Source organism: Herbiconiux sp., from assembly GCF_023264855.1.
Classification (GTDB): Bacteria; Actinomycetota; Actinomycetes; order Actinomycetales; family Microbacteriaceae; genus Herbiconiux.
The window spans coordinates 57,672-101,612 of record NZ_JAHFUW010000009.1 but is presented as its reverse complement, the minus strand read 5'-3'; the positions used below and the strand labels follow the sequence as shown (position 1 = coordinate 101,612).

The following is a 43,941-nucleotide window of genomic DNA, read 5'->3' as shown; positions in this document are numbered from 1 at the left end:
AGGGGGAGCGTACTGCCGCGCCGCGCCCTGCTGCGCCCCGAGCACCGGACGCACCGGACGCGCCGGATGCCACGGCGCGCTACGTGCGGATGGCGGCGGGCATCCCCGGCAACGACCCGCACGCGCTGCTGCGCGTGGCCGAGGCGCAGCAGCGGCACGCGTTCCGGCCGCTCGCGCGCATCCCGTCGCAGCCGCTGCTCTTCGCGGCCGGCACCGACGACGAGCTCGCCGGCCCGATCGAGCAGCTCGCGTCCCGCATCGGGCACGCCTCCTTCGTGCCCCTGCCCGGCCGCGATCACATCACCGCGGTCACCTCGCGCGTCTTCAAAGACGAGACCGTGGCCTTCCTCCGCGCCGTGGAGTCCTCAGCCCGCTGACTCTGCGCTAGCTGACCCTCACACTCCCCACCCGCGCGCCGCAGCTCCCGGGGAGCCGTTCGGTCGCAAAAAAGTGTCTTCGGGGCCGGATGAAGGCACGAAATCGCGACCGAACGAGCCGCGACGAGGGGTGAGGGTGCTCAGTTCGCGCGGGTGGGGCGTGCGGGAGCGCCGTCGACGATCGAGAGGCCGTGACCGCGCAGGCGGCGGCGCTCGGCGGTGAGGAAGTGCACCAGGCGCTCATTGGTGTCGCGGATGTGCGCCGCCACGAGGGCGGCCGCCCGGTCGGCGTCGCGCGCGCGGAGGGCGTCGACGATCGCCTGGTGCTCGTCGCGCGCCTGCGCCCGCGACGCGGCCGTGCGCACCTCGAGCCAGCGGGTGCGCGCCAGCCGGGTCATCGCGCCGCGCACCGCGTCGGCCAGCAGCGGGTTGCCCGAGAGCGTCGCGAGTTCCACGTGGAAGTCGCTGCCGGCGCGCAGGCCCTCGTCTTCGTCGGCGGCCGGACCGCCCGCCGTCAGCAGCTCGGCCACCGCATCCAGGTCGGCATCCACGGCCCGCTCCACGGCGAGCCGCACGGCCATCGACTCCACCGCCTCGCGCAGCTCGGCCAGCGACCGGATCTCGGCCACATCGATCGGCGCCACCACCCAGCCACGCCCCGCGTGCCCCTCGCGCAGCACGAGTCCCTCGTTCTCGAGCCGCATCAGAGCGGCCCGCACCGGCGTGCGCGATCCCGCGAAGGCGGCCTCGAGCCCGCGCTCGGTGAGGCGCTCGCCGGGGGCGAGCTCGAGGGTCAGGATGGCGGACCGCATCCGTTCGAAGAGTCCGGATGCCTGCGACGGCACGGTATCGGGCATGACGCTCTCCCCGGTTCGATTTGGGATACCAAATTGGTGTACCGTCATCGTACCGGACCCGGGCCCGGACTCGTACCGGAAGGAGACCTCATGAGCACCTCGACGACGCAGCTGCGACGCGGCGCGAAGCCGCCGCGCGAGCCCATGCCCCACGCCGCCCGCGCCTGGACGGCACTCGGCCTCGGCCTCGGCGCCCAGATCTCGGGCACCGTGTTCGTGAGCGCCCCCGCCTTCCTCATCCCCCTACTGCACACCGAGCGCGGCCTGAGCCTGGCCGAAGCCGGCCTGCTGGCCTCCACGCCGACCATCGGCATGGTGCTCACCCTGATCGCCTGGGGCGCCCTGGCCGACCGCATCGGCGAGCGCTGGGTGATTGCCGGCGGGCTCGCGCTCACGGCCATAGCGGCCTTCGCCGCCGTCCAGGCGCAGGGATACGTGGCGCTGGGGCTGTTCTTCCTGCTCGGCGGCGCGGCCTCGGCCAGCACGAATGCGGCCAGCGGCCGGGTGGTGGTGGGCTGGTTCCCGAAAGACCGCCGGGGCCTCGCGATGGGCATCCGTCAGATGGCGCAGCCGCTCGGGGTGACGATCGCCGCGCTGTGCGTTCCGCAGCTCGCCTCCGGTGTGGGGGTCGGCGCAGCACTGGCCGTGCCGGCCGTGCTGACCGCGGTGTTCGCGGTGGCCTGCGCGATCGGCATCCGGAACCCGCCACGGGCTCCGCGGGCGGCCGCCCCCGACGTGGCGCGCGCCGCCAACCCCTATCGGTCGAGCGGATTCCTCTGGCGCATCCACGCCGTCTCGGTGCTGCTGGTCGTGCCGCAGTTCACCCTCTCGACCTTCGGCCTGGTCTGGCTGATCGCCGAGATCGGCATGGATCCGGTGATCGCCGGCGTGCTGGTGGGCGTCGCCCAGTTCGTCGGGGCGATCGGCCGCATCGGCGTGGGCGTGCTGAGCGACCGCGTCGGCAGCCGGGTGCGCCCGCTCGCCTGGGTGGCCGTGGCGGCCGCGGCGATGATGCTGCTGCTCGCCGGGCTCGACGCCGTTCTGCGGGCGACCGGTGCGGTTCCGGATGCGACGACGGGGGCGGTTCCGGATGCCGCGGCGCCGGCATCCTCAGGCCCGACCGTCCTGGCCGCCCTGATCGCCGCGGGTGTGCTGTTCGTGATCGCCACGAGTGTAGTGGTGGCCGACAACGGCCTCGCCTTCACCTCGGTGGCCGAGGTGGCCGGATCGGCGTGGGCCGGCCGCGCCCTCGGCGCCCAGAACACGGCTCAGTTCGTGGCGGCCTCGGCGGTGGGCCCGGCGGTCGGCGCGCTGATCGGAGTACTCGGCTTTCCGCTGGCCTTCGCGGCGGTGGCGCTGTGCCCGGTGGTGGCCGTCCCCCTCATTCCGAGGGCGTCGGCCGAGCACGACCGGCTCTGAGCGCCCGCCGTTTCTCGACCCGGTTCAGCACCGCCAGCACCGGGCCGGTGAACAGGAGCAGCAGCAGGGGCAGCAGCCCCAGATCGGGCAGGGCGAGCGCCACGAGCAGCACGACGAGCATCATCACCGAGGTGGCCAGGCTCGGCAGCACGGTGAGCGTGCCGCGCACCTCCGGCGCCTGCAGATCGGGGCTGCGCACGATCACCCACTGCTGCGCGGCGCTCGAGACGCTCGTGGCCAGCATCGTGCCGACGTAGAGCAGGGTCGTGTCGGGGTTGGCCGATCCGGTGGTCGCGATCAGCTCCGTGGGGAAGGGCAGGAAGACGATCGTGAGCAACCAGAACATGTTCACCCAGATCAGGGTCGTGTTGTAGCTGACGATGCGCTCGTAGATGCGGTGGTGGGCCAGCCAGAACCGGCCGATCACCACGAAGCTGATCACGAACACCAGCAGCTTCTGGCCGTCCTTCTCGAACAGCTCCGAGAGGGTCATCCCGTCGAGCTCGGTGGCCGTGTCGACCAGCGGCAGGATCAGCAGCGTGATCGCGATCGCCACCACCGCGTCGCTGAAGTTGACCAGCCGATCGAATCCCCGCTCCGTGCGCATGACCTCGCTCATGACCTCATTATCGGGCCGAACGGAATATCCGCCCCGGTCGCCCGGTTGACACCCCGAGTAAAGTAGTTCACCAGGGGCAATTATTTTGCTGCCCCATCGGGCCGCAGCGTCGCCTCCCGCATCGCTCCCCGAAGGGAATCCTGTGACCAGATTCGACGACCGCACCGACACCGGCGCCATCCGCGCTGCCGGTGCCGGTGCCGCGGCTGCCGCTGACGGTGCGCCCGGGGCCACCGGCGGCGCCTGGCTGACGGATGCCGAGCGCGCACGCCTGCAGCAGCCCGTGAACTCGCGGGCGGTCGTGTTCGCGCTCGCCTTCACCGGCCTCGTGGCCGCGTTCATGATGACCCTGCTCACTCCGCTGGTGCCCTCGCTGCCCGGCATCCTGGGCGTCACGCCCGAAGACTCGCAGTGGGCCGTGACGGTCACCCTGCTCGCCGCCTCGGTGGCGACGCCGATCACCGGGCGACTCGGCGACCTCTACGGCAAGCGCCGCATCATGCTGATCGTTCTCGGTCTCGTGGTGCTCGGCTCGCTCGTCGCCCTGTTCGCGAACTCGCTGCTGCTCTTGATCGTGGGCCGGGCCCTGCAGGGCGTCGGCATCGGCGTGATCCCGCTGGGCATCAGCATCCTGCGCGACGTGCTGCACCGCGACCGTCTCGGCGGCGCGATCGCGCTGGTGAGCGCCACGCTCGGCGTCGGCGGTGCCGTGGGCCTGCCGCTGGCCGCCGTGATCTCGCAGTACCTCGACTGGCACTTCCTCTTCATCGTGTCGGGCCTGCTGGCCGTGATCGCCCTGGCGCTGGTGTGGCGGCTGATCCCGGTGAGCACGCTCCGCAGCGAAGGCCGGTTCGACTTCCTCGGCGCGGCCGGCCTCGCGGTGGGGCTCACCGGCATCCTGCTGGCCGTCTCGAAGGGCGGAACCTGGGGCTGGGGCAGCCCGGTCACCCTCGGCGTGCTCGCGGCCGGCGTGGTCGTTCTCGTGCTCTGGGGCGTGTTCGAACTGCGTACCGAGAGCCCGCTGGTCGACCTGCGCATCGCCGGGCGGCGCACCGTGCTGCTCACCAACCTCGCCTCGGTGATGGTCGGCTTCGCCTTCTTCGCCAGCACCGTGGCACTGCCGCAGCTGCTCGAGGCTCCCGTGGGAACCGGTGTCGGGCTCGGCCAGACCATGCTGGTCGCGAGCCTCTGCCTGATGCCCAGCGGCCTCGTGATGTGGGCCATGTCCCCGGTGGCCGCGCGCCTCATCCGGGCCAGAGGCGCCCGTGTGAGCCTGTTGCTCGGCCTCGCGATCATCGCCGTCGCCTACGTGGGCGGCCTGTTCTTCATGACCGAGATCTGGCACATGATCCTGGTGGCCACCGTGGTGGGCCTCGGCGTCGGATTCGCCTACTCGTCGATGCCGACGCTCATCATGGCGGCGGTGCCGGCCACCGAGACGGCCTCCTCCAACGGGCTCAACTCGGTGATGCGCTCGCTCGGGTCGACCGTGGCCAGCGCCGTGCTCGGCGTGGTGCTCTCGGCCAGCCTGATCAGCTCGAACGGGGTCACCACCCCGAGTGCGGGCGGGTTCCAGATCACGTTCATCATCTCGGCGGCGGCCGCGGTGGTCGGTGTGGTGCTGACCGTGTTCATCCCTCGGCACCACCGGGCGTACCAGCGCGCGAGCCTTCCCGACGCCGACGACCTCGCGGGGGAGCGTTCGGCCGCCTGACCTCGAGCATCGCGTGAGCGGACGCCGCGGGTGATCAGATCGTGATGACCTTCGGTGTCGCGACGGCCTTCAACCCCTGAACGCCGAACTCCTGGCCGTATCCCGAGGACTTCGTGCCCCCGAAAGGCACGGAGGGGTTCAAGGTGCCGTGCTGGTTGATCCACACCGTACCGGCCTGAAGACGTTGCGCGACCGCGAGCGCCTTATCGACGTCGTTCGACCAGACGGAGGCTCCCAAACCTTGTTCGGAGGCGTTCGCCCGCCAGATAGCGTCGTCGATCTCGGTGTAGCGGATGACGGGAATCGCGGGGCCGAACTGCTCTTCGTCCACCAACGCCGCACCGTCCTGGATATCGGCCACGACCGTCGGCCGGTAGAACAGCGGCCCGAGATCGGTGGCGGCTTCGCCTCCGGTGACGATTCGAGCACCGCGACTGCGTGCATCCTCGACGAGTCGCTCGACGACATCGAACTGAGCCTGATTCTGCAGCGGGCCGAGGACCATGCCCGGGTCGGTACCCCGCCCCATCGGCATCGACTCGGCGATCCGGGCGAGTGAATCGACGACCTCGTCGTAGACCGAGTCATGGACGTACAGGCGCTTGAGAGCAGCGCAGGTCTGCCCGGTGTTGATGAAGCATCCCCAGAACAGATTCTCCGCGAGGCCGCTGATATCGGTGTCGGGAAGGACGATCCCGGGGTCGTTGCCGCCGAGCTCGAGAGTGAGCCGGGCGAGATTGTGGGCGGAGGACTCCACGATCTTCCGCCCGGTAGCGGTTGAGCCGGTGAACATGATCTTGTCGAACTCCGGGTGGGCCGCCATCGCCGAGCCGATCTCCCGGTCGCCGGTGACGGCGGCGAGAACGCCGTCCGGCAGGTGGCGGTTGAAAACCTCGACGAGGGCCAGTACCGACAGCGGAGTGAAACCACTGGGCTTCACGACGACGCTGTTGCCCATCCGGAGCGATGGGGCGATCTGCCAGACGGAGATCATCATCGGCCAGTTCCAGGGGCCGATCGCGCCGACGACGCCGAGAGATTCGTAGTGGAGGATCGAGCGGGATGCGCCGCTCTCGAAAATCAGCTCTGGCTCCAAGACCGTGTCGGCGGCACTTCTCGTCCACACCGCGCAGGCGCCGACTTCGAAGCGCGCATTCGGCCCATCGAGCGGCTTTCCCTGCTCTCGGGAAAGCAGGTGCGCCAACTCTTCGGAGTTGGCCTCGATCTCATCCGCGATCGCGTTCAGGATCCGGCTTCGCTCGCTGTGGCCCAGGGCCTGCCAGGCCGGCTGTGCGGCACGCGCGCCGGCGATGCGTTCCTCCAGGTCGGCGAGAGTGTGCACGGGGGCGTAGCCGATCACTTCTCGGGTGGCGGCGTCGGGGATGGGGCGGCCTTCGTCTGCGCTGACGCAGACGAAGTCCAAGAGTGCGGTCGTGTCGGTCATGGGCGCTGTCCTTTCGGGGTGGTGCGGTTTCTCTCGCTGATGAAGCCGATCGAGAACACGATCGGGACGACGATCAGCAGGAGTGAGGCGGTGAGAAGCTCGCCGCCGATGAGCGAGGTGAAATTGACGATGATCACGGCCAGTACGCCGAGGAGGCAGAGAGTAGCCAGCACGGGTGCGACCACCATCTTCAGAACGCTGGAGTCAGCGCGGTGTCGGAGCGCGTAGACGACGATCGCGATGGAACACAGAGAGTAGAGGGTGACGAGAGCTGCGACGCTCAAACCACTGAACCACGAGAACAGGGTCAGGACGGGGTCCAGTCCCAAGAGCGCGAACGGAGCGATCAGGATCACGGCGATGACGCTCTGGGCCCAGGCAGCTGCAGAGGGTGACTGATGCGAGTTCGTGCGGGCGAGGCGAGACGGGAGTGAGCCCTGACTTCCCAGCGCATGGAGGTACCGGTTGATTCCGTTGTGGAAGGCGAGGATCCCGGCGAACAGGGAGGTGACGAGCAGGATGCTGCCCACCGGCCCGGACCAAGGGCCGAGCATCCCGTCGAGCGCGGCGAAGACGAATGACGTCGAGTCACCCGATTCCACGGCTGCTCCCGCCGCGTCCACGACCTCGCTCGCTCCGTAGAACGAGATGAACATCCAGGAGACGAAGCTGAAGAAGAGTGCGATCACTGCGACGGAGAGGAAGGTCGCCCGCGCCACCGTCCGCTTCGGATCCTTGGCCTCCCCGGAATAGATCGCCGTGGACTCGAAGCCGAACATCGAGGCGACGGCGAACATGAGGGCGACACCGGGTGCCCCGGAAAGAACGGCAGAAGGAGAGAAGCTGGCGGCGACATCGATGCTGCCGCCTTCCGGGCCGCCGCCGGTGAACAGGATCCCGAGCGAGAAGGCGAGCAGGATTGCTATTTCGAGCCCGACGAGGATGGCGAGCACCTTCGCCCCGAGTTCGATGTTCAGCGATCCGAGAAGCTGCACCAGGGCGATGGTGATCAGCACCGGAAGCCACCACGGGATGATCATCCCCAGCGAGGCGAAGAGCGCTGCGACGCTCGCGCCGAACAAACCGTACATCGCCGCCTGAACGGTCGCGTAGGCCAGCAAGGCCAGCCACGCGGATCCGGTGCCGGCCCTGCGGCCCATTCCGGCGCCGACGTAGGCATAGAAGGCTCCCTTCGCGACGACTCGGCGACTCATCGCGATGAAGCCCACTGCGAAGAGCGCGATGACGGCGCCGATGAGCAGGTAGGCGCCAGGCGCGCCGGCCCCGTTGCCGAGCAGGACGGTCAACGGCAGTGCGCCGGCGATGCCGGTGAGCGGGGCCTGCGCGGAGAGCACGAAGAAGAGGATGCCGAAGACGCCCACGGCGCCTTCACGAAGCGACGTCCTGTCTCTCGGATCTGCTGACGTGGTCGTCGGCACGGGGATTGGGGCAGCTGTTCGGTCGGTCACGTCGATCTCCCTTGATCTCGGTTCGGTGGGGGCTTCGGTCAGGCCCGCGTGTCTGAGGGCCTGCGGGCATCGATGAGAGTTCGCGACGCACTGAGTGCGCTTTCTATGGCGCCGTCGATGAACCCGCCCCACCCGTCAGCCAGATCGGAACCAGCGAAGTGAATCGCCCCGTGGGGTTCACGCAGAGCAGCGAGGGACCTCGTCAGAAAGCCGGTGCGGTGCATCGGCCAGGTCTCACCCGAGTACTCATCGTGCACCCAGTCATGACCGGCCGACTCCAGCACGCGAAGATCGGGACGCAGCTTCGACAGCTGTTCTTGAATCGCCAGGACATTGAATGGATCGATGGCGCCGGCATCCGGGCCGAACCCGATGACGTAGGTCTTTCCGTCGTGGACGTACTCCGACTGGAAGAACGTGAGCGGCCAGTCGGCGGCTCCCATCGCCACGAACGCACGATGTTCCCCCTCGACTGTGAACCAGGTCTTGGTTCCCAGGCCTAACTGGCCTCGATCGAGAGCGTCTCGCTTCGACGCGCTGAGTTCCGGGGTGAACGCAATACGATCCTGTGCGTGCAGGGGAACGGTCACCAGCGCCGCGTCCGCTGTGAAACGCCGGCCGTCCCGTGCGACGACGATCGCCTCGCCCGGTGACGTATCAATACTCGCCACATCGACGCCGAGGGCGTAGGTCGCCGAACTGTCGGAGGCGATCGCTGAGGCGAGGGCTTTGGTTCCTCCGGCGATCTTGTACGTGGCGCATGCCTCGAAGTTCAGCTTCCAGTCACCGTTGGTCAGCGCCACCCAGCGAAGCGCCTGGGTGAACGCCGCGTCATCGAGCCTGCCGTTGAAATTCAGCGTCCAGAAAGCCTCAAGCACGGATGCCTGCTCGCTGGTGAGGCCGAGCGACCGGATTCGCTCAAGGAGACGGTCACCGTCGATCTCGTCGACGATGGTGGAACTGAGGGGCGAATACGGGAGAGGGAAAACGGTCATGGCATCTGCCAGGAGTGGAGTGTTGCCTTCATCGAGCAGGTCGAGAAGCTGATCCGGTGTCCCGGCAACGGCTTGCTCGCCGTTCCACCAGGCCGCGGTCTCGGGTAGGGGACTGGGCGCCAGCCCGATGCCGTACCGGCGCAACTCGGCCCAGACGTGAGGCTGAACCCAATGGACCCACGTACCGCCGATTTCGAGCTCCATCCCCATTCGCTCGTCGAGCCACGTCCTACCGCCGATACGGTCGCGGGCTTCGACCACGAGCACGTCCAACCCGGCGTGAGAGAGTTCCCTCGCGGCCACGAGTCCGGCGAACCCGGCACCCACGACGATGACGTCGTGGTGCCCTGGCCGTGCAGGCGTGCGGTTCACGAGTACACGAAGAACTCGACGGTGGGCTCGAGCACGGTCCACGTCGCGACCGTCCCGCGGTTGAGCGAGGCGCTGGAGCCGGCACGGAGATCGAGGGTCGGCCCGTTCTCCACGGCCACCGTGACGTGACCTTCCAGGATGTGCACGGTTTCATCGGCGTGCCCGGTGATGGTCATCGGTCCGGGCGTCTGCTCCGGAGTGATGAACCAATAGCCCGCGGAGAGTTCGCTCCGGTTCCCGTCCCCGGGCCGGCGCACCCACTGAACCGTGCCGACCTCGAACGGTACGGCGTCGGTGCGATCGATCGTGGCGGAGCTCGCGTACGCGGCTTCAGACATCTTCGTCCCCTCTCGACATCGAGATGCACCCGAGTGGTGCGGGAGCAATCTAAGCACATGCTTAGTTTTGAGCGCAATGCGCAGTCATGCGTTGTTAGCATGAGGTCATGGTTCGACAGGTGCGATACGGCGGCGGTCGCGAGGCGCTGGTCGAGGCCGCAGTCGAGATCGTTGCGGCGAAGGGCTTGCGCGGGCTGACCTTCCGGGCGGTCGCCGCCCAAGCCGGAGTCAACAACTCACTCGTCGCGCATCACTTCGGAACGCGGGATGCTCTCCTTGCGGCCGCTCTCGAGTGGGCGGTCGAGAGGTCGATCGACACGACGCTGCTGCTAGACTTCGAGTCGGAGCAACGATTCACGAACGCGCTGCTGGAGTCACTGGTCGTGGCACCGGGTATCCAGGTCTTCCAGTACGAGATGATTTTGGAGGCCCGGAGGAATCCGCTCTTCGCGCTGCCGGTGAAGCGCCTTTACGAGCGCTACTTCGATGTCACTCGAGAAAGCCTGCGACGACATGTCCCTGACGGCGATCTCGACGCCGTCGCCCGCCATGTGTTCTCGGCGCTCGAGGGCTTCGTCCTTCAGTACCTCGCCGGAGTGGAGGAAGACTCCATCCGTGCCGGCCTGCACGCGTTGTGGGCCGTGATCGTCGACCGCTCGTCGACCACCAAAGCCTGACGCGACAAGACGGGCTCAGGAAGTCAGGGCGGAAATGCTCCAGGATGCCGTCGTCGACGTCCCCGGGTCGAGCACCAGCAGATCGGTGCCCGAGTTGAAAGCGTCCGGCGGGCAGGTCATCGGCTCGACCGCGAGCCCACGGCGGTGCGCCTCGGCGTCGAGGGGGTCGTCGGCGGTGCAGACCTGGATCCACGGGCACGACTCGTCGAAGCGCATGGCGACCCCGGATCCGTCGGCTGCGGTGAGCGAGACCGTGGCGACGCCCGATCCGTCGCGCGCGATACCGGTGAAGGCGTGGTCGATCACGGTCGCGGCGATCGCGCGGGCTTCGCGGAAGTCGAACGTCCCCGCCCGGCCGGCCGCAGCATCCGTGACGGCGTCGACCGACGCGAGGCCCTGCGGGATGAGCCGATCGGGAGTCACCGTCAGAACCTCGGATGCGGGCAGCTCGAACACCCAGTCGTCGACCCGGCCGGGCCCGGCCACGAGGTACGGATGCGGCCCGGTTCCGAAGGGGGCCGCGTCGTCGCCGGCGTTCGTGGCGGTGACGCTCTGGTGCAGGCCCTCGTCGTCGAGCCGGTAGGTGACCTCGAGGTCGAGGCGGTGCGGGTAGCCCGCCTGGGCCTGCACGGTGGCGGTGAGCGTGACGGCGTCGACCGAGCGCTCGGTCACCGTGAACGCGAGCCAGAGGGCGAGGCCGTGCAGGGCGTGCCCGCGCGCCGGTTCGCTGAGGGGCAGCTGCTGCTCGGTGCCGGCGAAGCGGTAGCGGCCGTCGGTCACCCGGTTGGGCCACGGCGCGAGGGTGGCGCCGCTGTAGCCGGGGCGCAGCTCGTTCACGCCGTAGGGCGCCACGAGATCGCGGCCCTCGAACTGCAGCACGCGCAGGCTGGCTCCGAGGCCCGCGATGGAGGCGCGGTACGAGCCGTGCTCGAGGTCGATGCGGGTGCCGGAGAGCGGGCGGACTGCAGACACGGGGGACTCCTCGCGGTGGGGTGCGGACGGCCGGCAGATGGATCGGACGGCGCGAAGGATCCAGGGTACCGCGGCCGGGCATCCGGAGCCCGTGCGACTGCTCACGGGAACGTTCTGCCCAACCGCCCCGCGAAATAGGGCCAACGGGAGCCCATCGCGGTAACCTTCGAAGCACCTTGGAGTATCCAGAGCGGATTGACAGCCCCATAGCGAAAGGGAACAGCACCATGACCGACGAGAACCAGCCTCCCGTCCCTCCTCAGCAGCCCGCCCCGCAGTACCAGGCCGCCCCGCCGGTCACGCCCGGGGGCTACAACGCTGCTCCGGCGACGCAGCCGGGCAAGACGCTCGGCATCGTGGGCCTCATCCTGGCCATCCTCGCCCCGGTGATCGGCCTGATCATCAGCATCATCGCGAAGGTGCAGTCCCGCAAGGCGGGCGTGCCCAACGGCATCGCCACCGCGGGCATCATCATCGGCGCGCTCCTGACGGTGGTCTACATCATCATCGTGATCGTCGCCATCGCGGGTGCGGTCGCGCTGGTGGGCCAGTGCGCCGACCTCGGCCCGGGCATCCACGAGATCAACGGCGTCACCTACACCTGCAGCTGATCGCACGCGATCACCGCTGACCGGCGCCCGCCGAACCGCTGACGGTTCTGCGGGCGCCGCGTCATTTTCGGCCGGGTGCCGGATGCGAGAACTAGAGTTGTGAGCGACGCTCCACGACCCCGTCCGCTCGCAGAAAGCCGCACCCACATGCCCGCTCGCATCCACAACGACGTCACCGAACTCGTCGGGCGCACCCCGCTCGTGCGCATCAACCGCCTCGCCGAGGGCATCGACGCCACCGTGCTCGGCAAGCTCGAGTTCTACAACCCCGCCAACAGCGTGAAAGACCGCATCGGCGTGGCCATCATCGACGCGGCCGAGAAGTCGGGTGCGCTGAAGCCCGGCGGCACCGTGGTCGAGGGCACCAGCGGCAACACCGGCATCGCGCTGGCCATGGTGGGCGCCGCCCGCGGCTACAAGGTGATCCTCACGATGCCCGAGACGGCATCGGCCGAGCGCCGCGTCGTCATGCGCGCCTACGGCGCCGAGCTCGTGCTCACCCCCGGGCCCGAGGGCATCAAGGGCGCCCTGGCGAAGGCGCAGGAGATCGTCGACTCCACGCCGAACGCCATCCTGGCCCGCCAGTTCGAGAACGAGGCCAACCCGGCCGTGCACCGCGCCACCACGGCCGAGGAGATCTGGGCCGACACCGACGGCGCCGTCGACATCTTCGTGGCCGGCATCGGCACGGGCGGCACCATCACGGGCGTCGGCCAGGTGCTGAAGGAGCGGAAGCCCGGCGTGCAGATCGTCGGCGTCGAGCCGCTCGACTCGCCGCTGCTCACGCAGGGCGTGGCCGGGCCGCACAAGATCCAGGGCATCGGCGCGAACATCGTGCCGCCCATCCTCGACCGCGAGGTCTACGACGAGATCATCGACGTGACCCTCGACGACTCGCTCGAGGTGGCGCGTGCGCTGGCCAGCGAGGAGGGCATCATGGCGGGCATCTCGTCGGGCGCCATCATGTGGGCGGCCCTCGAGGTCGCGAAGCGCCCCGAGAACGCCGGCAAGACCGTGGTCGCCGTGGTCTGCGACCTGGGCGAGCGCTACATCTCCACGCCCCTCTGGGCCGGCCTCGCCGACTGAGCGGGTGAGTGTCAGGTCCCGTCTGCGGGAAGACGTGGCGGCCGCGCGGTCGCACGACCCGGCGGCGCGCAGCACGCTCGAGGTGGTGCTCGGCTACCCCGGCGTGCACGCCGTCTGGGCGTATCGGGTGGCGCACCGGTGGTGGCGGAGTCCGGGGCTGCGCCTGCCGGCGCGCCTGCTCTCGCAGTGGGCGCGCTTCCTCACGGGGGTCGAGATCCATCCGGGGGCCCGGATCGGCCGCCGCCTGTTCATCGACCACGGGATGGGCGTGGTGATCGGCGAGACCACCGTGATCGGCGACGACGTGATGCTCTACCACGGCGTCACCCTCGGCGGCCGGAGCACCCGGCGCGAGAAGCGGCATCCGACCCTCGGCGACCGCGTGGTCGTGGGCGCGGGTGCCACCGTGCTCGGACCGGTGCGGATCGGCGCCGACTCGAGCATCGGCGCGGGCGCCGTGGTGGTGAAGGACGCCCCGCCCGGCTCGGTGCTCGTCGGCATCCCCGCCCGCGACGTCTCCGCCGCCGCCCCGGGCGCTTCCGCGCCGCAGGCCTCCCTCACCGACCCGGCCTTCTACCTCGACCCCGCCATCTACATCTGACGCAACCTGAATCTGAACCCCCGCCGCCGGGTCTCGGTTCAAAAAGCTGCAAATAGCGACGACCGAGGCCGTATACGCCTCCACTCGGCGTATTTTGCAGCCTTTTGAGCCGACACCCACCCCCGTCCGGCTCGACCGGACGGTGTCGGTGGCCATGTGTACGCTGTGAACATGTCCGAGATCAGCCCTGGAGCGACCGCGAGCACGCCCGCGCACTGGCGACGCAACGTGGGGCTGTTCCTCGGCGGGCAGACGGTGTCGCTGTTCGGGTCGATGATCGTGCAGTACGCGGTGATGTGGTACGTCACCTTCGAAACCCGGTCGGGTCTGATGGTGGCGCTGTACGCCGTCGCCGCCTTCCTTCCGCAGGGGATCGTGTCGATCTTCGGCGGGGTGCTGGCCGACCGCATGAACCGGCGTGTGCTCGTGATGCTCTCCGACGGCACGATCGCCGCCGTCACGCTGGTACTCGCCCTGCTGATGCTGAACGGCGTCACCGATCTGTGGATCATCCTGCTCGCCGTGGGCGTGCGCTCGGTGGGTGCCGGGTTCCAGACGCCGGCGGTGCAGGCGATGATCCCGCAGATCGCGCCGCCGGAGCAGCTGATGCGGGTGAACGGCGTCTTCCAGACCATCCAGTCGGCGATGGCGTTGCTCGCGCCCGCCGCAGCCGGTGTGGTGTTCGGCGCCTTCGGCATCGTGCCGGTGTTCTTCATCGACGTGGTGACGGCCGGCATCGGCATCCTGATGCTCGCCTTCGTGGCGGTGCCGACGCTCACGCGCGTCGCCGAGAAGGCCACCAGCTATCGCGAAGACCTCGTGGAGGGCATGCGCTACATCGCCCGCCAGCAGGTGGTGCGCTGGCTGCTGCTGGTGTTCGCCATCCTGTTCCTGCTCACCGTGGCGCCCTCGTTCATCACACCGTTGATGGTGGCGCGCACCTTCGGGCCCGAGGTGTGGATGGTGACGGTGCTCGAGATCGCGTTCAGCGTGGGCATGCTTCTCGGTGGCGTGCTGGTGTCGACCGTGCTGGCCAAGCGCAGCCGCATCGGGCTCATCCTGGTGGCCAGCTTCGGCTTCGCGGTGTTCACGATCGGGCTCGGGCTCAGCACGAATCTCGTGGTGTTCTACGCGTTCATGTTCGCGTTCGGGATGCTCGTGCCGCTGTTCTCGGCGCCTTTCATGACCCTGGTGCAGGAGACCGTGCAGCCCGAGATGCAGGGGCGCGTGTTCAGCTACGTCAGCATCGTGATGGCGCTGGCCACCCCGGTGGGGATGCTGGTGTTCGGCCCGCTCGCCGATGTGGTGACGGTGCAGACGCTGCTCGTGCTGGCCGGCATCGCGACGGTGCTCGTGATCGTCGTGGCCGTGCTGCTGCCCTCCGGGCGCGCCGCGATCCGGGCGGCGCAAGAGGCGCAGACGGCCCAGGCAGCGCAGCAGCCCTCACCCGGCACGATGGGTGACGGCCCCGCCACGCCGGGTGCCGCTCCCATGGTTCCCTGAGGTCGGCCTACTCCTCGTAGCCGAGGTTGTCGTTCAGCACCTCTTCGTCGTCGTCGAAGACGGGGTCGACCTTCACATCGACGCCCTCGGCGTCTTCGAGGAGATCGATGTCCTCAGCACCCTCGGGGTCGACGGATTCGAGGTCGTCGGCCGTGCGGGCGAAGTCGTCCGCCTCGCCGGGCTCGTCGATCCGGTCGCTCAGCTCGCTCATGCTCGCCCTCTTTCTCGATTGTGTGCGGGGCATCCTAGATCAGGATGCCCGCCTCCTACCGTAGGCATGTTCCGGTCGAGATGGCGACCCGCTGAGCATCCCTCCCGCTGGGGTGCGGGCGGGTGTCTACTGAGCCCATGTCCTCGCTCGGTTCTGCTGGTTCTCCCGGTTCTCCCGGTTCTCGTGGTTCGCTGTGGCTCGACGGGCGTCCGCCCCTGCTCACCCAGCCCTTTCTCGCCGATCGGCTCTACGACGTCGTGGTGGTCGGCGCCGGCATCACGGGCCTCAGCACCGCGCTGATGCTCGCCGAGACCGGTCACAAGGTCGTCGTGCTCGAGGCGCGCGGCATCGGCGCACTTGCCACCGGCAACACCACCGGCAAGATCTCACTGCTGCAGGGATCGCGGCTGTCGAGCATCCGTTCGCACCATTCGCGGCGCCTGCTGCGCGCCTATGTCGACTCGAATCGCGACGGTCAGGAATGGCTGCTCGCGTTCTGCGAGCAGGCGGGCGTACCGGTGCAGCGGCACACGGCCTACAGCTACGCGCAGCATCCGGATGCCGCCGTCGCCGTGGAGGACGAGTACAGTGCCGCCCGTGAGGCGGGGCTGCCGGTGACGCTCGTCGACGGCGATCAGGTCGACGTGCCCTTTCCGTTCGCCTTCGGGGTGGCCCTGGCCGAGCAGGCGCAGTTCGACCCGATGGACGCCCTGGATGCGCTGGCGCGCGCCTTCCTCGCGGCGGGCGGGGTCATCCACACGGGTGCCCGGGTGACCGGGGTGAAGGCCTCGGACCCCGCTCGGGTGCGCACCGCCCTGGGAGACGTGCGCGGGCACGCCGTCGTGCTCGCGACCGCCACGCCGATCCTCGATCGGGGGCTGACGTTCGCCAAGACCCACGCGATGCGGTCGTACGCGCTGTCGTTCGAGGTTCCGGATGCTGCGCCGCTGCACGGCGGGATGTTCCTCTCGATCGGCGACGGCGAGCACTCGCGCTCGGTGCGCACGGCGCCGCGCGGTGACACGGAGCTGCTCGTCGTGGGCGGCAACGGGCACGAAGTGGGGCGGCCGGGTTCGCGCTCCGAGAGGCAGCGCGTGCTCGAGCTCGAGGAGTGGACGGGGGCGCTGTATCCCGGGGCGCGGGTCACCCACAGCTGGTCGGCCCAGGACTACGAGTCGCACAACCTGATCCCCTTCGTCGGAGCGCTGCCGCGGGGCCGCGGACGCGTCTACCTCGCCACCGGCTTCGCCAAGTGGGGGCTCACCAACGGCGTGGCCGCGGCCATCCGGCTCACCTCGGAGATCTCGGGGGAGCCGCGGCAGGAGCGCCGTCGCTGGCACCAGGTGATCGGCACGCGCGTGACCATCCCGGCCGACATCGGCCGCGGGGCCGTCGCCGGAACTGCGGTGGGTCGCGAGGCCGTGGCGGGCTGGGCGGCCGCCGAGCGCACCGACGTGCCCGTGCCGCGCCCCGCGGAGGGCTGCGGCGTGGTCGCGAACCGCGCCGGCGCGCCCGTCGGCATCTCGACGGTCGACGGTGAGACCCGCGCGGTCTCGGCGGTCTGCCCCCACCTCGGCGGAGTGCTGCGCTGGAACGACGACGCCCTCAGCTGGGACTGCCCCCTGCACGCCTCCCGCTTCGCCGCCGAAGGCACCCGCCTCGAAGGCCCCGCCGTCACCGACCTCTCCGCCCTGCCGCGCACGCCGGGCTCCGAGCCCTCGTGAACGAGCCCACGCTGGGCGAAGGTGCAGGATGCCCGGGTAGCATTTCGGCATGACGACGGGCGGCGGAGCAGACTCCCTCATCCGCCAGACCACCGCGGGGGCGGTGCGCGGCGCTCGCGAGGGCGAGGTGCTGAGCTGGAAGGGCGTGCCCTTCGCGGCGCCCCCGGTCGGCGAGCGGCGGTTCCGGCGGCCGGCTCCGGCCGAGCCCTGGCACGAGTTGCGCGACGCGACGCACTTCGGGCCGATGGCCCCGCAGCGGGTACTGAAGTCGATGGAGGTCGTGCCCGGCGTCTCGATCGCCGAAGACTGCCTCACCCTCAACATCTGGTCTCCGCGCGGAACGGCTGCGGGCACCGGCACTCCCGATGGTCGGGATCCGGATGTCACGACCGCCGCCCCGCCTCACCGCGGCAAGCCCGTGCTCGTGTGGATCCACGGCGGCGGTTACTTCCAGGGCTCCACCGCCCAGCGCTACTACGACGGCCGCCACCTGGCCGCGAACGGCGACGTCGTCGTCGTCACCGTGAACTACCGCCTCGGCGTGCTCGGCTTCGTCGACTTCTCGAGCCTCGCGGATGACGTCACCACCGGCGCCACCACCGGCGCCGGCTTCACCCACGGCTTCGACTCCAACCTCGGCCTCCGCGACCAGATCTTCGCCCTGCAGTGGGTGCGTGAGAACATCGCGGCGTTCGGCGGCGACCCCGACGACGTGACGCTGTTCGGCGAGTCGGCGGGAGGAGCATCCGTCGTCGCCCTGATGGCCTCGCCGCTGACGACCGGGCTGTTCCACCGGGCCATCGCCCAGAGCGCCCCGGTCACCTCGATCTACGGCCGGCAGCGCGCCCGGGCCGTGGCCGAGCGCTTTCTCGAGATCGTCGGCATCGCTCCCGGCGAATCGCACCGCCTGCGCGAGCTCGACGTCTTCGACCTGGTGGATGCCGGTGCCGAGCTCGTGCACGAGGTCTCGGGCAAGGTGCCCGGCACCCTCGCCATGGCGCCGATGCAGGGCGACGACGTGCTGCCCGAGTTCCCGCTCACGGTGTTCCGCGAGGGGCGGGCCCCGCGCATCCCGCTGATCATCGGCACCAACCACGACGAGTCGTCGTTCTTCAAGCTGATGCGCTCGCCGCTCTTGCCCATCACGGGCGAGAAGGTCGAGCAGATGTTCGCCGAGATCGCGGCAGACCGCCCCGAGTTCGAAGGGGCCGGAGCGCGCATCACCGGCGCCTACCCGGCCTATCCGCGGCGCCGCACGCCCGCCGAGGTGTCGCGCGACGCGGGCTTCCGGATGCCCTCCGTCTGGCTCGCCGAGGCGCACAGCCGTTTCGCCCCCACCTGGATGTACCGCTTCGACCACGCCACCCCGCTGCTGCGCGTCTCGGGCATCGGTGCCACCCACGCGGCCGAGCTCGCCTACGTGTTCGGCTCGTTCGCGCCCCGCGGCAAGGACATCGTGTTCGGCCTCGGCGGCCGCTCCGAGGCGCTGCGGGTGTCGGAGCGCATGCAGGCGCGCTGGCTCGCCTTCGCGCGAACGGGCGACCCGGATGCCGCGCTGGTGGTGGATGAGGCCGGCGTGCCCGATGCGGAAGTCGTCCCGGATGCGGAAGTAGGCCGGGATGCGGCTGGCGCCCCGGATGCGGCGTCCCCGGATGCGGCAGGCGCCCCGGCATCGCCCCTCGCCGACGCCCCGTCCTGGCCCCGCTACGACGAGTCGAGCCGCAGCACTCTCATCATCGACCGCGACGACCGCGTCGAGCACGACCCCGACGCCGACATCCGCGAGGCCTGGGGCCCCGAGATCCTCGCCTTCCGCTGAGGGCGCCGGCCGGGGACCGTCAGCGGATGCAGATATTCCGGTGACCGACCCCGAACAGGCCACCACTCCCCGGGGTTCCTGCATCCGCTGACCGCAATCGACGCGCGGCGCGCGGCAGCCGGCGGAGCGGGAGCTTGGGATGATGGAGTCATGGACGCGCTGACCTACCTGTTCGACTACCCGACGCACGAGGCCGGGAGCCCGTCCGGTGGGACAGGGTCATCGGCGGCCGACCGAGGCGCAGCGGCACTCGCCGGCCTGCGCGCGGTGCCGGTGGCCGACCCGATCGTGTCGGCGCTGGACAGCTCGGCCGAGCGCGGCGACGGCGTGTTCGAGACCTTCGGCGTGGTCGGCGGCCGCGCCCAGGCGGTGCGCCCGCACCTCGACCGCCTCGCCGGCTCCCTCGCCCAGCTCGACATCGCCCCCGCCGACCTCGGCGCCCTCGAGCGGATCGTCACCGAGGTCGCCGCCCAGGCGCCGCACGACGCCGAGCACTTCCTGAAGCTCGTCGTCACGCGCGGCCGGGCGGCGGATGCGGGGCACCCGCGATCCTGGATCGTGCTGTCCCCGAGCGCCGACGCCGGGAAGCTCCGCCGTGACGGGATGCGTTTGGCAACCCTCGATCGCGGCTTCTCGAGCACGGCCGCTCAGGATGCCCCGTGGCTGCTGCTCGGGGCCAAGACGCTGTCGTACGCCACGAACCTCGCCGCGGTGCGCGAGGCCCACCGGCGCGGCGCCGACGACGCCCTCTTCGTCACGAGTGACGGCTACGCCCTCGAGGGGCCCACCTCGAGCCTGATCGTGCGGATCGGCGACACCCTCGTCACCCCGGATCCCGCGATCGGCGTGCTGCACGGCACCACCCAGCGCGCCGTCTTCGACTTCGCGACCGGTGCCGGTGCCGGGGCAGGTGTGGGGGCGCCCGACGGCGCAGACAGCGCCGCACCCGGCGGTGCCGGGGCGGGCGCCCGTCGCTTCGAGACGCTCTACCGTGCCCTCACGCTCGACGAGGTGCGCGCTTCCGACGGCGCCTGGTTCGTCTCCAGCGTGCGCCTCGCGGTGGGCATCACGCACCTCGACGCGCATCCGCTCCCCTTCGACGCCGCCCTCACCGCCGAGCTCAACCACTACCTCCTCTCCCGTCGCGCCTGACCGGCGCCCGCCGCGCCGCCCGCACCCCACCACCGACGACTTCTGCCAAGTCGCCGCTTCTGGGGCCGACTTGCCAGAACTTGTGGCATGTCGTGGTGCTGCCGCAGCGTGCACCTGGGATGCGGAGAGGGCGGATGCCGCCAGCGGCACGCCTCGTGATAAGACTTGAGGCATGGTCGCCGAACAGTTCGTCACGCCGTTCTGGCTCGACCTCGCGGCGACCGGCCTCGGCAGCGTGCAGGGAGCCATGTTCGCGGCCCAGTTCAAAGACCGGCGGCTCGACCTGCTGGGCGTCGGACTGATCGGCGTCGTCACCGGAATGGGTGGCGGTCTGCTGCGCGACGTGCTGCTGAACCAGGTGCCCGCCGCACTGGAGACCAACTGGTTCATCCCGATCGCCATCGTCGCGGCCCTGCTCGGCATGCTGCTCGAGCGACTGCTGAGCCGCCTGAACGTCACCATCACCGTTCTCGACGCCGTGAGCCTCGGGCTGTTCTGCGCCATCGGGGCGAGCAAGGCGCTCTCCCTCGGGCTCCCGGTGGTTCCGGCGGTGATGATCGGCATCGTGGCGGCGGTCGGCGGTGGCATGCTGCGCGACATCCTGCTCGGGATGCCGATCGGCGTGATGCACGTCGGCTCGCTCTACGCGGTGGCGGCCGGCGCCGGCGCGGTGTTCCTGGTGGGCGCGACGGCGAGCGGATCGAGCATCACGGTCGCCGGCATCGGCTGCGTGATCGTCACCACGCTCATCCGCCTGCTGGCCGTGCGCTTCGGCTGGAGCCTGCCCGAGCAGCGCACCATCAGCACGCTCCGCCGGTTGCGCTGGCAGCGGTCCGCGGGGCGCACGGGCGGTCGCTCGGCGCACCACGAGCATCCGGATCCCGAATCCGATTGAACGTTTCGGCGCCGCGGCCCGTTGACCCCAGATGAGGCGACCGGGCCGCCGTGAGGCGTCTCGGGCAGCTCATAGGGAGCGCATCGGCGGTTCATAGCAGCCTGCCAGTGTCGATCAATACGTTCGTATCAGTCGCCCCACACCGCACACGATGCCCGCGGGACCACCACAACGACAGGGAAAATCATGATCACTCGCCAGAAGAAGCTCGCCCTCGCCACGATGTCCGGACTGTCGATCACCGTCGCGCTCGCCGGGTGCGCCAGCGACTCCAGCGCCACCACCACCGGCAGCGACGACACGACCACTCCCAGCACGTCTGCCACGAGCACCCCCTCCGCGAGCAGCAGCGCCGCGGCGACCGACGACAGCGCGAGCGGCACCAGCGACAGCGCCAGCACCTACACCGACGGCACCTACGAGGCCACCGGCACCTACACCTCGCCCAACGGTAAAGAGGAGATCGACGTCTCGCTCACCCTCGCGGGCGACGTCATCACGGCCGTCACCGTCACGCCCGAGGCCACCAACCCCAACTCCGTCAACTACCAGAACCAGTTCGCCGACGGCATCGCCGCGGTCGTCGTGGGCAAGGACATCGACGAGATCGACGTCTCCCGCGTGGCCGGGTCCAGCCTCACCAGCGGCGGTTTCAACGAGGCCGTCGAGACGATCAAGTCCGAAGCGGCCTGAGGCCCGCGATGACCGCGACGACCCAGGATCCGGTCGTGCGCGAGCCCTCCCGCGTCGATTTGACCGGCGTCGATCCGGCCCGCGTCGATCCGGCTCGTGTCGACCGGGCCCGCGTCGATCCGGCCCGCTTCGATTTCGAGGCCATCGGCACGCACTGGCAGATCGAGACCCCGGATGCGCTGGAGCCCTCCCTCCGCGAGGCCGTGCTCGAGCGGATCGCGGCGTTCGACGCCGTGTACTCGCGTTTCCGCGCGGACTCTCTGGTCACCCGGATCGCCCAGCAGCCCGGGCAGCACTCGTTCCCGCCCGATTCGGCGGCGCTGTTCGAGCTCTACGACCGCCTGGTGGCCGCGACCGGCGGCGCGCTCGACCCGCTCGTCGGGCGCGAGCTCGAGCTGCTCGGCTACGACCCCTCCTACACTCTGCAGCCGGTCGCGCCCGGTGATCGCCGGGCGACGGATGCGCTCCCGCGGCCCGCCTGGCCGGTCGATGTGCACCGCAACGGCCTCGAGGTCGTCACCGAGCGACCGCTCGTGATCGACGTCGGCGCCGCCGGCAAGGGCTATCTCGTCGACATCGTCGCCGCGCTCCTGCGCGAGCACGGTCTCGCCGAGTTCGTCGTGGATGCCAGCGGCGATCTGGTGCACCGGGGTGCCGAGCCGATCCGGGTCGGCCTGGAGCATCCGCTGCACCCCGGTCAGGCGATCGGCGTGGCGGAGTTCGCGAGCGCCTCGCTCTGCGCCTCGGCGAGCAACCGCCGCACCTGGGGCGACGGGCTGCACCACATCCTCGACCACCGCACGGGCAACCCGGCCCGCGAGGTGATCGCGACCTGGGTGGTGGCCGCCGACACGGCCCTCGCCGACGGGCTGGCCACCGCCCTGTTCTTCACCGGCGCGCACCAGCTCGCGAACACATTCCATTTCAGCTATATCCGCATGTACGCCGACGGCCGAGCCGAACGCTCGCGCGACTTCCCCGGGGAGCTCTTCTCATGAAAGCACGACTGGACACGCTGATCGGCCGCATCACGATGTACAACCTGATGGTGCTCGTGCTCGGCGTGATCGCCGTCGTGGCGCTGATCGCCAGCGCGGTCGGGCAGATCTTCTACACCCCGCTGCAGCTTGTTCTGAGCCTCGCCGTGGCACTCGTGGCCACGCTCGTTTCCAGCTGGGTGCTGGCGCTCGCCTTCCGCACCCGGGCGCACCTGCAGTCGGCCGCCATCACCGGTCTGCTGATCTTCTTCGTGTTCATCCCCACGGGTGAGGTCGTGAGCCTCCTGCTGCTGGCGGTCACGGGCATCGTGGCCTCCGCCTCGAAGTTCCTGCTCGCCATCCGGGGCCGCCACATCTTCAACCCCGTCGCCATCGCGGCCGTGGTGATGTCGGTGAGCACGCTCTACCCGTCCGCCTGGTGGGTCGCTACGCCCGTGCTGCTGCCCTTCGTCGCCGTCGGCGCATTCCTCGTGCTCTACCGCACCCGCAAGCTCGCGCTCGGCCTCACCTTCGTGCTGCTGGCCACGGCCATCTCGACCGCGCGGATGATGACGCTGGGCACCGGATTCGGCGACGCCCTGTGGCTGGCCGTCGGTTCGTTCCCGATCGTCTTCCTGGCCGGCTTCATGCTGAGCGAGCCGCTCACGCTGCCGCCGCGGCGCTGGCAGCAGCTGGGGGTGGCGGCGCTCGTCGCCGTGCTGTTCTCGATCCCGTTCCAGATCGGTCCGGTGTACTCCTCGCCCGAGATCGCCCTGGTGATCGGCAATGCCGTGGCCTTCGCCTTCGGGCAGCGGCGCAGCATCCGTCTGCGCTATCAGGGGGTGCGCGACCTCACGCCCACCGCGGCGTCGTTCGACTTCGTGCCGCTCGCGCCGCTGCGCTTCCGGGCCGGTCAGTACCTCGAGCTGACGCTGCCGCACAAGGGCGCCGACTCGCGTGGAACCCGCCGGGTGTTCAGCATCGCCTCGTCGCCCGACGAGGGGGCGCAGGCCGAGCGCGTGAGCGTGGGCATCAAGCTCTCGCAGCCGTCGAGCTCGTTCAAGACGGCGCTGGCCGGCCTCGAGCCCGGATCCGTGGTGCGCGCCACCGGCGTCTCGGGCGACTTCCTGCTGCCGACGGATGCCTCGGTGCCCCTGGTGCTCGCGGCCGGCGGCATCGGCGTCACGCCGTTCGTCGCGCAGCTGGCCGATCGGGCCCGCGGCGGCTCCCGCCCCGCCGACGTGGTGCTCGTCTACGCGGTCTCGGCCGCCGACGAGCTGGCGTACCAGCCCGAACTCCTGGCCGCCGGCATCCGCGTGCTCGTCACGGCCCCCACCGAGCCCTCCGACCTCCCGCCGGAGTGGGTCTACCTCGGCTCCGGCCGTCTGACCTCGGATACCCTGAAAGCGGCGATCCCGGATGTCGCCGCTCGCCGCGCCTACGTCTCAGGCCCTCCCGGCTTCGTCGACCACGTCTCCGCCGAGTTCCGTCACGCCGGCGCCCGCCGCATCCACCGCGACGCCTTCAGCGGATACTGACTTGTTTGGTTCGCCGCCGCCCCTGCGGCGAACCGTGCGAGTCGTGTTCGGCGCGGTGGCTTTGGGCGCCCTACCGGCGGAAAAGCGACGTACACGCCGCCGCTTTTCCGCTGGCTCGGGGTAGGCGGCGAGATCAGCGGATGGTGGCGTAGGCGTCGAGCGCTGCTTTGCGCGACTCCTTGAGGTCGACGAGGGGGTCGGGGTACGCCTCGGGGTCATCCACCTCGGGCACCCAGTGCGCGATGTACTGGCGCTGCGGATCGAACTTCGTGGCCTGCAGTTCGGGGTTGAAGACCCGGAAGTAGGGGGCCGCATCCGGCCCCGAGCCGGCCACCCACTGCCAGTTCAGCGCGTTCGACGCCGGGTCGGCATCCACCAGCGTGTCCCAGAACCAGGCCTCGCCCACCCGCCAGTCCACGCGCAGGTTCTTCACCAGGAACGACGCCACCACCATCCGCACCCGGTTGTGCATCACGCCGGTGTGCCAGAGCTCGCGCATCCCCGCGTCGACCAGGGGGATGCCCGTTCGCCCTTGCTGCCAGGCCGCGAGCGTCGTCGGCGAGGGCTTCTCCCACGGAAAGCGGTCGAACTCGGGCCGCATGTTCTCGGTGGTGATCGAGGGCAGGTGGTACAGCAGGTGGTACGCGAACTCCCGCCACACCAGCTGGCGGAGGAATGCGGATGCCCCGACCGCATCCTGGGGCGCCCGCGAACGATGCCGCTCCACCGCGTGCCACACCTCGAACGGGCTGATCTCGCCGAAGCGCAGGTGCGGCGAGAGCCCGGAGGTGGCGTCTTCGGCCGGGAAGTCCTGTTCGTCGACGTACGCGCCGACGCCGGAGCGCAGGAACGAACCGAGGCGATCGTGCGCGCCCTGCGAGCCGGGCTGCCAGCGCTCGCGCAGGCCCGCGGCCCAGTCGGGGCGGGTGGGCAGCAGCGCCCAGGCATCGAGCTCGTCCGACGCGACCTGACGATGGTGCAGCTCGTCCGAGACGGTCGGAGCCGGCACCGGATGCCGCGGCGTCGGCCGCGAGGTCACCGCCCGCCAGAACGGCGTGAAGACCTTGTACCAGCCGCCCTGGCCGGTGAGGATCGTCCACGGTTCGACGAGCACCGAGCCGTGGAAGCTCTCGACCTCAAGGCCGGCCTCGCGCAGCGACGACTTCAGGCCGGTGTCGACGGCGCGCTCGGCCTCGCCGTAGCGCCGGTTCCACAGGGCCGCGGTGGCGCCGACCTCGGAGACGACCGCCGGAACCACGTCAGCGGCCTTCCCGCGTCGCAGCGTGAGCTCGAGGCCCACCGCCCGCAGCTCCTCGCCGAGGGCCTCGAGCGAGCCGTGCAGCCACCAGCGCGACGCCGCGCCCAGCGGGCGGATGCCGTCGGACTCGTCGTCGAGCACGTACAGGCAGACGATCGGGTCGCCGCGCCGGACGGCGTCGTGCAGGGCGGGGTTGTCGCGGATCCGCAGATCGTCGCGCAACCAGACCAGGGTCGTGCCGGAGGGGGTCGGGCCGGAGGGGGTCGTGCCGGAGTCGCTCACCCTCTCATCCAACTCGGGGCCGGGCGCATCCGCACCCCGTCGCAGCGGCACCGTCGCATCCGCACCCCGTCGCATCCGCACGCCGGCGGCGAACCCGGAGCGGTCATTTCCCGGCGACGCCGGTGCGCAGCTTGTCGCAGAGCCGGGCAAGCTCGTCGAGCTCGTCGGGGGTGAGGTGCCCGCTCATGTGCGCGCTGATCGACTCGGCGTGCAGCACGGCCGCCTTGCGGTAGGTCTGCACGCCCTCGTCGGTGAGGTGCACGAGCGTGCCGCGACCGTCGGTGGGGTCGTCGCACTTCGCGAGGATGCCGCGGGCCACCAGCCGGTCGACCAGCCGGCTGATGCTGGGCTGGGTGAGCAGCACCTTCTCGCCGAGGTCGCGGATGCGCAGGGTCTTCTGCGGCTGGATGAAGAGGTTGAACATCACGTCGTACTCGTTCAGAGACACGATGTCGGTGGGGAACTCGGTCGCGAGCTGGCGCATCACTGTCACCTGCGCGCGGAAGAGCGATTCCCAGGCCGCCACGGGAGAGACGTCGGGCATGCCACCTCCAGGCAGTCGTGGGTCGAAACGTGAGAATCATTCTGACACGGGCGGGTGCGGGATGTGCTCTCCGTGCGCGTCGGCCTGCCGCTGGTAGACCTGCTCGCCCGCCAGCCAGGTCTGCTCGACCGTCAGTGAGGGCAGCTCATCCGGGGTCACGGAGGACGGATCGGCCGAGAGCACCACCAGATCGGCGAACTTGCCCACCTCCAGGCTCCCCACCTCGTGCTCGGAGAACAGCTGCCACGCGGCATCCAGGGTCTGCGCGCGGATGGCCTCGTCGAGCGTGATGCCGTCGGCGCCCTCGATGTGCCGTCCCGAGCGCGTGGTGCGGGTCATCGCCACGCTCATGTTGCGCAGCGGTTCGGCGGGGGTGACGGTGCCGTCGTTGTGCAGCGAGATCTTCAGCCCGGCATCCAGGGCCGCGCGCGCGTTCGCCCAGGGCCCGCCGTGTTCGGGACCGAAGAGCTGGTCGACGAGCACCTCGCCCCAGTAGTACACGTGGTCGATCAGCAGGCTCGCCGTGACGCCCAGCGCGGCCGCCTGCTCGAACTGGGCGGGACTCATGGCGCCGACGTGCTCCATCCGCAGCCGGTGGTCGGCCCGTGGATGCCGTGCGAGCAGGGCCTCCCACGTGTCGAGCACCCGGTCCACCGCGAGGTCGCCGTGCACGTGGCAGGCGAGCTGCCAGCCCTCGGGGAAGTACTGCTCGACCACCTCGTCGAGCTGTTCGCGGCTGTAGTTGGCCGAGCCGTGCGACCCCGGCTCGACGCCGATCGAGCGGGTGCCCTCGGTGTCGAGATAGGGGAAGGAGATGAGGATGTTGCCGACCCACGGCGATCCGTCGGCCCACGTCTTCACGCCCACCTGCCGCACCAGCTCGTCGCCGTTGTCCGGCTGCACCGAGGCCTTCTTGCCCGGTGCCGACATCTCGTAGAGGCGCAGGCGCGCGCTCAGGCCGCCGGCGGCGCGGGCCGCGTCGAGGGCGGGCTGCTTGGCGTGATCCCAGCTCATGTCGCTCACGGTCGTGATGCCGACGGCGTTGAGGGTTCCGAGGTAGCCCGCCAGCAGCGCGGGCAGCTCGTGGGCGGCCGCGCCGAGCGTCGATCCCATCAGGGCGAACACCGTGCCCACCTCGAAGCCCTTGCCGGTGAGCTCGCCGTCGGCGTCCTTCTCCCAGTGCGAGCCCACCGGATCGGGCGTGTCTTTGTCGATCCCCGCCTTCTTCGCCGCCGCCGTGTTGAAGTACACGACGTGCCCGGAGTTGTGCAGGATCACGAGCGGCGTCGCGCCGCCGATGCGGTCGAGCTCGTGGATGCCCGGGTCGCTCAGCCCGGTCTGCAGCAGGCCGTCCCACCCGTTGAAGTAGGCGCCCTCCGGATGCTCCGCGACACCCTCGTGGATGGCCTGCATCACCTCCTCGGCGGTCGCGAGCGTGACGGGCCGGATGTCGACCATGAAGTGGCTGAGCACCACGGCGGTGTCGCTCGGATGCCCGTGCGCCTCCACGAACCCGGGCAGCAGGGCGCGGTCGCCGAGTTCGATGAGCTCGAGTTCGTCGCCGGACGCTGTCACGGCGGCCCGCACTTCTTCCATCGTCCCCACAGCGGCGATCCGGCCGTCACGCACGAGAAGAGCCTCGGCTCGTGGCCGTGCCGTATCAACGGTGATGACGGTGCCGACGAACAGCGTCTCAGTGCTCATGCGGCAACCGTATCGCCGCAGCGATCCCGGTGGAGAGCTCGTGAGTGGAGTGCTCGTGGGTGGAGTGCTCGGTTAAATGATTGAGGGCCCGTCGTAGAGGCTAACGACGGGCCCTCTCCCTTGCACCAAGAGTGTCCTGCAATCACATTCCGTCTCAGTTGCCACAGCAAACAACTTCGACTCCTTGAATATATAACGGTCCGGTAACGGACCGCTAGTTACCAAAACGTTATTTTCCTGGGAATCGGCTGTGTGCCTCATTCGGGGGGCGGATGCAAGCCTTCGGCGCCAGTCTTTGCGCGCCGATATCCCCCCTTGATCTCTCATCAATCTGTGTTTGACTCTTGCATTCGAAGATAAACGGATCTAATCTCACACGAACACAGAAATGTGCAGATTCAGAGCCGAGTCCTCGGGAAGGTCGAACCGACATGTACGCCGTCGAACGCCACGAACAGATCAGCGACCTGCTCGCCACCAGCGGCCGCGTTACCGTCGCCGACCTGGCCGTCTCGCTCGGCGTCACGCCCGAGACGGTGCGCCGCGACCTCGACCTGCTCGAGCGGGAAGGCGTCTTGCGCCGCGTGCACGGCGGAGCCGTCGCGAGCACCAAGACCAGCATCGCCGAGCCGAGCGTCGCCGACCGGACGGATCGGGCGCGCGAGGCGAAGCTCGCCATCGCCGACGCCGCGCTCACCCTGCTCGGTGAGGGCTTCAGCGGCTCCATCCTGCTCGACGGCGGCACCACCACCGGCGCGCTGGCCGAGCGTCTGGCCGACTGGACCTCCTCCGACGGCCGCCAGCTGATCGTCATCACCAACTCCGTGCCGATCGCCGCACTGCTCCACCTCAATCCCGCGATCGACCTGCACCTGCTCGGCGGCAGCGTGCGCGGCGTCACGAGCGCGGCCGTCGGTGCCGCCGCCATCGACCAGCTCGCCCATCTGCGACCCGACATCGCCTTCCTCGGTGCCAACGGCATCAGCGCCTCGTTCGGTCTCAGCACCCCCGAGGAGCGGGAGGCCTCGGTGAAGGCGGCGATGATCCGCAGCGCCCGCCGCACCGTCGCGCTCGTCGATGCGAGCAAGCTCGGCGACGAGGCGCTCTACCGCTTCGCCGAGCTGCGCGATCTCGACACCCTCATCTCCGACGCCGACCCGGCCGGAACGCTCTCCGCCGCGCTCGACGCCGACGGGGTCGAGGTGATCGTCGCGTGATCGTCACCGTCACGGTCAACCCCTCCTTCGACCGCACCATCGATCTCACCGCCCCGCTGCAGCGCGGCCAGGTGCAGCGCGCGTTCCGCTCCACCCAGGAGCCGGGCGGCAAAGGCGTCAACGTCTCGCGAGCGCTGCACGCCGCCGGATGCCCGACTCTCGCCCTGCTGCCCGGCGCGCCGGACGATCCGCTGATCCTCGCCCTCGGTGCGGCCCGCATCCCGGCCGAGAGCGTGCCCGTCGAGGCGCCGATCCGCTCGAACACGACCGTCACCGAGCCCGACGGCACCACCACCAAGCTCAACGAGCCCGGTGCGCCGGTCGACGAGGCCACGACGGATGCGCTGATCGCGCTCATCGTGCAGCGCTCGGCCGCCGCCTCCTGGCTCGTGCTCGCCGGGTCATTGCCGCCCGGAGCCCCCGACGACTTCTACGCGCGGATCGTTGCGGCGGTCCAGTCGGAGGCTGCGCTGTCCGGGCGCAGCGCGCCGGCGATCGCCGTCGACAGCTCGGGCTCGCCCCTGGCCGCCGCCGTGGCATCCGGGGCCTCGATCGCCCTGATCAAGCCGAACGGCGACGAGCTGCTCGAACTCGCCGCCGCGTCCGGCATCGCGGTCCCCGCCCTCGCCTCCGACGACTTCGAGGCGGATGACGACGCCGTGATCGCCGTGGCCCACGACCTGCTCGACCGCGCGCCCGCGCTCGGATCGCTGCTCGTGACGCTCGGCGCCCGCGGCGCCCTGCTGGTGAGCCGCGACGAGGTGCTCGCCGCCCGCGCCCCCGTCATCGTGGCCCGCAGCACGGTCGGTGCGGGCGACTGCTCGCTCGCCGGCTACCTGCTCGCCGCCGAACGCGGTGACGACGTGGCCGGTCGCCTCGCCCAGGCCGTCGCCCACGGTGCGGCCGCCGCCTCCCTGCCCGGCTCCCGGGTTCCGTCCCTCGAGCTCACCCATCCCGACGAGATCCTCGTCAGCCAGCGCCCGCGCATCGCCGCCGGGCGGAGATAACGAAGGAGTTCCCTCCCATGTCCCTCATCACCACGGAACTGGTCCTGCTCGACCAGGATCTCGGCGCCGAGAAGTCCGGCGTCATCCGCCGCCTGGCCGAACTCGTCACCGCCACCGGCCGCGCCACCGACGCCGAGGCGCTCTACGCCGATGCGTGGGATCGCGAGAGCAAGACCGACACCGGCATCCCCGGCGGCCTCGCCATCCCGCACTGCCGCTCGGCGGCCGTGCTCGAGCCGACGCTCGCCATGGCCCGGCCGCGCCCCGCGGTCGACTTCGGCGCGGGCGACGGCCCGGCCGACCTGATCTTCTTCATCGCCGCTCCCGACGGCGCCGACCAGGAGCACCTCGTGCTGCTGTCGACGCTCGCCCGCTCGCTCATCAAGCCCGAGTTCGTGGCGGCCCTCCGCGAGGCGCCGACGGCGGAGGCCATCGTGGCGCTCGTCGACGGGGCGCTGGCGGGAGGGGCGTCCGCGAAGGCGGCGGCTGCTCCTTCGGCGACGGCGACGGCGGCGGATGGTGCTGCGGCGCCGGTCGCGGAGACCGTGGCACCGGTCGCGGCGGCTGCTCCGTCGGCGCCGGCGGTCGCCGTTGCAGCCGAGAAGCCGATCCTCGTGGCGGTCACCGCCTGCCCCACGGGCATCGCGCACACCTACATGGCCGCCGACTCGCTGGTGGCCGCGGCCGCCCGCGCGGGGGCCGAGCTGCACGTCGAGACGCAGGGATCCTCCGGAGCCGACCCGCTGGATCCGTCGCTCATCGCCCGCGCCGTCGCCGTGGTGTTCGCGGTCGACGTCGACGTGCGCGACAAGGGCCGGTTCGCCGGCAAGCCCGTCATCCAGTCGCCTGTGAAGCGCGGAATCGACGAGCCCGACGCCATGATCGCGGAGGCGCTGGCCGCTGCGACCGACCCCTCGGCCCGCCGGGTGGCGGGGGAGAGCGGATCGGGCGAGGCCGCGGGCGCGGGCCGCTCCGGCAACGGAGCCCCGAACGAGCACATCGGCGCCAAGCTCAAGCGCTACCTGCTCACGGGCGTCAGCTACATGATCCCGTTCGTGGCGGGCGGCGGCCTGCTGATCGCGCTCGGCTTCTTGCTGGCCGGCTACCAGATCAACTCCAGCGCCACCGACATCGTGCTGGGCAACTCGCTCTGGAACCTGCCGGAGGGCGGCCTGGCCACCTATCTCGGTGCGGTCTCGTTCGTGATCGGTGCCGCCTCGATGGGCTTCCTCGTGCCCGCTCTCGCCGGTTACATCGCCTACGCGATCGCCGACCGGCCGGGTATCGCGGTCGGCTTCACGGCCGGTGCCGTGGCCCTGGTGATGAACGCCGGATTCCTCGGCGGTCTGGTCGGCGGTCTGCTGGCCGGCTTCATCGCCTGGGCGATCGGCCGCCTGCGCGTGCCGCGCGTCATCCGGGGCCTGATGCCCGTCGTGATCATCCCGCTGTTCGGCTCGATCTTCGCCTCCGGCCTCATGCTGCTCGTGCTCGGCGGCCCGATCGCACTGCTGATGACGGGGCTGAACGACTGGCTGTCGTCGCTCACGGGCGCCTCCGCGATTCTGCTGGGCATCATCCTGGGCTCCATGATGGCGATCGATCTGGGCGGCCCGATCAACAAGGTGGCGTACGCCTTCGCCGTGGCCGGTCTCGCGGCCGGCACCGTCGAGAACCAGGCGCCGTGGCAGATCATGGCGGCCGTGATGGCCGCGGGCATGGTTCCGCCGCTGGCCCTGGCGCTCGCCACCGTGATCGACCGGCGCCTGTTCAGCGCGGCGGAGCGCGAGAACGGCAAGGCGGCGTGGTTCCTCGGGGCGGCGTTCATCTCGGAGGGCGCGATCCCGTTCGCGGCGGCCGACCCGCTGCGTGTGATCCCCGCCGGCATCGTGGGCAGTGCGCTCACCGGTGCGATCGTGATGGGAACCGGCGTCACCTCGCAGGCCCCGCACGGCGGCATCTTCGTGTTCTTCGCGATCGGCAACATCGGCATGTTCCTGCTGGCGATCGTCGCCGGCATGGTGGTGTCGGCCGTACTCGTGGTGCTGCTGAAGCGCTTCGTGCGGCGCCGCCCGCTGGCCGATGACGCTTCGACCGCCGCCGGGGACGTGGCTGCGGTCTCCGCCGGTGCCGGTGCCGGTGCTGGTGCTGGTGCCGCGGATGCTGGGCTCACTGCTCCGGTGCCCGCTGCGGCCGGTGCGTCGCAGCCCGCGCCCCCTCGCACCGCGGTGCCGACCCGCTGACGACGGCCCCACACCCCACTTCCCCGATCTTTCGAACCGAAAGGCAGAACCTCATGCCCGAACGCACCGCCATCATCGCCAGCCGGGTGGGCCTGCACGCCCGTCCCGCCTCGATCTTCATCGACGCGGTCAAGAAGCAGCCCCTGCGCATCACGATCGCCAAGCCCGGAGGCACCCCGATGGACGCCTCCAGCATCCTCTCGATCATGAGCCTCGGCGCCGCCAACGGCGACACGGTCACCCTGGCCGCCGAGGGCCCCGAAGCCGAAGAGTCCCTCGAGACCCTGGCCGCCCTCCTGGAGACGGACCTAGACGCCTCCTAACCCGCACCCGCGCCGCGCGCGCACCGGCCTGTTGCGCCCGCGTGGCGTCGCAGCACACGAGCAACAGGCCGGTGCCGTAGAAAAGCGGCGGCGTGTACGTCGCTTTTCTGCGTGAGAGCGCACGACCCGCTCGAGCCCTTCACCTCACCGCAAGGTGCGCCGCAGCGGCGGCGGCGCACCCGGAGCCCAACGGGCTCCGGCAACCAGCACAGCGGCGCACCCGGAGCCCAGCGGGCTCCGGCATCCAGCACGTTCAGACCGGCACGCCGGTGCGGCCCCAGCCTCAGAACAGGTCAGGCGAGGGAGTGCTCGTGTGGCGAACACTGACATCGGCATGACGGTCGAACCGGTACCCCACACCCCGCACCGTGCGCACGATGTCTTCGTAGTCGCCGAGCTTGGAGCGCAGGCGCCGTACGTGCACGTCGATGGTGCGTTCGTTGGGGGCTTCTTCGTCGCCGGCGCTCCAGAGCGAGGAGATCAGTTCGGCGCGTTCGATGGTGCGGCCTTCGCGCAGCACGAGGTACTGCAGCAGCTCGAACTCCTTGTAGGTGAGGTTCGCGGCGGCGTTGTCCAACAGCACGCGCTTGCGGGAGAGGTCGACGACGACGCCGTCGCGGGCGCGGTCGGCGGCATCCGGGATCTCCTGGCGCTGGCGGGCCAGAGCCGAGGGGTCTTGCAGGGCGAGACGCACCACGTCGACATCGCGGCCACCGGCGCCGCGGGGAGCGAGCGCCACGGCGGCGTAGGTGTCGGAGGACGGGGCGATCTGCTGGGCGAGAGCCTTGAGGGCCTCGACGATGCGGCCGAGGTCGGTGCCGTCGGCGGCGGCCTTGTCTTCGTCGATGCCGACGTAGAGCACGAAGCCGCGGGCTTCGGTTCCTTCGGGCACGGCGCGGATGCGCGGGGCTTCGGAGAGGCCGTCGGCACGCTTGGTCGGCGAGACAGGCGAGACGGTGGTGGGGCGGGTATCGAGGTGAGCGATCGACATGGGAGTTGTCCTTGCGGCAGTGGCCCGGCTGGGGCGGACCCGAGAAGTATCAGGCTGCGGACTGGGATGAGAGTCCGGGACTGCACCGGCTGATCCGGTGCGGGAACGCCGTCACTCTGCAATCAGCGGGATGAAGCTGAGAGGGTGAGGGGCGCTCGGCGAGATGGTCTCGTTAGCGACACATTCGACAACACATGACGACACTGCCGGTCATCATCATGCCGGCATCCCCGATGGCCTCACTGGAGGTCAGGGCGTGCACGTTGTCAGTCATGTAAGGAATTCAACCGGACCGGCTGTGCCCCTGTCAAGTGCACGAGGGAGATCAGCGAGTGGGCGGATAGTTAGCACCGGTATAGATTTCGAGCATGACCTCTCCTTGTTCCGCGTCGACCGGTCGCGGGGGAACCCGCTGGCAGGCCTACTGGGTGGCCGTGGGTGTGGCCGCCCTGACCATCCTCGATCTGTCGAAGGTCAACGTGGGGCTCCCCTCGATCGAGAAGTCGCTGGGCGCGGACTCCACCTCGCTGCAGATCATCGTGGCCGGCTACGCGCTGGCCTTCGGTCTGGCCCTCGTCCCCTCCGGCCGGCTCGGCGATCTCTACTCGCGCAAGACGATGTTCATCGTCGGACTCAGCGCGTTCACCCTCTCCAGCGCGCTCTGCGCCCTCGCGCCGAGCATCGAGATCCTGCTGATCGCGCGGATCATCCAGGGCGTCGCCGCGGGCATCCAGATGCCGCAGGTGCTCGGACTCGTGCAGCAGTTGTTCCAGGGTGAAGAGCGCGGTCGCGCCTTCGGGATCTTCGGCGCCACGATCGGCGTCGCCACGGCGTTCGGGCCCACGCTCGGCGGCCTGCTGATCGCCATCGGCGGCGAGACCGACGGCTGGCGGCTGCTGTTCTGGATGAACGTGCCGCTCGGGCTCGTGGCGCTCGGCTTCGCGATCCGCCTGCTGCCGCGCACCCAGGCGCACCAGCCCGGGGCGCGCAACCTCGACCTGGTCGGGATCGTGCTGCTCGGGGCATCCGTGTTCAGCTTCATGCTGCCGTTCGTGCTCACCACGGGCGGGCCGGACGACAGTGCGTGGCGGTGGCTGTGGCTGGTCGGATGCGCCGTCGCCGTCGTGCTCTTCATCTGGTGGGAGCGGCGCTACGAGGCCTCGGGCAAGTCTCCCGCCATCCGGTTCGCGCTGTTCCGCATCAGCTCCTATCGCAACGGGTTGCTGCTGGCGGCCACCTGGTTCGCGGCGGGGCCGGCGATCTTCCTGCTGACGACGTTGTATCTGCAGCAGGGGCTCGGCTTCGCGCCGGTGTTCGCGGGCATGGTGAGCATCTCGTTCGCCCTGACGTCGGCCGTGTCGGCGCTCATCGGTGGGCGGCTGGTGGCGCGCTACGGCCGATCGCTGGTGGTGCTGGGCGTGGTGGTGGCGATCGTCGGGTTCGTCTTGGTGCTGCTGGCGGCCGTGCTGCCGCCGGCCGATTGGTCGATCTGGCTGATGGCCGCGGCGATGGCGGTCGCGGGGGCGGGTGGCGGGCTCGTGATCTCACCGAACCAGACCCTCACTCTGGCGGAGATCCCCGTCACCGAGGGCGGGACCGCCGGTTCGATGGCCCAGGTCGGTCAGCGCGTCGGCACCGCGGTCGGTGTGGCCGCGGCGTCAGCCTTGTTCTTCGCCACGATCTACCGCGAGAGCGCCGGCCCCGCCACCGACCTGCAGTTCTACCACGACGCCTACCGCAACGGCATGTTCGTGGCCCTGGGCCTGCTCGTGGTGGCCCTCGTCATCGGCCTCTTCGACCTGCGAGCCCGAGCCCGCCCCGCCGCCGACGCGGCCTGAGCCGCCGGCGCGCCGGTAGGACCCGCGCAGACCGGAAAAGGCGGCGGCGTGTACGTCGCCTTTTCCGGAGAGAGCGCCCATAAGCCTCGCGCCGCGCTACCTCACCGCAAGGTGCGCCGCAGAGGCGGCCGCGCACCGGTCTGAGCTATGGCTCAGACCGTTCCATACAGCCGGTCGCCGGCGTCGCCGAGACCGGGGACGATGTAGCCCTTTTCGTTGAGACGCTCGTCGAGGGCGCCCAGGACGAGCGTGACGTCTCGGCCCTCGGTGGCCTTCTCGAGGGCTGCTACGCCCTCGGGGGCGGCGAGGAGACAGACGGCCGTGACATCCTGAGCCCCGCGCGCGAAGAGGAACTCGATCGCGGCGCCGAGCGAACCGCCGGTGGCGAGCATCGGGTCGAGCACGAAGCACTGGCGGTCGGAGAGGTCGTCGGGAAGGCGCTCGGCGTAGGTGGTGGGCTCGAGGGTCTCCTCGTTGCGCACCATGCCGAGGAAACCGACCTCGGCGCTCGGGATGAGCTTCACCATGCCCTCGAGCATCCCGAGTCCGGCGCGCAGGATGGGCACGACCAGCGGACGCGGGTCGCTGATGGCCACACCGGTGGTCTCGGCCACCGGGGTCTGGATGGTGACGGGCTGCACGCGCACGGTGCGGGTGGCCTCGTAGGCGAGCAGGGTGACCAGCTCTTCGGTCAGCGAGCGGAACGTCGGCGACGGTGTCGCGCGATCGCGCAGGATCGTGAGTTTGTGGGTGATGAGCGGGTGGTCGGCAACGTGAACGCGCATGCCGCCAATCTACTGGACTCCGCCGACCGGCACAGGGCCGGCCGCGGGAACGACCGCGCCGGGCCGACTGGACGGGAGCGGTCGAGGGCGCGACGATAGAGGCTGCTGCCGGGCGAACCCGGTGACGTGGCGGAGACGGGGGATGCAGCGTGGCCGACCCGATTCCGGATGACCAGCCCGAGCCGGGCACGCTCTCCCTGCCGGCCCTGCCTGCCCTGCCGGAGACCGCTCGACTCGCCGAGTGGATGGGGCTGGCGCTGGACGAGGCACGGGCGGCTCTGGAGAGCGACGACGTGCCGGTCGGGGCGGTGGTCGTGGATCGCGACGGCACGGTCATCGGGGTGGGCCGCAACGAGCGCGAGCTGCGCGAGGATCCGACGGCGCACGCCGAGGTGGTGGCGATCCGGCAGGCGGCCTGGAAGCTCGGCGACTGGCATCTCACCGGAGCGACCCTGATCGTGACCCTGGAGCCGTGCGTGATGTGCGCCGGCGCCATCCTGGCCGCCCGCATCCCGCGCGTGGTCTACGGTGCCTGGGACGACAAAGCGGGGGCGGCGGGCTCGGTCTACGACGTGCTGCGCGACCGGCGCCTGAATCACCGGGTGGAGGTCGTCGCCGGAGTCGAGGCGGAGGCCTGTGGCGAGCTGCTGACCACGTTCTTCCGCGACAGGCCGTCGAGGGAGGGGCCGTCGAGGGAGAGCCCGTCGAGGTAGGCGCCGAGCATCCGGGCGGAGGCCGCCTGCATGCCGGCGCCGAAACGCTCGCGGTCGGCGCGGAGCGCTTCGGCGTCGTAGCCCGCGCGCTCGACGTAGGGCGCGTCGGCGACCAGCCACTCCTCGTGCATCGCATCCGTGAGCTCGGGATGGAACTGCACGGCCAGCAGCCAGTCGCCGGCCCCGTAGGCCTCGTTCTCGTATGCGGTGGAGGAGGCGAGCCGGGTGACGCCTTCCGGCAGGTCGAACGTGTCACCGTGCCATTCCGCGACCGGCACCTCGAGGATGTGCCGTACGGGGGAGTCGAGCCCCGCATCCGTGGGCCGCACGTCGCGGTACCCGACCTCGACGCTGCCGCCCCGGCGCACCTCGGAGCCGAGTGCGGCCGCGATCAGCTGGGCGCCGAAGCACACGCCGAGCGTGGGGCGTTCGCTCGCCAGTCGGTCGCGCACGAAGGCGATCTCGGTGCCGATGAACGGATGCTCGTGCGCCTCGTACACGCCCCGCGCCGAACCGAGCACCACCAGCAGCTCCGCATCCGCGACCGCCGCGAGATCGGCGGCGAAGGTCGGCGACCAGGCGTCGACGAACACGATCCGGTAGCCGCGCTCGCGCAGCACCGGCCCGAAGTTGCCGAGCGCCACCATCGGCTCGTGCCGCACCACGACGGCGGTCGGGCTCGCCTCCGCGCTCATCACCCGCCGCCCGTCAGTCCGCGCTCTTGATGATGATGGCGGAGGTGTTGAGCTCGACATCGACCGGAGGCACGTACACGTCGGGCTCGAGGTAGATCACCCGGGCCAGCGGAACGGCGGCCCGGATGTTCGCCTCCGTCTCGTCGATCGTGGCGGCGACATCGCGCAGCTCCGAGTCGGGCGACAGGGCGATCTTCGCGCCGACCAACAGCTCGTCGGGCCCGAGGTAGAGCGTCTTGATGTGGATCAGGCGGTCGACCTTGGGGGTGCCCTCGATCGCCGCGACGATCGCCGCGGCATCCGCGTCGTTGGCGCCCTCGCCCACCAGCAGGCTCTTCGTCTCGATGCCGAGGATCACGGCGACCACCACGAGCAGGGCGCCGATGAACAGGGTTCCGATGCCGTCCCAGATGCCGTCACCCGTGACCACCGACAGGCTCACGCCCACCAGCGCGAAGGCGAGGCCGGTGAGGGCCGCGGTGTCTTCGAGCAGCACCACGGGCAGCTCGGGCGCCTTGGCCCGGCGGATGAACTGCACCCAGCTCTGCTTGCCGCGGGTATGGTTCGACTCCTTGATCGCGGTGCGCAGCGAGAAGCTCTCGAGCCCGATCGCGATCACCAGCACGGCGATCGGGATCCACGGCAGCTCGATCTCGTGCGGGTTGCTGACCTTCTCGATGCCCTCGTAGATGGCGAACACGCCACCGACCGAGAACAGGATGATCGACACCACGAAGGCGTACACGTAGCGCTCGCGGCCGTAGCCGAACGGATGCTCCTTGTCGGCCTTCTTCTTCGCCTTGCGACCGCCCAGGAGCAGCAGCAACTGGTTGCCGGAGTCGGCGAGCGAGTGCACGCCCTCGGCGAGCATCGAGGAGGAACCGGAGAGGAAGAACGCCACGAACTTCGCCACCGCGATACCCACGTTCGCCAGCAATGCCGCGATGATGGCCCTGGTGCCGCCCGATGTGCTCACGTGTCTCGTCTCCTCCGGCAGGCGCATGCGCTCGATCGACCTCCGGTCGGCGCTGCGGGCTGCTCGGCCCAATCCTAGGATGGCCCGATCCTAGGATGGACCGATGAGCACCGCTGAGAGCACCCGCCTCCCGTCCATCGCCCTCCTCGGCGCCGGTTCGATGGGTCGCGCCATCCTGAGCGGTCTGCTCGCGCCGGGGGTCGAGGTGCAGGGCGGCATCCGGGTCACGAACCGTTCGGCCGAGAAGGCCGCCTCGTTCGACGGCACCCCGGGGGTGACGGCGTTCGCGACCGACGACGACCCCGAGGCGAACCGCCGGGCGGTGGCCGGAGCATCCGTGGTTCTGGTGGCGGTGAAGCCGGCGATGGTGCCCGACCTGCTCGACGAGATTGCGGATGCGCTCGAGCCGGGCGCGGTGGTCGTCAGCGTGGCGGCCGGCGTGACCGTCGCGACGTTCGAGAAGCACCTTCCGCACGGCGTCGCCGTCATCCGCTCGATGCCGAACACGCCGGCGGTGGTCGGCCGGGCCGTGACCGGTATCTCGGCCGGCACGCGCTCGAGCGACGACGACCTGGCGCTCGTGCGTGCGCTGTTCGAGACGGTGGGGACGGTGGTCGAGGTTCCGGAATCACAGCTCGATGCTCTCAGCACCATCTCGGGCTCGGGCCCCGCCTACGTGTATCTGTTGATAGAAGCGATGACGGCCGCGGCTGTGGAAAAAGGTTTCACCGCCGAGCAGGCGGCCGAGCTCGTGAACGGCACGTTCGCGGGCGCATCCGAACTCCTGGTGGCCAGCGGCACGACCCCCACCGAGTTGCGCATCCAGGTCACGAGCCCCAAGGGCACCACCGAGCGGGCCATCGCCGTGCTGCAGGACGCCGACCTCCCCGGGCTCTTCACGCGAGCCACCGACGCCGCCCTCGCCCGCGCGAAGGAACTCGCCGCCGGCTGATCCACCCACGACTTGCCACAAGTAATGGCAAGTGGCCGCGAAAAGCGGCGACTTCTGCCAAGTGGCGGTGGCCGGGGACTCAGTTACCGAGGGCGGCGAAGGCCTCGATGTCGGAGGACTTGCCCGAGACGATGATCAGGTCGTGGTTCGAGACCACGGTCGACTCCGTCGCATACGTGAACGGCTTGCCGGGGCTCTTCACGCCCACCACGGTGATGTGGTACTTCGTGCGCACGCCCGACTCGGTGAGGTTGAGCCCCCGGATCGGCTTCGGCGGATACATCTTCACCAGCGCGAAGTCGTCGTCGAACTCGATGAAGTCGAGCATCCGCCCCGACACCAGGTGCGCCACCCGCTCGCCGGCCTCGGCCTCGGGGTAGATGACGTGGTTGGCGCCGATCCGTTCGAGGATCTTGCCGTGCGAGCGCGAGATCGCCTTCGCCCAGATCTGCGGCACCTTGAGGTCGACGAGGTTCGCGGTGATCAGCACCGAGGCCTCGATCGAGGAGCCCACCGCCACGACGGCGATCTGGAACTCCTGCGCGCCGATCTGCCGCAGCGCCTCGACGTTCTTCGCATCCGCCTGCACGGTGTGCGTGACCCGCTCCGACCACTTCTGCACGAGCCGCTCGTCTTCGTCGATGGCGAGCACCTCGCGGCCGAGCCGGTCGAGCTCGCCGGCGGTGGCGGCGCCGAAGCGGCCGAGGCCGATGACGAGCACGGGAGCGTCGTGTCTGATCCGGTCAACCAACGATGGGCCTCTCTTCCGGGCGTTTGTAGAGCTGCTGTCGCTGGCTCGCGGCCAGGGCGGCGGCCAAGGTCACAGTACCAACGCGGCCCATGAACATGGTGGCCGCCATGATGTAGACCCCGGCATCCGGCAACGACGCCGTCAGACCGGTGGTCAGGCCCGAGGTCGCGAAGGCCGAGATCACGTCGAACAGCACGAAGTCCAGCGGCGCCTTGGAGATCTGCAGGATCAGGATGCTCGACACGGCTACCGTCGTCGCCCCCCAGAGCACGACCGAGACACCCAGGCGCAGCACGTCGCCCGGGATGCGTCGGCCGAACGACTCCATGTCCTGCACACCGCGCGCCTCGGCGAACGCGGCCAGGAACAGCACGGCGAGCGTGGTCACCTTGATGCCGCCGGCCGTCGAGGCCGAACCGCCCCCGATGAACATCAGCATGTCGGTGACCAGCAGGCTCGAGCCGTTGAGGTCGGGGATGGAGATGGTGGAGAAGCCGCCGGAGCGCGTCATCACCGAGAGGAAGAAGCTCTGGAAGACGGTGTCGGCGGCGTTCAGGCCGCCGAAGGTCTTCGGATTGTCGAACTCCAGCACGATGTAGAGCACGGCTCCCGCCACGATCAGGATCGCGCTGGTGACCAGGGTCAGCTTCACGTGCACCGACCAGCGCACGCGGTGCTCGCGGCGGTAGTCCTTCGACTTGTGGCGGGACCGCCAGGCGCCCAGGCTGCGCGACAGTGTGTAGATCACGGGAAAGCCGATGCTGCCGAGGAACACCCCCACCATCAGGATGCCGAGGAAGAAGTAGTCGTTCTCGAACGCGGCGAGTCCTTCGGCGTTCGGAGCGAAGCCGGTGTTCGTGAACGCCATCGCCGAGTAGTAGAAACTGTTCCACACGGCCTCGCCCACCGGGATGCCGTCCAGCAGCATCCGGGGGAACAGCAGGCCGGCGATCACCACCTCGATCACGAAGGCGCTGATCGCGACCGTGGCCAGCAGGTTGCCGATCTCGCCGAGCCGCACCGCCTGCCCCTCGGCGACCGGGCCGTGGTGCATCCGGAGCGGGTTGGTGTCGCTCGCGGCGATCAGCCGGGCGCGCAGCCCCAGCTTGCGCGAGACCGCGAGGCCCAGGATGCTCGCCAGGGTCAGCACGCCGAGCGCGCCGATCTGCACGCCGATGAAGATCAGGATGTGGCCGAACACCGACCAGTGCGTGGCCATGTCGACGGTGGCGAGGCCGGTCACGCAGATCACCGAGACGGCGGTGAAGAGCGAGTCGGCCAGACCGGTCGCCTTGCCGGTGGCGCTGGAGATCGGCAGCGAGAACAGCACCGTGAACAGCACGATCAGGCCCGCGAAGATGAGGATCGCGAAGCGCGAGGGCGAGTTCTCGGAGAACTCGCGGAAACCGCTGCGCGCCCGGCCCACCCAGGTGCGGCCCCGGTTCAGAGGGTTGCGGCTGGTGACGGTGCTGCCGATGCCCATCCTGCTGATCCTCGCCTCGGTCGGTCGGCCGGTGCCGCGCTCCGGGCTTCGCTGAACGCTGCCATGCTACCCCGGGGTGGCGCGGATCCGGGGCGGCACCACTACCCTTGACGCATGGCCGACATCTTCTCCGTGATCGCTGACCCCACCCGGCGCCAGTTGCTGTCGCTGCTGCTCGAACGGTACGTCTCGGCCGACCCGGTGAGCGCATCCGGTGCCGCGGAGGGCGAGTTCAGCGTGTCGGAGCTCGTGTCGCAACTCGAACTGAGCCAGCCCACCGTCTCCAAGCACCTCAAGGTGCTGCGGGATGCCGGCCTCGTCGTCGTTCGCGAAGAGGGGCAGCACCGCTTCTACCGCATCGACGTGTCGCCGCTGGAGGAGGTGGAGGACTGGATCATCCCGTTCCTCTCGGCCGACTTCGACACCGCCGAAGAAGACGAGCTGTGGGAGAACGCCTCCGACGCCGTGAAGTCGGCCGCGGCCGCTTTCGGCCAGAACGTGGGGCGTCGCGCGGCGGCCACCACGCACGCCGTCAAGTCGGTCACCGACGACCTGGTGTCCAAGCTGCGGCGTTGACGACGACCGGTTTCTTGCCGGTGGGCCACGCGTGCCCCTATAGTTTCGAATTATCACTCCCGTCACACGACAGGTGTGCGGGGGTTCTCGAGAGGGTGATGGTCGACCAGATGGCCGCAGAGCTTGACGACGTGCGCTTCCTGACGGTCGCCGAGGTCGCCGAGATGATGCGGGTGTCGAAGATGACCGTCTACCGCCTGGTGCACTCCGGCGAACTGCCGGCGATCCGCTTCGGCCGCTCGTTCCGGGTGCCCGAATCGGCCGTCGCCTCGGCGGTCAGCAACCACATCGCCGATTCGGCCTAGCGGTAGCTGGTACACTTCTCCGAGGCTCTTTTGCCCCTGACCGCCGATCGGTGCGGTCATCCCCAATACGTGTGAGGTCTCAGTGGGTTCCGTAATCAAGAAGCGTCGCAAGCGCATGGCGAAGAAGAAGCACCGCAAGCTGCTTCGCAAGACCCGCCACCAGCGTCGCAACAAGAAGTAGACGAGTCTTCTCGTCTCGCTTCTGCGAGCAGGGCGCCAGGCTTCGGCTTGGCGCTTTTTGCTGTGCGGGCGTGTGATGGACTCATGACGCCCGTGCCGCCCGCCGCTGTGCCCGAGTATTGCGCCACGCTGGTCGTGCGCGACGCCGTCACCAAGCTCGACGCGCTGGCCGTGATCGCTCTGGCGGTCGACCGGCCGGTGTCGGATGCGCGGGGCGTGCATCCCTACGTCGAACTCGAGGGCGGGGCGCGCGCCGAGATCGAGATCCCCAAGTTCGGCGAGCCGCCGCCGCTGGCCATCGACGTGTACTCGACGCTGAGCCACGACCACGCGGCGATGAGCGCGCTCGCGCTGCTCGGGGTGCTGGAGACGGCCACCGCGTGGACCGTGAAGCCCGACTTCGTCCTCTAGCCCGACTTCGTTCTCCTATCCGACTTCGCTCCCTGAGCCTCGTTAGGCTTGGGGTGTGGCATCCGTCTCTCTCACGCTCATCGGCAAGCCCGGCTGTCATCTCTGCGATGACGCCCGGGACGTCGTGAACGGAGTGCTCGCCGAGTTGCCCGAGATCGAGGCGTCGGTCACCGAGCTGTCGATCCTCGACGACCCGGCGCTGCTCGACGAGTTCGCCGAGGAGATCCCCGTGCTGAAGATCGACGGGCGCGTGCACACCATCTGGCGGGTCGAACCGGCCCGTCTTCGAACCGCCCTGTTGGAGGCATCCGCATGATCCGTCACGTCGTCGCTTGGAAGGTCACGGCCGAAGACGCCGAGCAGAAGGCGGCCGATGTCGCCACCATCGTGCGACTGCTCTCGGCCCTGCCCGCGGTCATCCCATCGATCTCGACACTCACGGTCGGCGGCAACATGGCCTATTTCGACGCGAACTGGGACGTCGTGCTGGTGGCCGACTACGAGACCCTCGCCGATCTCGACGCGTACCAGACGCATCCGGAGCACCTGGCCGCGGGGCCGCAGATCAAGGCCCTCGTCTCGGCTCGGGCCTCGGTCGACTTCGAGTTCTGAACGAGGCGCGGGAAGCGAGGTGCCGGGTGCGGGTG

The 43,941-nt window shown here is 70.0% G+C and carries 44 protein-coding genes and 1 pseudogene; 28 read left to right on the top strand and 17 right to left on the bottom strand.

Going from position 1 to position 43,941, the window contains the following annotated elements; genetic code table 11:
* Positions 1 to 377: pseudogene (locus Q0D75_RS05785) on the top strand (hypothetical protein); the annotation flags it as partial.
* Between the two features lie 140 nt (positions 378 to 517).
* Here Q0D75_RS05785 and Q0D75_RS05780 read toward each other — a convergent pair.
* Positions 518 to 1,234 carry a GntR family transcriptional regulator gene (locus Q0D75_RS05780; protein WP_291050358.1) on the bottom strand — a complete coding sequence of 239 codons (717 nt, stop codon included), beginning with the start codon at positions 1,232 to 1,234 and terminating at the stop codon, positions 518 to 520.
* 144 nt (positions 1,235 to 1,378) lie between these two features.
* On the opposite strand from Q0D75_RS05780, the gene Q0D75_RS05775 reads away from it, so the two are divergent.
* Positions 1,379 to 2,653, top strand: coding sequence for an MFS transporter (locus Q0D75_RS05775; RefSeq protein WP_291050368.1), 1,275 nt, complete (start codon positions 1,379 to 1,381; stop codon positions 2,651 to 2,653).
* Here Q0D75_RS05775 and Q0D75_RS05770 read toward each other — a convergent pair.
* Positions 2,616 to 3,272 (bottom strand): TMEM175 family protein, encoded by a 657-nt coding sequence (locus Q0D75_RS05770; RefSeq protein ID WP_291050356.1) that lies wholly within the window; start codon positions 3,270 to 3,272, stop codon positions 2,616 to 2,618. The two genes, Q0D75_RS05775 and Q0D75_RS05770, sit on opposite strands and share 38 nt — an antisense overlap.
* A 142-nt stretch (positions 3,273 to 3,414) precedes the next feature.
* Here Q0D75_RS05770 and Q0D75_RS05765 point away from each other — a divergent pair, with 142 nt between their 5' ends.
* Positions 3,415 to 4,986: an MFS transporter gene (locus Q0D75_RS05765; protein WP_366513413.1), complete on the top strand. Its 1,572-nt coding sequence runs from the start codon at positions 3,415 to 3,417 to the stop codon at positions 4,984 to 4,986.
* A 34-nt stretch (positions 4,987 to 5,020) separates the two neighbouring features.
* Here Q0D75_RS05765 and Q0D75_RS05760 read toward each other — a convergent pair whose 3' ends face one another.
* From Q0D75_RS05760 to Q0D75_RS05745, 4 genes are all read right to left on the bottom strand, one after another.
* Positions 5,021 to 6,430 carry an aldehyde dehydrogenase family protein gene (locus Q0D75_RS05760; RefSeq protein ID WP_291050353.1) on the bottom strand — a complete coding sequence of 470 codons (1,410 nt, stop codon included), beginning with the start codon at positions 6,428 to 6,430 and terminating at the stop codon, positions 5,021 to 5,023.
* On the bottom strand, positions 6,427 to 7,812 hold the full coding sequence (locus Q0D75_RS05755) for an APC family permease (protein ID WP_291050351.1): 1,386 nt from the start codon (positions 7,810 to 7,812) through the stop codon (positions 6,427 to 6,429). Before Q0D75_RS05755 ends, Q0D75_RS05760 begins: the two co-directional genes overlap by 4 nt.
* A 125-nt stretch (positions 7,813 to 7,937) precedes the next feature.
* Entirely contained in the window at positions 7,938 to 9,266 is a 1,329-nt protein-coding gene (locus Q0D75_RS05750) for an NAD(P)/FAD-dependent oxidoreductase (protein WP_291050349.1), read from the bottom strand.
* On the bottom strand, positions 9,263 to 9,604 hold the full coding sequence (locus tag Q0D75_RS05745) for a cupin domain-containing protein (RefSeq protein WP_291050347.1): 342 nt from the start codon (positions 9,602 to 9,604) through the stop codon (positions 9,263 to 9,265). The genes Q0D75_RS05750 and Q0D75_RS05745 overlap by 4 nt, the downstream gene beginning before the upstream one ends.
* A gap of 107 nt (positions 9,605 to 9,711) precedes the next feature.
* On the opposite strand from Q0D75_RS05745, the gene Q0D75_RS05740 reads away from it, so the two are divergent.
* Entirely contained in the window at positions 9,712 to 10,281 is a 570-nt protein-coding gene (locus Q0D75_RS05740; RefSeq protein ID WP_291050346.1) for a TetR/AcrR family transcriptional regulator, read from the top strand.
* 15 nt (positions 10,282 to 10,296) lie between these two features.
* On the opposite strand, the gene Q0D75_RS05735 is transcribed toward Q0D75_RS05740, so the two are convergent.
* Complete coding sequence (locus tag Q0D75_RS05735) at positions 10,297 to 11,253, bottom strand: aldose 1-epimerase family protein (RefSeq protein WP_291050344.1); 957 nt, start codon at positions 11,251 to 11,253, stop codon at positions 10,297 to 10,299.
* 227 nt (positions 11,254 to 11,480) lie between these two features.
* Between Q0D75_RS05735 and Q0D75_RS05730 the strand changes: the two genes are divergently transcribed.
* The 4 genes from Q0D75_RS05730 (at position 11,481) to Q0D75_RS05715 (ending at position 15,054) form a co-directional block, all read left to right on the top strand.
* Complete coding sequence (locus Q0D75_RS05730) at positions 11,481 to 11,864, top strand: DUF4190 domain-containing protein (RefSeq protein ID WP_291050343.1); 384 nt, start codon at positions 11,481 to 11,483, stop codon at positions 11,862 to 11,864.
* A gap of 147 nt (positions 11,865 to 12,011) precedes the next feature.
* Positions 12,012 to 12,950: a cysteine synthase A gene (cysK, locus tag Q0D75_RS05725; protein ID WP_291050341.1), complete on the top strand. Its 939-nt coding sequence runs from the start codon at positions 12,012 to 12,014 to the stop codon at positions 12,948 to 12,950.
* 4 nt (positions 12,951 to 12,954) lie between these two features.
* Positions 12,955 to 13,551: a serine O-acetyltransferase EpsC gene (gene epsC, locus Q0D75_RS05720; protein WP_291050339.1), complete on the top strand. Its 597-nt coding sequence runs from the start codon at positions 12,955 to 12,957 to the stop codon at positions 13,549 to 13,551.
* A gap of 171 nt (positions 13,552 to 13,722) precedes the next feature.
* The gene (locus tag Q0D75_RS05715; RefSeq protein WP_291050337.1) at positions 13,723 to 15,054 is read left to right on the top strand and encodes an MFS transporter; all 1,332 of its coding nucleotides are present in this window, start codon (positions 13,723 to 13,725) and stop codon (positions 15,052 to 15,054) included.
* 7 nt (positions 15,055 to 15,061) lie between these two features.
* Here Q0D75_RS05715 and Q0D75_RS05710 read toward each other — a convergent pair whose 3' ends face one another.
* Positions 15,062 to 15,265, bottom strand: a complete 204-nt coding sequence (locus tag Q0D75_RS05710; RefSeq protein WP_291050335.1) for a hypothetical protein — start codon at positions 15,263 to 15,265, stop codon at positions 15,062 to 15,064.
* A gap of 137 nt (positions 15,266 to 15,402) precedes the next feature.
* On the opposite strand from Q0D75_RS05710, the gene Q0D75_RS05705 reads away from it, so the two are divergent.
* The 7 genes from Q0D75_RS05705 to Q0D75_RS05675 all read left to right on the top strand — a co-directional run bounded on the left by Q0D75_RS05705 (position 15,403) and on the right by Q0D75_RS05675 (position 24,063).
* On the top strand, positions 15,403 to 16,989 hold the full coding sequence (locus Q0D75_RS05705; RefSeq protein ID WP_291050333.1) for an FAD-dependent oxidoreductase: 1,587 nt from the start codon (positions 15,403 to 15,405) through the stop codon (positions 16,987 to 16,989).
* A gap of 49 nt (positions 16,990 to 17,038) precedes the next feature.
* Positions 17,039 to 18,808: a carboxylesterase/lipase family protein gene (locus tag Q0D75_RS05700; protein ID WP_291050331.1), complete on the top strand. Its 1,770-nt coding sequence runs from the start codon at positions 17,039 to 17,041 to the stop codon at positions 18,806 to 18,808.
* Positions 18,809 to 18,958: 150 nt separating this feature from the next.
* Positions 18,959 to 19,960, top strand: a complete 1,002-nt coding sequence (locus tag Q0D75_RS05695) for an aminotransferase class IV (RefSeq protein ID WP_291050329.1) — start codon at positions 18,959 to 18,961, stop codon at positions 19,958 to 19,960.
* A 172-nt stretch (positions 19,961 to 20,132) separates the two neighbouring features.
* On the top strand, positions 20,133 to 20,855 hold the full coding sequence (locus tag Q0D75_RS05690) for a TRIC cation channel family protein (protein ID WP_291050327.1): 723 nt from the start codon (positions 20,133 to 20,135) through the stop codon (positions 20,853 to 20,855).
* A 186-nt stretch (positions 20,856 to 21,041) separates the two neighbouring features.
* Positions 21,042 to 21,548 (top strand): hypothetical protein, encoded by a 507-nt coding sequence (locus tag Q0D75_RS05685; RefSeq protein ID WP_291050325.1) that lies wholly within the window; start codon positions 21,042 to 21,044, stop codon positions 21,546 to 21,548.
* 8 nt (positions 21,549 to 21,556) lie between these two features.
* Positions 21,557 to 22,546 (top strand): FAD:protein FMN transferase, encoded by a 990-nt coding sequence (locus Q0D75_RS05680; RefSeq protein WP_291050323.1) that lies wholly within the window; start codon positions 21,557 to 21,559, stop codon positions 22,544 to 22,546.
* The gene (locus Q0D75_RS05675; protein ID WP_291050321.1) at positions 22,543 to 24,063 is read left to right on the top strand and encodes an oxidoreductase; all 1,521 of its coding nucleotides are present in this window, start codon (positions 22,543 to 22,545) and stop codon (positions 24,061 to 24,063) included. The genes Q0D75_RS05680 and Q0D75_RS05675 overlap by 4 nt, the downstream gene beginning before the upstream one ends.
* A gap of 133 nt (positions 24,064 to 24,196) precedes the next feature.
* On the opposite strand, the gene Q0D75_RS05670 is transcribed toward Q0D75_RS05675, so the two are convergent.
* The 3 genes from Q0D75_RS05670 to Q0D75_RS05660 all read right to left on the bottom strand — a co-directional run bounded on the left by Q0D75_RS05670 (position 24,197) and on the right by Q0D75_RS05660 (position 27,851).
* On the bottom strand, positions 24,197 to 25,603 hold the full coding sequence (locus tag Q0D75_RS05670; protein ID WP_291050319.1) for a deoxyribodipyrimidine photo-lyase: 1,407 nt from the start codon (positions 25,601 to 25,603) through the stop codon (positions 24,197 to 24,199).
* A gap of 103 nt (positions 25,604 to 25,706) precedes the next feature.
* Positions 25,707 to 26,147, bottom strand: a complete 441-nt coding sequence (locus Q0D75_RS05665) for a MarR family transcriptional regulator (RefSeq protein WP_291050317.1) — start codon at positions 26,145 to 26,147, stop codon at positions 25,707 to 25,709.
* A 36-nt stretch (positions 26,148 to 26,183) separates the two neighbouring features.
* Positions 26,184 to 27,851: an amidohydrolase gene (locus Q0D75_RS05660; RefSeq protein ID WP_291050315.1), complete on the bottom strand. Its 1,668-nt coding sequence runs from the start codon at positions 27,849 to 27,851 to the stop codon at positions 26,184 to 26,186.
* Positions 27,852 to 28,282: 431 nt separating this feature from the next.
* Between Q0D75_RS05660 and Q0D75_RS05655 the strand changes: the two genes are divergently transcribed.
* The 4 genes from Q0D75_RS05655 to Q0D75_RS05640 are packed head-to-tail and all read left to right on the top strand — an operon-like array spanning position 28,283 to position 32,638.
* On the top strand, positions 28,283 to 29,068 hold the full coding sequence (locus Q0D75_RS05655) for a DeoR/GlpR family DNA-binding transcription regulator (protein ID WP_291050313.1): 786 nt from the start codon (positions 28,283 to 28,285) through the stop codon (positions 29,066 to 29,068).
* Positions 29,065 to 30,075 carry a 1-phosphofructokinase family hexose kinase gene (locus tag Q0D75_RS05650; RefSeq protein ID WP_291050311.1) on the top strand — a complete coding sequence of 337 codons (1,011 nt, stop codon included), beginning with the start codon at positions 29,065 to 29,067 and terminating at the stop codon, positions 30,073 to 30,075. The genes Q0D75_RS05655 and Q0D75_RS05650 overlap by 4 nt, the downstream gene beginning before the upstream one ends.
* Before the next feature lie 17 nt (positions 30,076 to 30,092).
* The gene (locus Q0D75_RS05645) at positions 30,093 to 32,315 is read left to right on the top strand and encodes a fructose-specific PTS transporter subunit EIIC (RefSeq protein ID WP_291050309.1); all 2,223 of its coding nucleotides are present in this window, start codon (positions 30,093 to 30,095) and stop codon (positions 32,313 to 32,315) included.
* Positions 32,316 to 32,368: 53 nt separating this feature from the next.
* Entirely contained in the window at positions 32,369 to 32,638 is a 270-nt protein-coding gene (locus Q0D75_RS05640) for an HPr family phosphocarrier protein (RefSeq protein WP_291050307.1), read from the top strand.
* A gap of 283 nt (positions 32,639 to 32,921) precedes the next feature.
* On the opposite strand, the gene Q0D75_RS05635 is transcribed toward Q0D75_RS05640, so the two are convergent.
* The gene (locus tag Q0D75_RS05635) at positions 32,922 to 33,629 is read right to left on the bottom strand and encodes a winged helix-turn-helix domain-containing protein (RefSeq protein WP_291050305.1); all 708 of its coding nucleotides are present in this window, start codon (positions 33,627 to 33,629) and stop codon (positions 32,922 to 32,924) included.
* A 368-nt stretch (positions 33,630 to 33,997) separates the two neighbouring features.
* Between Q0D75_RS05635 and Q0D75_RS05630 the strand changes: the two genes are divergently transcribed.
* The gene (locus Q0D75_RS05630; RefSeq protein WP_291050303.1) at positions 33,998 to 35,467 is read left to right on the top strand and encodes an MFS transporter; all 1,470 of its coding nucleotides are present in this window, start codon (positions 33,998 to 34,000) and stop codon (positions 35,465 to 35,467) included.
* A 152-nt stretch (positions 35,468 to 35,619) separates the two neighbouring features.
* On the opposite strand, the gene upp is transcribed toward Q0D75_RS05630, so the two are convergent.
* Complete coding sequence (upp, locus tag Q0D75_RS05625; protein ID WP_291050301.1) at positions 35,620 to 36,252, bottom strand: uracil phosphoribosyltransferase; 633 nt, start codon at positions 36,250 to 36,252, stop codon at positions 35,620 to 35,622.
* A 245-nt stretch (positions 36,253 to 36,497) separates the two neighbouring features.
* Here upp and tadA point away from each other — a divergent pair, with 245 nt between their 5' ends.
* Positions 36,498 to 36,965, top strand: a complete 468-nt coding sequence (gene tadA / locus Q0D75_RS05620) for a tRNA adenosine(34) deaminase TadA (protein ID WP_291050364.1) — start codon at positions 36,498 to 36,500, stop codon at positions 36,963 to 36,965.
* Here the strand turns inward: tadA and Q0D75_RS05615 are convergent.
* Both Q0D75_RS05615 and Q0D75_RS05610 read right to left on the bottom strand, forming a co-directional pair.
* On the bottom strand, positions 36,848 to 37,660 hold the full coding sequence (locus Q0D75_RS05615) for a glutamine amidotransferase (RefSeq protein WP_291050299.1): 813 nt from the start codon (positions 37,658 to 37,660) through the stop codon (positions 36,848 to 36,850). The genes tadA and Q0D75_RS05615 overlap by 118 nt on opposite strands.
* Before the next feature lie 13 nt (positions 37,661 to 37,673).
* On the bottom strand, positions 37,674 to 38,636 hold the full coding sequence (locus Q0D75_RS05610; RefSeq protein ID WP_291050297.1) for a cation diffusion facilitator family transporter: 963 nt from the start codon (positions 38,634 to 38,636) through the stop codon (positions 37,674 to 37,676).
* A 103-nt stretch (positions 38,637 to 38,739) separates the two neighbouring features.
* On the opposite strand from Q0D75_RS05610, the gene proC reads away from it, so the two are divergent.
* On the top strand, positions 38,740 to 39,588 hold the full coding sequence (proC, locus tag Q0D75_RS05605) for a pyrroline-5-carboxylate reductase (RefSeq protein WP_291050295.1): 849 nt from the start codon (positions 38,740 to 38,742) through the stop codon (positions 39,586 to 39,588).
* A 79-nt stretch (positions 39,589 to 39,667) separates the two neighbouring features.
* Here the strand turns inward: proC and Q0D75_RS05600 are convergent, their stop codons facing one another.
* Both Q0D75_RS05600 and Q0D75_RS05595 read right to left on the bottom strand, forming a co-directional pair.
* Entirely contained in the window at positions 39,668 to 40,339 is a 672-nt protein-coding gene (locus Q0D75_RS05600; protein ID WP_291050293.1) for a TrkA family potassium uptake protein, read from the bottom strand.
* Positions 40,332 to 41,822 carry a potassium transporter TrkG gene (locus Q0D75_RS05595; RefSeq protein ID WP_291050291.1) on the bottom strand — a complete coding sequence of 497 codons (1,491 nt, stop codon included), beginning with the start codon at positions 41,820 to 41,822 and terminating at the stop codon, positions 40,332 to 40,334. The genes Q0D75_RS05600 and Q0D75_RS05595 overlap by 8 nt, the downstream gene beginning before the upstream one ends.
* A gap of 114 nt (positions 41,823 to 41,936) precedes the next feature.
* Here Q0D75_RS05595 and Q0D75_RS05590 point away from each other — a divergent pair, with 114 nt between their 5' ends.
* From Q0D75_RS05590 to Q0D75_RS05565, 6 genes are all read left to right on the top strand, one after another.
* Complete coding sequence (locus tag Q0D75_RS05590; RefSeq protein WP_291050288.1) at positions 41,937 to 42,398, top strand: metalloregulator ArsR/SmtB family transcription factor; 462 nt, start codon at positions 41,937 to 41,939, stop codon at positions 42,396 to 42,398.
* A gap of 110 nt (positions 42,399 to 42,508) precedes the next feature.
* Positions 42,509 to 42,703: a helix-turn-helix domain-containing protein gene (locus Q0D75_RS05585; RefSeq protein WP_291050286.1), complete on the top strand. Its 195-nt coding sequence runs from the start codon at positions 42,509 to 42,511 to the stop codon at positions 42,701 to 42,703.
* Between the two features lie 82 nt (positions 42,704 to 42,785).
* On the top strand, positions 42,786 to 42,884 hold the full coding sequence (locus Q0D75_RS05580; protein WP_003792170.1) for an AURKAIP1/COX24 domain-containing protein: 99 nt from the start codon (positions 42,786 to 42,788) through the stop codon (positions 42,882 to 42,884).
* Positions 42,885 to 42,967: 83 nt separating this feature from the next.
* Positions 42,968 to 43,294 (top strand): hypothetical protein, encoded by a 327-nt coding sequence (locus Q0D75_RS05575; protein ID WP_291050285.1) that lies wholly within the window; start codon positions 42,968 to 42,970, stop codon positions 43,292 to 43,294.
* 55 nt (positions 43,295 to 43,349) lie between these two features.
* Entirely contained in the window at positions 43,350 to 43,610 is a 261-nt protein-coding gene (locus Q0D75_RS05570; RefSeq protein WP_137838025.1) for a glutaredoxin family protein, read from the top strand.
* On the top strand, positions 43,607 to 43,906 hold the full coding sequence (locus Q0D75_RS05565; RefSeq protein WP_291050281.1) for a Dabb family protein: 300 nt from the start codon (positions 43,607 to 43,609) through the stop codon (positions 43,904 to 43,906). Before Q0D75_RS05570 ends, Q0D75_RS05565 begins: the two co-directional genes overlap by 4 nt.
* Positions 43,907 to 43,941: the final 35 nt, after the last annotated feature.

What these genes read in the sequence shown, in the direction of transcription:
- Q0D75_RS05715 (WP_291050337.1), top strand. Translation starts at nt 13,723, where the DNA reads ATGTCCGAGATCAGCCCTGGAGCGACCGCGAGCACGCCCGCGCACTGG.
- Q0D75_RS05775 (WP_291050368.1), top strand. Translation starts at nt 1,379, where the DNA reads ATGCCCCACGCCGCCCGCGCCTGGACGGCACTCGGCCTCGGCCTCGGC.
- Q0D75_RS05645 (WP_291050309.1), top strand. Translation starts at nt 30,093, where the DNA reads ATGTCCCTCATCACCACGGAACTGGTCCTGCTCGACCAGGATCTCGGC.
- Q0D75_RS05740 (WP_291050346.1), top strand. Translation starts at nt 9,712, where the DNA reads ATGGTTCGACAGGTGCGATACGGCGGCGGTCGCGAGGCGCTGGTCGAG.
- Q0D75_RS05675 (WP_291050321.1), top strand. Translation starts at nt 22,543, where the DNA reads ATGAAAGCACGACTGGACACGCTGATCGGCCGCATCACGATGTACAAC.
- Q0D75_RS05745 (WP_291050347.1), bottom strand. Translation starts at nt 9,604, where the DNA reads ATGTCTGAAGCCGCGTACGCGAGCTCCGCCACGATCGATCGCACCGAC.
- Q0D75_RS05660 (WP_291050315.1), bottom strand. Translation starts at nt 27,851, where the DNA reads ATGAGCACTGAGACGCTGTTCGTCGGCACCGTCATCACCGTTGATACG.
- Q0D75_RS05700 (WP_291050331.1), top strand. Translation starts at nt 17,039, where the DNA reads ATGACGACGGGCGGCGGAGCAGACTCCCTCATCCGCCAGACCACCGCG.
- Q0D75_RS05685 (WP_291050325.1), top strand. Translation starts at nt 21,042, where the DNA reads ATGATCACTCGCCAGAAGAAGCTCGCCCTCGCCACGATGTCCGGACTG.
- proC (WP_291050295.1), top strand. Translation starts at nt 38,740, where the DNA reads ATGAGCACCGCTGAGAGCACCCGCCTCCCGTCCATCGCCCTCCTCGGC.
- Q0D75_RS05770 (WP_291050356.1), bottom strand. Translation starts at nt 3,272, where the DNA reads ATGAGCGAGGTCATGCGCACGGAGCGGGGATTCGATCGGCTGGTCAAC.
- Q0D75_RS05615 (WP_291050299.1), bottom strand. Translation starts at nt 37,660, where the DNA reads ATGAGCGCGGAGGCGAGCCCGACCGCCGTCGTGGTGCGGCACGAGCCG.
- Q0D75_RS05595 (WP_291050291.1), bottom strand. Translation starts at nt 41,822, where the DNA reads ATGGGCATCGGCAGCACCGTCACCAGCCGCAACCCTCTGAACCGGGGC.
- Q0D75_RS05710 (WP_291050335.1), bottom strand. Translation starts at nt 15,265, where the DNA reads ATGAGCGAGCTGAGCGACCGGATCGACGAGCCCGGCGAGGCGGACGAC.
- Q0D75_RS05680 (WP_291050323.1), top strand. Translation starts at nt 21,557, where the DNA reads ATGACCGCGACGACCCAGGATCCGGTCGTGCGCGAGCCCTCCCGCGTC.
- Q0D75_RS05690 (WP_291050327.1), top strand. Translation starts at nt 20,133, where the DNA reads ATGGTCGCCGAACAGTTCGTCACGCCGTTCTGGCTCGACCTCGCGGCG.
- Q0D75_RS05655 (WP_291050313.1), top strand. Translation starts at nt 28,283, where the DNA reads ATGTACGCCGTCGAACGCCACGAACAGATCAGCGACCTGCTCGCCACC.
- Q0D75_RS05730 (WP_291050343.1), top strand. Translation starts at nt 11,481, where the DNA reads ATGACCGACGAGAACCAGCCTCCCGTCCCTCCTCAGCAGCCCGCCCCG.
- tadA (WP_291050364.1), top strand. Translation starts at nt 36,498, where the DNA reads ATGGGGCTGGCGCTGGACGAGGCACGGGCGGCTCTGGAGAGCGACGAC.
- Q0D75_RS05590 (WP_291050288.1), top strand. Translation starts at nt 41,937, where the DNA reads ATGGCCGACATCTTCTCCGTGATCGCTGACCCCACCCGGCGCCAGTTG.
- Q0D75_RS05635 (WP_291050305.1), bottom strand. Translation starts at nt 33,629, where the DNA reads ATGTCGATCGCTCACCTCGATACCCGCCCCACCACCGTCTCGCCTGTC.
- Q0D75_RS05640 (WP_291050307.1), top strand. Translation starts at nt 32,369, where the DNA reads ATGCCCGAACGCACCGCCATCATCGCCAGCCGGGTGGGCCTGCACGCC.
- Q0D75_RS05760 (WP_291050353.1), bottom strand. Translation starts at nt 6,430, where the DNA reads ATGACCGACACGACCGCACTCTTGGACTTCGTCTGCGTCAGCGCAGAC.
- cysK (WP_291050341.1), top strand. Translation starts at nt 12,012, where the DNA reads ATGCCCGCTCGCATCCACAACGACGTCACCGAACTCGTCGGGCGCACC.
- upp (WP_291050301.1), bottom strand. Translation starts at nt 36,252, where the DNA reads ATGCGCGTTCACGTTGCCGACCACCCGCTCATCACCCACAAACTCACG.
- Q0D75_RS05780 (WP_291050358.1), bottom strand. Translation starts at nt 1,234, where the DNA reads ATGCCCGATACCGTGCCGTCGCAGGCATCCGGACTCTTCGAACGGATG.
- Q0D75_RS05575 (WP_291050285.1), top strand. Translation starts at nt 42,968, where the DNA reads ATGACGCCCGTGCCGCCCGCCGCTGTGCCCGAGTATTGCGCCACGCTG.
- Q0D75_RS05565 (WP_291050281.1), top strand. Translation starts at nt 43,607, where the DNA reads ATGATCCGTCACGTCGTCGCTTGGAAGGTCACGGCCGAAGACGCCGAG.
- Q0D75_RS05630 (WP_291050303.1), top strand. Translation starts at nt 33,998, where the DNA reads ATGACCTCTCCTTGTTCCGCGTCGACCGGTCGCGGGGGAACCCGCTGG.
- Q0D75_RS05665 (WP_291050317.1), bottom strand. Translation starts at nt 26,147, where the DNA reads ATGCCCGACGTCTCTCCCGTGGCGGCCTGGGAATCGCTCTTCCGCGCG.
- Q0D75_RS05705 (WP_291050333.1), top strand. Translation starts at nt 15,403, where the DNA reads ATGTCCTCGCTCGGTTCTGCTGGTTCTCCCGGTTCTCCCGGTTCTCGT.
- Q0D75_RS05695 (WP_291050329.1), top strand. Translation starts at nt 18,959, where the DNA reads ATGGACGCGCTGACCTACCTGTTCGACTACCCGACGCACGAGGCCGGG.
- Q0D75_RS05585 (WP_291050286.1), top strand. Translation starts at nt 42,509, where the DNA reads ATGGCCGCAGAGCTTGACGACGTGCGCTTCCTGACGGTCGCCGAGGTC.